Consider the following 54,943-nt stretch of genomic DNA (forward strand, 5'->3'; position numbering starts at 1 on the left):
GACACGCTCAAGCAGTGCAGCGCCGAGGCGGCGGACCATGTCGGCCGTTGCGCCTTAATCGGAGAATCAAGCTGGAGCAACCGGATGCAAGGCTGGCTCGCCGCCCCCTCGACCGTCGAAATCCGCCACTTCCCGGCCACCGGCGAAGCCGACGCCTGGGCATGGCTCGACGCGCACGAAAAGCCGGCGGACGTATAGGTGCGGATGGGACAAGAAGCGCACGAGCGCTTCAGCGCACCACCGTCAGCCGCTCCGCAGCCCGCGTGATCGCCGTATAGAGCCAGCGCTGGCGCGTGTCCTTGAAGGCGAAGCTTTCGTCGAACAGCACCACCTCGTTCCATTGCGAACCCTGTGCCTTATGCACGGTCAGCGCATAGCCGTAGTCGAAATCGTCGAAGCGCTTCTTCTGCTGCCAGGGCACTTCCTCGTCCGGATTCTCGAAGGCGGCCTTGAGCAGCTTGATCTTGGCGACGCCCCGGTCCGGATCGTCCTCTTCTGGCGAGACGAGCAGGTTGATGCCGGGCTTCACCGTCTCGCGCGACGATGTCATGACCTTCCACAGCGAACCGTTGAGCAGGCCCTTGGCCGGGTCGTTGCGCAGGCACACCAGCTTGTCGCCGGCCTGCGGATAGTCGGCCGAAAAGCCCTTCAGTTCGCGCAGGCGCTGATTGTAGCGGCGGCGCGTGCGGTTGGTGCCGACCAGCACCTGGTCGGCTCTCAGGACAAGGTCCTGGTTGACGTCCTCGCGGCCGATGACCTGCGCGGTACCATAGTCGCCGCGCATGAACTCTCGCCCCTCGCGCACGTCGAGCGCCAACCGGATGATCGGATTGTCGCGCGCCTGGCGGTGGATTTCGGTCAACAGGTAGTCCGGCTCGTGCTCTGTGAAGAAGCCGCCGCCCGAGATCGGCGGCAGTTGCGCCGGATCGCCCAGCACCAGGATCGGCGTGCCGAAGCTCAGCAGGTCTCGCCCAAGCTGCTCGTCCACCATCGAGCATTCGTCGATGACGACCAGCGCCGCGCGGCTGATGGGGCTCTGGCGGTTGAGCGAGAAGGTCGGATTGATTGAGGTCTTGCCCGTCGTCTCGTCCTCGACGGCCTCCTCGCCGCGCGGCCGGTAGATCAGCGAATGGATGGTGCGGGCGTTGAGCGCGCCCTTGGAACGCAGCACCTGCGCCGCCTTGCCGGTGAAGGCAGCGAACTGCACCTGGCCATCGACATGCTCGGCGAAATGGCGCGCCAGCGTCGTCTTGCCGGTGCCGGCATAGCCGAACAGGCGAAAGACCTGCGGCCGTCCTTCCTTCAGCCAGCGTCCGACCGCCTTGAGCGCTTCATCCTGTTGTGGGGAAAAATCCATGGAACCGTGAGATCGGATTCGGTCGGCGAAGGCAAGGTAGAAGCGAAACACCGCGTCGACTCAGGGAATAGACCCAAGCGACACAGGTAGAACATATAGAGAACAATAAGGTGCCGGCAACCAGAGTCAACGGCCGCCGGCATGGGTTGCCTATTTCTGTTTGTTCTTCTCGATGAACGCCATGAACGCCTTGCCAAAGGCAACCAGGAATTCTTCGGTGCTGTCGTTGGTGATCTGCCCGGTGCCGTCGAACAGGCTGCCGGTGTTGCCGACATAGGCTTCCGGCTGCGCCATTACCGGCATGTTGAGGAAGGCGAGCGACTGGCGCAGGTGATGGTTGGCGCCGAAGCCGCCGATCGCGCCGATGGAGGTCGAGATGACCGCCGCCGTTTTGCCCATCAGCGCGCCCTGCCCGTAGGGGCGCGAAGCGACATCGAGCGCGTTCTTCAGCACGCCCGGAACCGAACGGTTGTATTCGGCCGTCACGAACAGCACCGCGTCGGCCGCCTTGATCCGGTCGCGGAACGCTGTCCAGTCGGCGGGCGGATTGGCCTCCAGGTCCTGATTGAAATAGGAAACGCCGCCGATATCGAGAAAGTCGAATTTCAGGTCCGGCGTCAGCCTGGCGACAGCGTTCGCAACCTTCCGGCTGAAGGATTCCTTGCGCAGGCTGCCGACGAGAACGGCTACGGTGGTCATGGGGCGAACTCCTTGCTTGGGGGATGAAGGGGCTGGACGAAATTCAGAGGGAATGCCGCTTTTCCAGCAAGCCGGCGTCAGGATCGTTCTCCAGCAGGATCGGCTTGCCGTGCGGCGTCGCGTGTGCTGCGCGTTGCCAGGCGGCCGCAAGCGTATCGACATCGGCCGGTAAGGCAGCCCCCTTCGCCGCGAGCAGCTTTTCCAGCGCCGCCAGCCACCGTTCGTAATAGTCGTGACCGTCGGCGGCCGCGTCCGGACGCTTCACTTCCGCCGACAGCGCCTCAGCCCACTCGCCCCACGAGAACAGTCCGGCCTGGTGCAGCGATACCGTCATGGCGAAGGCCTGCGCCTGCCACGGCTCGGAAAAAGCCGGCTCGTCCATCCCCGGTGCCAGCGGCAGGCCGCCGTGCTCACGCGCGCTCAAGATAGCTCTCCCACGCATCGATGGAGACGGTCAGCGTCGGGTCCGCCCCCTCGCCCCACACCTCGCTTCCGTCGAAGACGACGGTGTAAAGCCGCTCAGGGTTCTCCCCCCTTCCATGCGCATTGCTGTCAGGGAGAACAAAACCGTCATGCACCGCTTCCACCGTACCGATCTTTCCGCGCGCGTAGCGCGGCAGGCGCGTGTGGCCGGTCGGATTGAAATTCTTCGTGCGGACCCGTTCTTCAGCGCGAAAACGCGCCGGCGCGTCGAGCGGCCGGTCGCACGGCCCGCCTTTCGCAAGCACGGCCGGCACGTCGGCCGCCCTCAGCACGCGCTTCGGGGTAGCAGCATCGTCGACGGCCTCCCCGGCGGCGAGATCGGCTTCGCTGAGGAAGCCATGGCGCATCAGCAGCACCTCCAGCGCCCGAATCCAGATTTCATAGTAGGTCGCCGCATAATAGACTGCCGGATGCAGCGATTCGCGCGCGTGCCGGCTCTCGTCCAGGTTCCATGCGCCGAAGACGCCGGCGGCCAGCGTCACGCCGAGCGCACGCTTTTCCCAGTCCGCGTGAAAGAGCGGCTCGTCCTTTTCGGGCGCGACAGGGCCGAACCCCATCTGGCCGCCGAGGTCCTGCGGTCCGTTCATGTCGGCACCTTGGCTGGCATGCTGGCAAGGCCGGTGCCGATCATGGAATCGCGCGTCACCAGATCGGCAAGCGCCTCCTCGTCCAGCCCCTGGCTGCCCTCGGGCCGCATCGGCACCACCAGATAGCGCAACTCGGCCGTCGAATCCCAGACGCGGACCTTCGTCGCGGCCGGCAGCGTCAACCCGAATTCCTCCAGCACGCCGCGCGGATCGATGACAGCGCGCGAGCGATAGGGGGGCGCCTTGTACCAGACCGGCGGCAAACCGAGCACCGACCACGGATAACAGGAACACAGGGTGCAGACGACGAGGTTATGCGTCTCGGGCGTGTTGAACACCGCCTGCATGTGCTCGCCCTGCCGGCCGGTGAATCCCAGCGAGGCAATCGCCGCCGTTGCGTCGCGCCTCAGCCACTCGGCATAACCGGTGTCGCTCCACGCCTTCGCCACCACTTTCGCGCCATTCCGTGGCCCGACCTTGGTCTCGTAGGTCTCGACGATGGCGTCGATCGCCGCCGGATCGATCAGGCCCTTTTGCGTCAGGATCGTTTCCAGTGCCCGCACGCGTGCGGCCATGGGATCGAGATGGTTGTCGTGATGATGGTCGTCGTGATCGTGGCTCATAAGGCCAAGCTATGGCGGTGAAGGCGCCGCTTCAAGCGCCAACACTCAGCGCAGCATCGGCCACAGCGTCGCCGCCAACAGGATGCCCATGGCGATGTTGAACCATTTCAGCCGCACCGGATCGGACAGGAAGCCGCGCAGCGCCATGCCGAAGCCGGCCCAGGTCGAGACGCTGGGCAGGTTGACGACACCGAAAATCAGCCCGATCAGCAGGATCGACAGGAATGGCGTCGCCGGATTGGAATAGACCGCCATGGCGGTCACAGCCATCACCCATGCCTTCGGATTCACCCATTGAAAGGCGGCGGCCTCGAGAAAAGTCATCGGCCGCGTCCGCGCCTCGCCGCCGTCGTCGAACGACCGCGCCATGGCGATCTTCCAAGACAGATACAGGAGATAGACGCCGCCGGCGACCTTCAGCGCCGTGTGCAGGACCGGAAACGCGGTCAGCACGGCCCCCAGTCCCAGCCCAACAGCCATGAGCAAAACCACGAAGCCAATGCCGATGCCCAGCATGTGCGGGATCGTGCGGGTGAAGCCGAAGTTCACGCCTGAGGTCAAAAGCATGAGATTGTTCGGCCCCGGCGTGATCGAGGTCACGAAGGCATAGGCCAACAGGGCGAGCAGCGTGTCGGTGGACATTCGCCTATCCGGAAGAGGTTGGATTGTTTTTCCCGGCCGGAAGCCGGCTTGGCGGCAGGCTTTCTACATGCCTTGCGAGCCGCGGTTCATCGCCGCCACGCCGGTGCGGCAGATCTCGATCAGGCCGAGCGGGCGCATGATGGCGATGAACTGGTCGATCTTGGAACTCTTGCCGGTGATCTGGAAGATGAAGTGCTCGGTGTTGGCGTCCACCACATGGGCGCGGAAGGCGTCGGCAAGCCGGAGCGCCTCGACCCGGTGGTCGCCGGTGCCGGCGACCTTCACCAGCGCAAGCTCGCGCTCCAGCGGCCGCTCCTGGCCAAGTTCGTGCGCTCTGACGGTCAGGTCGACGACCCGGTGCACCGGCACGATGCGCTCGAGTTGGTGCTTTATCTGCTCCAGCACATGCGGCGTGCCGCGCGTCACGATGGTGATGCGCGACAGCTTCTGCTCGTGCTCCGTCTCGGAGACGGTGAGGCTCTCGATGTTGTAGCCGCGACCGGAGAACAGGCCGATGACGCGTGCCAGCACGCCCGGCTCGTTGTCGACCAGCACGGAGAGCGTATGCGTTTCCGGCTTCTCCGTTTCCTTAGTGATGAAATAGGCCGAACCGGTGGGCTGCTGATGGGCGTTCATTGTTTTCTTTCAAGTTCCTTGCCGTGTTTCGGGATTGGGGGGCGTCGGACCGGTGGTACTGAGGTTGCCCGCTTCGCCTTGCGAATAAACAGATCGTCAAACGTGTAGAAAACCTCGCATCCATCAGAGGAATGCAGATGGAGCGCGTCGGCAAAGTCGAGCCCGCGCCTGCAAGATGCCACCGCGTTCTCGACGGTATTGTCATCCTGGATGGTGATAGAGGCCACCCCCAGGAGACGCTCGAAAGCGTCGCATATCTGGTCACGCTTGAAACCGAAGTTGCTGCGTAGCACCCATTCACTTTCAAGCATCACGCTCACCGGAACGAACACCTGCCCGTCGGCAAACACTCGGCGGGCGAGAGCAACATGCTTGCTTCCGTCGTCGACGAGAAACCGCACAAAGATGTTTGTATCAACTGCGCGCGGCATTCCATTTCCGCCTGGCTTCTTCCTCTATCGCGCGTTCCATATCCTTAAGCGTCACCGAAGGACCTTCATATTTGAGGAATCCGGCAGCCTCGTCGAGCGTATAGGTGTTGCGCGTTTTCTTCGGCGATGGCCTGAGAAGGATGACATCGCCGGCGCTCTCGACCTCAACTTCCGAGCCGGCATCAAGACCGTACGCATCTCGCACTGCCTTCGGCAGAACCAGTTGCCCCTTGCTTGAAATCTTTGCCCGCACATTCATGGTCGCGCTCCTGGTAAGACGAAGTAAGACATATACGCCTTACCGCGTCTTACTTCAATCACACCAGTTCCCTGCCCTTGGCGTCGATGGCATTCGCCACAGCCTCGTCGGTCGCCTCGTCGGGCAGGAGCATCTCGTTATGCGCCTTGCCGGACGGGATCATCGGGAAACAGTTGGCGAGGTTCGCGACGCGGCAGTCGAACAGCACCGGCTTCTTCACCGCAATCATCTCCTTGATCGCGTCGTCCAGCTCGTCCGGCTTCTCGCAGCGGATGCCGTGGCCGCCATAGGCCTCGGCCAGCTTGACGAAGTCCGGCATCGCCTCGGTGTAGGAATGCGACAGCCGGTTGCCGTGCAGCAATTGCTGCCACTGGCGCACCATGCCCATGTACTGGTTGTTGAGGATGAAGATTTTGATCGGCGCACCGTACTGCACCGCCGCAGACATCTCCTGCATGGTCATCTGCACCGATGCGTCGCCGGCGATGTCGATGACCAGCGCGTTCGGATGGGCGATCTGCACGCCCAGCGCCGCCGGCAGGCCGTAGCCCATCGTGCCGAGGCCGCCGGAGGTCATCCAGCGGTTCGGCTTGTCGAAATGGAAGTGCTGCGCCGCCCACATCTGATGCTGGCCGACTTCGGTGGTGATGTAGGTATCGTGGTCTTTCGTCAGCGCGAACAGCCGCTGGATAGCATATTGCGGCATGATCACGTCCGGGTTCGGCTTGTAAGCAAAGCTGTCGCGGGCGCGCCATTTGGCGATCTGCTCCCACCAGGGATAGAGTGCCTTCTTGTCGGCCTTGGCGGTCGCCCGCCACAGCCGCACCATGTCCTCCAGCACATGGCCGACATCGCCCAATATGCCGATATCGACGCGCACGTTCTTGTTGATCGACGACGGATCGATGTCGATGTGGATCTTCTTCGAATTCGGTGAGAAGGCGTCCAGCCGGCCGGTGATGCGGTCGTCGAAACGCGCGCCGATGCACACCATCACGTCGCAGTCGTGCATGGCCATGTTAGCTTCGTAGGCGCCGTGCATGCCGAGCATGCCGAGCCAGTTCTTGCCACTGGCCGGATAGGCGCCCAGCCCCATCAGCGTCGAGGTGATGGGAAAGCCGGAGAGTTCGACCAGTTCGCGCAGCAGATGGCAGGCCTCCGGGCCGGAATTGACGACGCCGCCGCCGGAATAGATGACCGGCTTCTTCGCGCCGGCCATCAGTTCGACCGCCGCCTTGATCTTGTCGAGGTCACCCTGGACTTTGGGCTGGTAGCTGGTGCGCGGCGCCGTCTGCGGCGGCTCGTAAAGGCCGGTGGCGAACTGCACGTCCTTCGGAATGTCGACCACGACCGGGCCGGGCCGGCCGGTGGTGGCGACGTGGAAGGCCTCATGAATGGTGCGGGCGAGATCGTTGACGTCCTGGACCAGCCAATTGTGCTTGGTGCAGGGCCGCGTGATGCCGACCGTGTCGCACTCCTGGAAAGCGTCGGAGCCGATCAGGGACGTCGGCACCTGGCCGGTCAGGCAGACCAGAGGGATGGAATCCATCAGCGCGTCCTGCAGCGGCGTCACCGCATTGGTGGCGCCGGGGCCGGAGGTGACCAGCATGACGCCGGCCTTGCCGGTCGAGCGCGCATAGCCTTCAGCCGCATGGCCGGCGCCCTGCTCGTGGCGCACGAGGATGTGCTGGACATCGTCCTGCTGGAAAAGCTCGTCGTAGATCGGCAGCACGGCGCCGCCCGGATAGCCGAAAATGTGCTCGACGCCGTTGTCCTTCAGCGCCTGCACCACCATCTCGGCGCCCGTCATCTCGCGCCGCTCGCTTTGTCCGTTGCTCATCGATCCGTTCCGTCTTCTGTCGCTTTTCCAAGCGTTTGGTGGTCGTTTAGTCCTGTTTCGGGCAATAAAAAAGGCCCCCGGAGGGAGCCTGTGTGTCGCGCATGGGGTGCTGTCGCCCGGCGGTTACACCGCCTTGCCCACGCGCCTTCCTACGAGAATGAGTGCCGTCTTCATGGGCGCGGACAATAAGGGCGCGGATACCCCCGCGTCAATGGCCGATTTTCGTTTCTGCGAAAACCGGGCCTGTAACGCGTGAAAGCGCCGGAAATCCGGCCCGATCCAACTAACCCATTGAAAACAGGCCTAACTTTTTGGGGGCGTGACGCCGCGATTTTTGCCCCGATACTGCTTGGCACCGATCGGTCGAGGAGCCGGTCGCCGATCAAGCCAAGACAACCGGGAGGAACTGATGCTCGACAAGGCGCCGAACAAGAAACTCTCCGATCTGCTCGACACGTTCGGCGCAGCCCTTGCCGCCGGCGACATCGACAAGGCGGTCGCCTGCTTTCAGGACGACTGCTACTGGCGCGATCTGGTGACCTTCACCTGGAACCTGAAGACGATGGAGGGCAAGGGCCAGGTTCGCGCCATGCTGGAAAGCCAGCTCGCCGGGACGAAACCTTCGCATTGGCACATCGCCGAGGGCGAGGACGCCACCGAAAGCGACGGCCTCGTCGAAGGCTGGATCAGCTTCGAGACGCAGGTGGCGCGCGGCTTCGGCCACATCCGGCTGAAGAACGGCAAGATCTGGACACTGCTCACCACCATGGCCGAGCTGAAGGGCCACGAGGAGAAATCCGGCTTCACCCGCCCGCTCGGCGCCAAGCACGGCCACGGCAAGGACCGCAAGAGCTGGAGAGAGGAGCGCGAGGACGAAATCGCCGAACTCGGTTTCTCCAGGCAGCCCTACGCGCTCATCATCGGCGGCGGCCAGGGCGGCATCGCGCTCGGCGCGCGGCTGAGGCAACTCGGCGTACCGACAATCATCATCGAGAAGAACGAGCGGCCGGGCGATTCCTGGCGCAAGCGCTACAAGTCGCTCTGCCTGCACGATCCGGTCTGGTACGACCACCTGCCCTATATTGACTTCCCGAAGAACTGGCCGGTCTTCGCGCCGAAGGACAAGATCGGCGACTGGCTGGAAATGTACACAAAGGTGATGGAGCTGAATTACTGGGCTTCCACCACCGCAAAATCGGCCAAATACGACGAGAAGGCCGGCGAATGGACCGTCGTCGTTGAGCGCGACGGCAAGGAAATCACCTTGAAGCCGAAGCAGCTGGTGCTCGCCACCGGCATGTCCGGCAAGGCGAACTGGCCCAAATACAAGGGACAGGATATCTTCAAGGGCGAGCAGCAACACTCCTCGACCCATCCCGGCCCGGAGAAATACCGCGGCAAGAAGGTCGTCGTGATCGGCTCCAACAACTCCGCCCACGACATCTGTGCGGCCCTTTGGGAAGGCGGCGCCGACGTCACCATGGTGCAGCGCTCGTCCACCCATATCGTGCGCTCCAACACGCTGATGGATATCGGCCTCGGCGCCTTCTATTCCGAGCAGGCGGTGCAGAACGGCATGACGACGCGCAAGGCGGACCTGATTTTCGCCTCCCTGCCCTACAGGATCATGCACGAGTTCCAGATCCCGCTCTATGAGCAGATGCGCGAGCGCGACAAGGATTTCTACGACGCGCTCGAAAAAGTCGGCTTCATGCACGATTGGGGCGACGACGGCTCGGGCCTGTTCATGAAGTACCTGCGCCGGGGTTCGGGCTACTACATCGACGTCGGTGCCTGCGACCTCGTCATCGACGGTTCGATCAAGCTCAAGACCGGCAAGGGCGCGGCGGTGCAGGAACTGACCGAAACCGGCGTGAAATTCGTCGACGGCACCGAACTGCCGGCCGATCTCGTCGTCTACGCCACCGGCTACGGCTCGATGAACGGCTGGGCCGCTGACCTGATCTCGCAGGAAGTCGCCGACAAGGTGGGCAAGGTGTGGGGCCTCGGTTCGGCCACCACCAAGGACCCCGGCCCGTGGGAAGGCGAGCAGCGCAATATGTGGAAGCCGACACAGCAGCCCGCGCTCTGGTTCCACGGCGGCAACCTGCACCAGTCCAGGCACTATTCGCAGTACCTGTCGCTGCAATTGAAGGCGCGGCAGGAAGGCATCGCGACGCCGGTCTACGGCCTGCAGGAAGTCCATCACAAGGCCTAGCGGCCCGCGTCTCCGAGGCGGCAGGCGCCGCCTCGGGCCGTTTGCATCGCATTTTCCCTATCTCGTTAACGACATCTGAACCACGCCGCCACACGCGGGCTTAACCCCGTGCGGTCTACAGTCGGACCGGTGGGGTAAGGGAAATGACGGTCCATGTTCGTCGAACGTGAGGTCTCCGGCGGCGAGACGACATCGCAGGAGCGGCGCGACGCCGGCCAGAGCGACAAGCGCATTCTCGGCAACGTGGTGCGTTGCGACGGCGCGCGCGCCACCATCGCGGCCTTCGCCGACGACGCCGAAGGCGCGGTGACGGCCCAGTGGAAAGTCGGCCGCATGATCTCGATCAACCTCGGCTCCACCCGCACCGTCGGACTGGTCTACGCCATCGGCAAGTCGGACTTGGCCTGGAACGCCGAAAGCCAGAACCCGATCGAGGTGTCGGTCGAACTGATCGGCGAGGTGCGCGACGCGACCGAACCGGGCGGCAAGCCGGTGTTCGACCGCGGCATCACCAACTATCCTCATATCGGCGCCATCGCCCACTATATTCGCAACCGCGATCTTCAGGCCGTCTACGATCTCGCCGGCCGGCGTTCCATCACCGTCGGCTCGCTGTCGCAGGATGAAGCGGTCGACGCCAACATCGCCATCGACGACACGCTGGCGCGCCATTTCGCCGTCGTCGGCACCACCGGTGTCGGCAAGTCCACCGCCGTCTCGCTGCTGTTGCGCAAGACGCTCGCCGCGCGGCCGGACCTGAGGGTGCTGATCCTCGATCCGCACAACGAGTTCGCCGCCTCCCTGTCCGAACACTGCGTCAAGGTGGATACCGCAAGCCTCGACCTGCCGTTCTGGCTGTTCAGGCTGGAAGAATTCACCGAGGTGCTTTTCCGCGGCCGCGAGGCGGTGCCGGAGGAAGTCGATCTCCTGCGCGACCTCATCCCGGTGGCCAAGAACCTCTATCGCAATCCCAATGCCGGCATGTTCCTCAAGCGCGGCGTCGATGCGCTGACTGCCGACACGCCGGTGCCTTACCGGATTGCCGACCTCGTCCGACAGATCGACGAGCGTATCGGCATGCTCGAAAGCAAGAACGACCGCCCCGCGCTCAAGGCGCTCAAGACGCGCATAGAGCAGGCGTCCGCCGATCCGCGCTACCGCTTCATGTTCAATTCGAGGCTGATCGAGGACACCATCCACGAAACGATCGGCAACATCTTCCGCGTGCCGCATCACGGCCGCCCCGTCACCTGCTTCGAGATGGCGGGCATGCCCTCCGAGGTGGTCAATTCGGTCTGCTCGGTGCTGGCGCGGCTCGCCTTCGACCTGGCGCTGTGGAGCAACGGGCGGCTGAAACTCCTGCTGCTTTGCGAGGAAGCGCATCGCTATATGCCCGCCGACAGCAAGCTGGGTTTTGCGCCCACCCGCCATGCGCTCTCGCGCATCGCCAAGGAAGGCCGCAAATACGGCTGCTATCTGGGCATCGTCACCCAGCGCCCCGGTGAACTCGACCCGACGATCCTGTCGCAATGCTCGACGGTCTTCGCCATGCGGCTGGCCAACGAACAGGACCAGGCGATCATCCGCTCGGCCATTGCCGACTCGTCCGCCTCGACCCTGTCCTTCCTCTCTTCGATGGGTCAGCGCGAGGCGATCGCCTTCGGCGAGGGTGTCGCCACCACCATGCGGCTGAAGTTCGAGAAGCTCGATCCCTCCCTGATCCCCGGATCGGTGAAATATGTCGGCGACGTTCCCGCCGATTCATCCGGCGACGACGTCGATCTGGCGGCGATCGTCGGCCGCCTGCGCAATGTGCCGAAGCCGCAGCAGACCGCCGCCTTCACCGAAATGGCCGACACGGACCGCCAGGCCGGCGATCCCGGCTACCGCAAGCCTGCCGCGCCGGGCATCCAGCCGAGCGATGACTTCGACCTCCGCTACGGTCTGAAGTCCGCCACCTTCGGCATGCGCCCGCAGAACGAATAACGGTAGTCCGCAACCCTCCTTCTCCCCGTTCACGGGGAGAAGGTGCCCGAAGGGCGGATGAGGGGCAGAGCCGACCTCGACAAGCAGGCGCCGCCCCTCACCTGCCTGCCGGCATCCTCTCCCCGTAAACGGGGCGAGGAAAGCAGCTTCAACGGGATTTCAGGCGCTGATGCGGTTGCGGCCCTGCCGCTTGGCCTCATAGAGGTGGCGGTCGGCGCGGCGATAGAATTCGTCGGCCGTTTCCTTGCGGTTCCATACGGCGAGCCCGACGCTGGCGGTGACCGCCAGGCGCACGTTGCCGGAGAGCACCGCCATGCCGGCGATCGCCTTGCGGATGCGCTCGGCAAACTTGGCCAGTTGCTCGGCATCCATGTTCGGCGCCACCACGGCGAACTCCTCGCCGCCCAGCCGCGCCACCACATCGTGATAGCGCGTCATGTCCATCAGGCACCGGGCCACCGCCTTCAGCACCTCGTCGCCGATATCATGGCCATGCGTGTCGTTGATCTGCTTGAAATGATCGAGGTCGAGGATCATCAGGCCCATCGGCTTGCCGATGCGGCGGAACTCCTCGAGGTATTCCTTCAGCGCATCGTCGAAATAGCGGCGGTTCTGCATGCCCGTCAGGCCGTCGGTCAGCGCGGCCTGCTCCAGCGTCTCCGAACGCGCCGAGAGCGATTCGGTCATGACGCGCAGCTTGGCCTCCTCCTTCACCTGCCGGCGGATCAGCGGATAGATGAAGAAGACGCCGAAGAAAAACGCCGTGGCGATCAGCACGCCGATCGCGAACAGCAGCTTCGAAAGATAGGCGATGTCGGTGTCATGCGACGGCCCGAAGTCGCCCGCCGCGGTCTGCATGAAGTCGAAAGCATGCAGCGTCACCAGGCCGGCGGCCAGGATCACGAAGATGAACACGAAGAAGGCCGACTCGGCCTGGTGGAAACGCATCTGCCGCCCGCGAGAAGGAATGCCGAGCCCTTATGACACCAAGGGGCTTACGAGGTCCTTAATTCCGGCAACTTGAACGCGAAATTTTCCCAAAGCGCAACATGCAGCCGGTTGTATCCACAGCGACGCGTCAGATCGTGGTTTCCATATCGTCACCGGACCTGAGGCGCCGCCACTCGCCGCCGAGCTGATGCCGGAACCAGGTCGCCTGCCGCTTGGCATATTGCCGCGTGGCGATCTTGGCGCGCTCGATCGCGACCGCAGCGCTCATCGTGCCGGCCAACGCCGCCTGGAGCTCGCGCACGCCGATCGCCTTCATTGCCGGCAGCGCCGGGTCGAGGCCGAGCGCGGACAGCTCGCGCACTTCCTCCAGCGCACCGTTGTCGATCATGGCATCGAAGCGCCGTTCGATCCGGCCGGCAAGTGCCGCGCGATCCGGCTCGATGACGAGGAAACGCGCGCTGGCGCGGTCGATCAGCGGCGCCGTACTATCCTTCTGCCACGCCAGGATGGAACGGCCCGACGCCTCCAGCACTTCCAGCGCCCGCACGATGCGCTGTCCGTCGGAGGCCCTGAGCTGCCGCGCGGCGTCGGCGTCACGATCCGCCAGGATTCCATGGAGAGCCGGCGCCCCACGCTCGTTCATCTCGTTGCGCCAATGCTGGCGGATCGCCGCCGGAATGTCCGGCATCTGCGGTATGCCTTCGGCCAGGGCGCGAAAATAAAGGCCCGTGCCGCCGACGAAGATCGCCCGCCGCCCGGCGAGCCGGTCCTCCTCGATCAGGCCCGTCACATCGCGCAGCCACGCGCCGGTGGAATAGGCGACCGAAGGGTGCACATGGCCGTAAAGAAGATGCGGCGCGCGCGACAATTCCACCCGCCCCGGCCGTGCCGTCAGCACGTCGAGGATCGCGTAACCCTGCATGGAATCGGTGTTGACGATGACGCCGCCGGTCCGTTCGGCCAGATCGAGCGCCAGCGCCGACTTGCCGCTGGCGGTCGGGCCGGCTATCAGGATCGCGTCTTTCACGCGGCCTTTGCCGGCCTGCCCCACCGGATCGTCCATGCCGCTCGTCGCCACGCTCATTGTCCATCCTTCACGCCCGGCGCTCGATGCCGGCCTTGCGAATATGGCGGCGGCCACCGTCGGCGCAAGAGCGATGCGCTGGCTGGACGAAGGCATCGCCTGCGATCTCGAGCTCCCCGCCGGCATCGATGCCGCCTCGGCCACCGCCGCGCTGCGGACGGCGCTTGCCGACTCGCCGGTGGACATCGTCGTCCAGCCGCAGGAGAACCGACGCAAGAAGATCCTCATTGCCGACATGGATTCGACCATGATCGACCAGGAATGCATCGACGAACTGGCGGACGAGGTCGGCCTGAAGGAGCACGTCGCCGCCATCACTGCCCGCTCGATGAACGGCGAGATCGCCTTCGAACCCGCCCTACGGGAACGGGTCGCGTTGCTGAAAGGCCTCGATGCGACGGTGATCGAGCGCATCATCGCAAACCGCCTGACGCTGGCTTCCGGCGGCGCGGCGCTGGTCGCCACCATGCGCGCCAACGGCGCCTATACCGCGCTCGTCTCCGGCGGCTTCGATGTCTTCACCCGTCGCATCGCCGCCATGCTGGGCTTCCATGAGAACCGCGCCAACCATCTGCTCGAGGCTGACGGGCGCCTTGCCGGCGAGGTCTCCGAGCCGATCCTCGGCCGCGACGCCAAGGCCGCGGCGCTCAGGGAGATCGCCGCACGGCTCGGCCTGACGCCGGCGGATGCCATTGCCGTCGGCGACGGCGCCAACGATCTCGACATGCTGCGCCTGGCCGGCACCGGCGTCGCGCTCCACGCCAAGCCGGCGGTGGCCGCCGAGGCGAAGGTGCGCATCGACCATGCCGACCTGACGGCACTGCTCTACCTGCAGGGCTACGCTCGCGAGGATTTCGCCACATGAAGCCGATCCGAACGGAACGCCTGATCCTGCGCAACTGGCGCGACGACGACCGGCCGCTGTTCCACCGCATCAACAGCGACGAGCAGGTCATGGAGTTCTTCCCCTTCCGCCGCAGCCGCGCCGAGGCCGACGCCAAGCTCGACGCATTCCGCGCCGAGATCGAGCACGACGGCTTCGGCTGGACCGCCGCCGAGGTTGCGCAGACAGGCGAGTGCATCGGTTTCGTCGGATTGCATGGCGCGGAGAACAAGCCGGTTCCGAACGCCGGCGCGGTCGAGATCGGCTGGCGCCTGGCGCCGGAATACTGGGGCAAGGGCTACGTCAGCGAGGCCGCCCGCGCCTGGCTCGCCTTCGGCTTCGAGACGCTGGAGCTCGACGAGATCGTCTCCTTCGCGGTCTGGAACAATACCCGCTCGACCGCCGTCATGGAGCGCATCGGCATGCGCCGCGATCCCGCGCGCGACTTCGACCATCCGGGCGTGCCGGACAGCCACCCGCATCTCAAGCGGCACTTCTTTTACGCAATATCCCGTAATGACTGGTTTCAATCGCCAAAACAGAACCCGCCGCTTTCGTGATTCAACCGGTCCGGATACCGTCATGGTCAACCCGATGCCCGTTTTCGTCATCAATCTCGACAGGTCGCCGGATCGACTGCGCGCCATTCGCGAAAATGCGGGATCATACGGCATCGAACTGACCCGGATTCCGGCGGTCGACGGCGCCAAGCTGCCTCCCGATCAGCCCCTGCCCGTCGACAGGAAGACGTTCGAACGCATACACGGCAAGCGTATCCTGCCGGCCGAGATCGGCTGTTATCTCAGTCATCTCAATGCGCTGGAGACGATTGCCAAGGGCGACGCATCCCACGCGGTGATCGTCGAGGACGATGTCGGTTTCAACGCCGGCTTCGTTCCCTTCCTGGAGAGATTGCGCACCTTCGAAGGCTGGGATGCGGTGAAGCTGGTCAACCATCGGACGCACGGCTTCGTCGCGCACGCGCGGATCGATGATTCCGTCCGGATAGGCCGCTGCGCACACGGCCCATGCGGAAGTTCGGCGGCCTATGTGGTGACGAAGGCAGGCGCGGCACGCCTGCTGGACACGCTGAGCCCGATGCGGTTGCCATATGACGTTGCCTTGGAAAGAGGGTGGTCCGGAAACGGCTATGCCATATTTTCCACGGACAGGCCGCTGGTCGCGCTCGGCCCGGTCGAAGCAAGCACGATCGCGGCCACATCCGGCGTTTACAAAAAAGCCACGTTTCCGCCGCACAGGCGGATAGGAACGCTGATCTTCCGGATTAGCGATTATCTTCGGCGTATAGTCTTCGCACTCCAGCGGAAAGATCTTCATCGTATCCAATGAACTTAACCAGGAACTTTCTTCTTCGGCGTCGTGTCGACCACTGGGTCCTGTTCGGCGGCGCCGTGGCTCAGGCTGTTCGCAACGGTTTCTCCGCCCTGGCGACCTTTGCGTTCTCCTGCATAGGTTTCTACCTGTGGGCGGGACGGCACAGATCGGTCCGCCCTCTGTGTAGCCCCTATCACTGGCTTGCGCTTTGCTACGTCACCTGGTCCTGCGGCCTGATCGTGCTGCGCAGCGAACATCCGCTCCACGATCGGCAGATGAGCTATTCGCTGCTTTGCGGTTTCTTTGCCTTTTGCGGAGCAGGGATGGTGCTGATCGGCGACCCTTTGCGAAGCTTCGTGCTCGGATCGCGGGTGGGAGTCGTCGTCGCCTTCGCCATCGGCTTGGGCTATGCGCTCTTCGAGCCGATAAGGCAGGGGATGGGCGGGAACGAAGCCGTCTTCGCCTTCACGGCGGCCATATCGACGCTCACCGCCGCCATTCCCCTCAAGGCGCCGCCACGCTGGGCGCCGAACGGCCCCTACTATCTGATAGCAGGCTCTCTCGCCGTCCTGTTTTCTGAAACCAGGGCGGTCTTCGTTCCCTTGCTGCTTGCCGCATTCGTCGAAATCGGATGGACGCTCCTGACCCGTCCGGGACGCTCCAAGTCGATAGCGTTGCTGGCGACGGCGGCTGGAATAGCCATTCTGGTCGCCTTGCCCGGGACACGGCAGAACCTGGAAACCCGCATCGATCCGTGGATCGACTATATCTTCGCTGACCAATCCGCCGAACAGGAGGGCGTTTCGGAATCGGATATGATCAGAAGTTACCTTTGGCAGGGAGCTGCAAAAGTCATTGCTTCGCATCCGATTATCGGCGTGGGAGCCGAAGCGAAAATGCAGGCGATCATTGCCGAACAGTCATCACCGGGCGAACAGGAGATCCTTAAACCCTTCATCCACACCCACAATGCCGTTCTGGACGAATTGCTGAACGACGGCGCCGTCGGGCTGATCATCATGATCGGCCTGTTCGGGTCGATCGCGAAGTATCTTTGGGCGGGTTGCGCAAACAACGCGGAAAGAAGGAACCTTCTCTACTTCCTCCTGATCTCCCTATCCTACGGGATGTTTCACAACCCGCTTCTGCATGAAATGACGATCGCGACGATCTTCCTCTACCTTGGCGTGTTGCATGCCGCTTTCGCGCGACGGCGCCGCAGACGGCGAATTGGCCTTCCGGTTTCAACGGCCGAAACCTCGCCCCTCCAGGCATAGGCCACCCGGTTCCCCGTTTCCACGCCAACGTGAAAAGCGCCGACCGGAACTATATTCCCGATCCGGTCGACGGTGAGGCTCAGTCCATCCGGATCGTCACGAAGCGCAGTTCGCCGGTCTTCGACGCCAGCATCAGCAGCGCGTTCTTGCGGCCCTGCTCCTTGAGCGCACCGATGCGGTCCATGACGTCCTTCGGCGTCTTGACCGATTCCTGCGCGATCTCGGTGATGACTTCGCCAGGCTGGATGCCGCGTTCGGCGGCCGCCGAATCCTTGGCAACGTCGGTGATGACGACGCCGGAGATATCGGGCGCGATGCCGAACTTGCTGCGCGCATCGTCGTTCAGTTCGCCGATCGTCATGCCGAGCACGGAAGCGGTGGCGACCTCGGCGCCGTTGTCGCTGCCATTGTCCTCGCCGGCCGCGCCCTCCTCGCTGCCGGCCAGCTTCTCGCCGTCCTCGAGGCGGCCGAGCGTGACCTGAACGGTCATTTCCTTGCCCTTGCGCACCAACTCCACGTCGACGGCCTTGCCGACGGGGCTTTCGGCCACCACGCGCGGCAGATCGCGCATCTCGTCGATCTCCTTGCCGTCGAATTTGGTGATGACGTCGCCCGGCTGGATCTGGCCGTTGTCGACCGGCCCGCCTTTGATGATGCCGGCCACCAGCGCGCCCTTGGCTTCCTTCATGCCGAGGCTTTCGGCGATGTCGTCGGTCACCGGCTGTATGCGCACGCCGAGCCAGCCGCGCCGCGTCTCGCCATACTGGCGAAGCTGGTCGACCACGCCGACGGCAAGCTGCGAGGGGATCGAAAAGCCGATGCCGATCGAACCGCCCGAGGGCGAGATGATGGCGGTGTTGATGCCGATGACCTCGCCGTTCATGTTGAACAGCGGCCCGCCGGAATTGCCGCGATTGATGGCGGCGTCCGTCTGGATGAAGTCGTCATACGGCCCGGAATTGATGTCGCGGTTGCGGGCCGAGATGATGCCGACGGTGACCGTGCCGCCGAGGCCGAACGGGTTGCCGATCGCCATCACCCAGTCGCCGATGCGCATGGTGTTGGAATCGCCGAACTTCACCGCCGTCAGCTTGTGGCCCTTGGGATCGACCTTGAGAACGGCGATGTCGGTCTTGGTGTCGGTGCCGACCAGCGTCGCCTTCAGCGTCACGCCGTCGGAGAAATTGACCTCGATGTCGTCGGCGTCGGCGATGACGTGGTTGTTGGTCACCACGATGCCCTGCTCGGCGTCGATGACGAAGCCGGAGCCCAGCGACTGCACCTTCTGGCTGCCGCCGTCGTTGTCGCCGCCGCGCTTGTTGAAGAAGTCGTCGAAGAAATCCTGGAAGGGCGAGCCTTCGGGAAGCTGCGGCATCGGCACCGCGCCCGGCCCTTCCGTGCCCTTCACCGTCTGCGAGGTGGAGATGTTGACGACCGCGCCGAGCAGCTTCTGGGCCAGGTCGGCCACCGAGGCCGGCCCGTTCGTCGGCGGCGTCGCCTGGGCGAAGACGGGCGCGACACTGGTCGCCAGCATCGCCGCTGTCGCGGCCGCGACGACGGTGCGCCTCGCCGCGCGCACAAGGGTTTTGTTCGTCATCGCAGGCCTCCCGGCAGTTTCGAGAAAAGATTCGCTACGCCCAAGATGGCGCGTTGCGTCATGTTGGCAAGAAATGCGGCGCGTTTGCGGCTGCAAGGCCGGTGCGCCGACAAAATGCAGCCGTATCCGGCCTCATCCGCGCACCAGCCAGACGATGCCGACGCCGACGGCGACCGCAACCAGGCCGGCGACCCGCAGCGCGCCTTCCGGCATTGCCAGAACCTCGCTGGCGAGCTTGCGGGCGAGATTGGGAAAGCCGCCATAGACGACGCCCTCGATGACGAGGACAAGGCCCATGGCGGCCCAGAAGTCCTGCACCGGACCTATTGTCCGGTGGCAGGTTGGGCAGGCGCCGGCGCGGCTGCGCTCGGCGCGGAACCGGCGGCCGCGGTGCCTTGCGAATCGCGGAAGAAACGGAGGAATTCCGAATTCGGTGACAAGAGCATCGTCGTGCCGGTGTTGTCGAGCGCCGTGCCGTAGGCGCTCATCGAGCGGTAGAACTCGAAGAAGCCCGGATCGCGGTTATAGGCGTTGGCATAGGTGGCGCTGCGCTGGGCATCGCCCTCGCCGCGCAGGATCTCGGCTTCCTTCTGCGCCTCGGCGACGATCTCGATGACCTCGCGGTCGGCGCGGGCGCGGATGCGCTGGGCCGCCTCGTTGCCGCGTGCCCTCAGCCTTTCGGCCTCGGCCAGACGCTCCGCCTTCATGCGGTCATAGGTTTGCTGCGAGACCTCGGCCGTGAGATCGGTACGGCGGATGCGCACGTCGTCGATCTCGAGGCCCAGCGAAGCAGCGTCGGGCCTCAGTTGGTCGCGCACCTCGCGCATCATGTCGGCGCGTTCTTCCGAAAGGGCCGCCTCGAAGCCGCGCAGGCCGTAGACCCGGCGCAGCGCCGCGTCGAGACGCGTCTTCAACCGCTGCTCGCCCAGTTCGATCGAGCCGGACACGGCGGAGCGGAAGACGCGCGGATCGGAAACGCGATAGGCGATGAAGGCGTCGACCTCGTAAAACTTGCCGCCCGAGACCTGGACGCGGATGTTGTCGAGGTCGAAGCGCATCACGCGCTTCTCGATCATCTGCACGTTGTCGGCCTCGAACATGGAAAACGGCAGCTTGAAATAGATGCCGGGCTCGGTCTTGACGTCGACGATCTCGCCGAAGCGCAGCACGATGGCCTGCTGGCGGGCGTTGACGACGAAGATCGACGAATAGGCGAGGAACAGCACGATCGCCACAAGGACGGCGATAAAGGGCAGACGATTAGCCATCACGGCGTCCCTCCGGCGTTCGCATTCGGTGCCTTCGGCGCCACTTCCGGCAGCGGCAGATAGGGCAGCACGCCCTGCGTGTTGCCTTCGCCGAGGATGACCTTGTTGGAATCCTTCAGGACCTTCTCCATCGTCTCGAGATAAATGCGCTTGCGGGTCACGTCCGGCGCCTTGGCATATTCGTCGTAGACCGAGATGAAGCGCTGCGCCTCACCCTCGGCTTCCTGCACGACGCGATTCTTGTAGGCGGCCGCCTCCTCGCGCACCTGCGCGGCTTGGCCGCGGGCGGCACCCAGCTTCTGGTTGGAATACTGGTTCGCCTGCTCGACGAACTTGTCCTCGTCCTGCTCGGCGCGCTGCACTTCGTCGAAGGCATCGGCCACTTCGCGCGGCGGCGCCGCGTCCTCGATGGAGACGGCGTTGATGTTCAGGCCTGCCTTGTAGCCGTCCAGCGTGGTCTGGATGATCTGGCGCACCGATTCGGCGATGCCCTCACGGTCGTCGCGGAAGATGTCCTGTGCCGGACGCCGGCCGACGGCCTCGCGCATGGCGCTCTCGGCCACCTGCCTCAGCATGCCGTCGGGATCGGAAACGTCGAACAGATACTGTTTCGGGTCGGAGACCTGGTAGGCGACGGAGAACTGCACGTTGACGATGTTCTGGTCGCCTGACAGCATCAGGCCGGACGTGCCGGACGAGCGCGCGGCGTCGCCGATGTTGACCAGCTGTTCGGAAATCTTGGCGGTTTCGACCCTGTCGATCGGCCACCAGTGGAAGTGCAGGCCAGGCTCGGAAAGCTCGGCCTTGGGCTTGCCGAAGCGCAGTTCCACCGCCACTTCGTCCGGCTGCACCGTATAGATCGCCTTGAACGCCCACAGCGCCAGAAGCACCAGCACGATCAGCCCGATCAGCGCCGGCGAGGCGCCGCCGCCACCCGGAAGCGCCTGGCGCAGCCGGTCCTGTCCGCGTCGGATGATGTCTTCAAGATCGGGCGGTGTTCCCTGCGGTCCGTTCGGTCCGCGCGGCCCCTGACCCCATGGCCCCTGATTGTTGCCGCCGCCACCCCACGGGCCGCCGCCTCCGCTCTTGTCGTTCCAGGGCATGATGTCCTTTCGCTGGGTTCCCTCTGGGCGCCGGGACGCAACGCCCCGGAACACAACTCCACTGTCCTTCTATAGGGACGCCGCCACGCGCTTTCAACGTGAAGCCTGCCGCTTCGAACCGTTTGAAATGCCGCACCCTGCCGATTGCCGTGCCCGGCGGGCCGCTCAGGCGGATTTCCGCCTGCGTTCGTAGACGACATGGCGCGTCGGATGGCTGTCCTTTTCGCCGGCCGGCACGTCCTCGGCGCTGACGATGCTCCAGATCGCCGGATCGATCGGCGGGAAGCGCGTATCGCCGTCGACCGCCGCCTTCACATGGGTGACGGAGAGCCGGTCGGCCAGGGGCAACGCCTGCGCATAGATTTCGCCGCCGCCGATGACGCAGATCTCGTCGACGCCGGCCATGCAGCGCCCCCTCGCCCGCGCCAGCGTCAGCGCATCCGGCAGCGAATGCACCACCTCCGCACCCTCAACCCGACAGGCGGGATCGCGCGTCACGATGATGTTGAGGCGGCCCGGCAACGGCCGCTTGGGGAAACTTTCCCAGGTCTTGCGGCCCATGACGATCGGCCGGCCCATCGTCTCGGCCTTGAAGCGCTTGAGATCGGTCGAAAGCCGCCACGGCAGGCCGCCGTCACGGCCGATGACGCCGTTCTCGGCGATAGCGACATGAATCACGACGTCCATCAGCCGCCCTTCCCGCTATCCAGATCCTGCGGCCGGTCGAGGAACAGGATATCGATGTCGCGTTCGGGGTCGAAGTCCTTCGCCGTCATCTGAAAGGTCGTCGGGCCGGTCTTCTTCACGCCCTTGCCGCAGAAGGAAACGAGGCTGGCCGGATAGCCCTTGTCCACCGTCAGCTTGAACTTGCCGATGGTGCCGCCGGCCCAGTTACCGCCAGTCGTGAGAATATAGGCCAGCCGGCTCTCGTAACGCGGCGAATTGCCTTCGGGACCGGGTGCGGCCATGGCCTTGCGCACCGCCTTTTCGAAATCAGCATCCATGCAATAGCGCTTCTTGTAGGCGTCGTATTCGCCGTCGAACTTGCCGTCGCCATAGAAGTTCAGCCCGACGGTGCCGCCGAGGCTCGGCTTGTAGCGGTGCGAAACGCGCACCGGCTTGCCCGCCGGGAAGGTGGCGCGCCACCAATAAGTCGACCGCAATTGCCAGTATGGCCGGCGCACCGTCTTCCAGCCCGAACCGTCGTCGAATTCGTCGAGGACGATAATGCCGCGCGCAAGCCAGTCGTCGGCGATAGACTGCGGCAGCTTCGCCAGCGCATCGCTCACGGCATCCCCGAACGGATAGAACGGCACCTTCTGCGCCTTCAGGTCGGCGCTGACGTCGAGGCCGGCGGCGAACGCCCGCTGCTCCAGTTGCGGCGTCAGCGGCTTGCCGTCCATCGTCGCCTCGAAATCGAGGAAATTGTCCCTGTCGTCGGGGATGGAGGGAACCTCGTTCGGGTTGCCCTCGATGTCCGGCATCGGGAAAGCGACGATGGTGTCGATGGCCTTGTCGGTGCCGTTGCGGAACACATAGTCGACAGTCACCTTGTCGCGCGACAGGAAAAGATCCTCGCTTTCCATGGAAATGGAATCGGAGCGCGCGAGCACAAGGCCGCCCGTTCCCAACTCAGCCACGGAATCGTTGGCGACCGCCGGTGTGCCCGCCACTACAATCGCCGCTACGGTCAGGAATCTGCGCATCATACCCCTCATGCCGTCGAACCTACCTGCTTGGCTGCCCTTCGCAAGCCTTGTCGGTCAAGTGCGGCGGCATCAAGTCCGCCACTGGACACCTTCGCCGCCTTCGGGCAGGACAACGCCATGCGAAAAATCCTCGTCGTCGGCATCGGCGCCGGCAATCCCGAGCACCTGACGATCCAGGCCATCAACGCGCTGAACCGCGCGGACGCCTTGTTCATCCCCGACAAGGGCGAGCGGAAAAGCGAACTGGCCGAACTGCGCCGCGAAATCTGCGACCGCTTCGTCACCAATCCGGCATCGCGCCGGGTCGAGTTCGCCGTTCCGGTGCGCGCCAAGCCAACCGGTTCCTATCGCCAGACGGTCGACGACTGGCACGCCGCGATCGCCGAAATCTACGAGCGCCTGCTCCTGAGCGAGATCGACGAAGACGGCTGCGGCGCCTTCCTGATCTGGGGCGATCCCTCTCTCTACGACAGCGCGCTGCGCATCCTTGAGCGCGTCACGCGGCGCGGCAACGTCGAGTTCGTGCTGGAGGTCATTCCCGGCATCACCGCCATCCAGGCGCTCGCGGCGAGTCACAAAATGGCGCTCAACCGCATCGGCGACCCGTTCCTCGTCACCACCGGGCGACGACTGGCCGAGGACGGCATGCCGGACAATGCCGGCACGGCCATCGTGCTGCTCGACGGTCAGCAGGCGTTCCTGTCCGTCGCCGACAAGAGTGCCACTATCCACTGGGGTGCCTATCTCGGCACGAAGGACGAAATTCTTCTCTCAGGCCGGCTGGGCGACGTGGAAGAAAAGATCGTGCGCGTGCGGGAAGAGGCACGGCAGCGGCACGGCTGGATCATGGATACGTATCTCTTGAGGAAAGCCGGCAACTAATTTCCACCCACCGCGCCACCCCTCACCTGGCTGCCGCCATCCTCTCCCCGTAAACGGGGAGAGGGGTCTTGGCCGCAACGTCTCGCTATTCGCGAAACGCTGGCGATTGGCGAAACCAGCAGAGCGCGCACCTCGCCCCGTTTACGGGGAGAGGATGGCGGCAGCCAGGTGAGGGGCTGCGCGGTGGGTGGAAATTAGCCAGCAGCTCCGCTGACCTTCACCCCGCCTCAATCTCCGCCTGCAACGCTTCCATATGCGCCGCCGCGGCCGAGGCGGCCGCCCGCTCGATGGCGCGGTAGCGGCTGACGACGGCGAGCCCCACAGGCGTCAGTTGCGCGCCGCCGCCCTTGCGGCCGCCGGTCTGGGCGGCCACCAGCGGCTTGCCGAACACCCGGTTCATGTCCTCGACGAGGTCCCAGGCATGCTTGTAGGACATCTCCATGCCGCGCGCGGCCGCAGAGATCGAGCCGAAGGCGGCGATCTGCTCCAACAGTTCGATCTTGCCGGGACCGATGCGGCCGTCCGGGTCGAGATTGATGCGCAGGCTCAGCGACGGCATGACGGTCTCCTCGCCTCAGCATAGCGGCCTTCACCGAAAGCCGCTATTCCAAATCCGTATAACGCACGACGGCCGCTCATGCATCGATCTCGACACGCAAGCCCGCTGCCGTGTTGGCACGGTCGAAGCTCAGCGTCTTGACCACGGCGAACACTTCCCGTCCTGGCTCCAGCCCCAGCGCCAGTCTCGACTGGCGGGTGATGCGCGAAACGATCGTCGCGCCGCCGCAGTCCATGCGCACATCCACCGAAGCGTCATCCTCCGTCTCGATCGAGACGACGTGCCCGGCCAGTACGTTAAGCGCCGACAGCCCGTGCGGCCGCTCGGTGGCGATCATCACGTCGCGGGCGCGGATGCGCACCCGGACCGGCGCGCCGACGGCGAGGTCGAGGCGCGGCACACGAACCTCGCCGGCCGCAGAGGAAAGCACCGTCATGGCGAATTCCGCGTCATGGCGCGCCACGATCGTCTCCAGCAGCGCGCCGCCCTCGCCGCGCTCCTCGTCGGGCAAAAGGTCGAGGCGTTGCAGGATCGCCGCCGCCGGCCCCGCCGCCGTGACCTTGCCGGCCGAGAGCACGACGACCTCGCTCGCCAGCCGCGCCACCTCGGCGACGGAATGGCTGACATAGACGATTGGAATCTTCGTCTCGTCGCGCAGCCGCTCGATATAGGGCATGATCTCGGCCTTGCGCGCCTCGTCCAGCGAGGCCAGCGGTTCGTCCATTAGGAGCAGCCTCGGGCTGGCGAGCAAGGCGCGTCCGATCGCCACGCGCTGCTTCTCGCCGCCGGACAGGCCGGAGGGACGGCGGTCCAGCAGGGCGCCGATGCCGAGCAGGTCCACCACCGCATCCATCCCGGCATAGCGCTCGGCCGCCGGCGTAAAGAAGCGGCCGTAGCGCAGGTTCGCCGCCACGCTCATATGCGGGAACAGCCGCGCGTCCTGGAACACCAGGCCGACGCGCCGCTTGTGCCTCGGCACGAAGAGACGCCTTTCGGTGTCGACCAGCACGCGCCCGTCCACCGCCACGCGCCCGCGCTCGGGCCTCGCCAGCCCGGCGATGATGTTGATGAGCGAGGATTTCCCCGAGCCGGACGGGCCGAACAGCGCCGTCAGCCGCCCGGCGCTTTCGAAATGCGTCTCGAGCAAGAAACTGCCCTGCCGATGGGCGATGTCGATAGCGAGCGTCATGCCAGGTCCAAGCTCCGGCCGACGCGCCGCGCCAGCACTTCCGACACCACCAGCGCCGCCATCGAGATGACGATGGAGATGAGCGTCAGCCTCAGCGCGCCCTCGTCGCCGCCCGGCACCTGCGTGAAGGTGTAGATCGCCGACGGCAGCGTCTGCGTTTCGCCCGGAATGTTGGAGACGAAGGTGATGGTGGCGCCGAACTCGCCCATCGCCTTGGCGAAGGACAGGATCATGCCGGCGATGATGCCGGGCAGGATCAGCGGCAGCGTGACGGTGGCGAACACCCAGCCGACATTGGCGCCGAGCGTGCCGGCAGCCGCTTCAAGCCTGCGGTCCACCGCCTCGATGGACAGGCGGATGGCGCGAACCATCAGCGGAAAGCCCATCACCGCGCAGGCAAGTGCGGCACCCGTCCAGCGGAAGGAAAAGACGATGCCGAAATGCTCGGCGAGAAACGCGCCGGCCGGCCCGCGCTTTCCGAAAGCCAGCAGCAGCAGATAGCCGGTGACGACCGGCGGCAGCACCAGCGGCAGGTGGACGACGCCGTTGAGCAGCGTCTTGCCCCAGAACCGGCCCCGCGCCAGAAGCAGCGCGATCAGGATGCCCGGCGGCAGGCTCGCCAGCATCGCCACCGTCGCCACCTTGATCGACAGCCTGACCGCGTTCCATTCGTCGGGAGTAAGGTCGGTCAGCCAGTTCATGCGCGGTCCGGAAATTGGTCAGGGCGACTGCATACCACATCCCCGCTCCGGCTTGCTTGGCAAACCACCTCTCCCTCTCAAAAGGGGAGAGGAAGGACGCCAAGCCTGCGGGCGATGTTTCCTCTCCTCCGTGGAACGGGGGAGAGGTGCCGAGCAGAGCGAGGCGGAGTGGAGGTCGAATTCACACGCAATCGTCCCAACAGCCCGGCCTCGCCGTCTCAGTTGCTCGGGGCGAGCACGGTAAACCCCTGCCCCTTGAAAATCTCGGCCGCCTTGGCCGATTGCAGGCATTTCAGGAATGCCGGCGTCTCGGCGTCCTTGGAATCGGTCGTCTGCGCCACCGGATAGACGATCGGCCTGTGCGAATCCTCGGGGAAGGTGCCGATCACCTTGACGCCGGGCTCGGCCACCGCATCGGTGGCGTAGACGATGCCGGCCGCCGCCTCGCCGGTCGCCACCAGCTTGAGCGCCGCGCGCACGTTCTCCGCCTGCGCGAGCTTGCCCTCGACGGCGCCCCACATGCCGAGCTTTTCCAGCGCCTCCTTGCCGTACTTGCCGGCCGGCACCGATTTCACCTCGCCCATGGCGAGCCTGCCGTCGCCGAGCAGGCCGGCGAGGTCGAAGCCCTTCTCCAGCTTGGCCTCGGCCGTCGAATCCTTCGGCGCCACCAGCACGATGGCGTTGCCGAGCAGCTTCACCTCCGTGTCCGGCTTCACCAGCTTCTTGTCGGAGAGGTACTTCATCCAGTCGAGGTCGGCCGAGACGAAGACGTCGGCTGGCGCGCCGGCCTCGATCTGCTTGGCCAGTGCCGAGCTTGCCGCGTAGGAGATCGCCGCCGCCTCGCCGACTTCCGGCTCGCACGCCGCGTTCACCGCATCCAGCGCGTTCTTCATGCTGGCGGCGGCGAACACCGTCACCTTGCCGTCGTCGGCACGCGCGGCCGACAGGCCCGCCGGCAGCGCCACGGCCACCCCGCAAACGGCCATCAGACCGGCCACCGAAACCCTGCTCACGTTCATCGAACCTCTCCCAGCCAATTGAAGGCCATGCAGCCGAAAATCTCCAAGGCGATATATTCACATGAACATAACAATGAAAAGCCTCCTTGCCGTTTTCTACGCCAAAAGCGTTTAACTGGCCAGCTGGAACGCCATACGATCGATCCCGCTGGAAAGAACGAATCCTCGGAAGATCGACCGTGAAGATCAGCGCGCGCAACACGCTCAAGGGCAGGATCGTCGAGATCAGCAAGGGTGCCACCACCTCGCATGTCAGGATCGATATCGGCGGCGCCACCGTCACCGCCTCGATCACGAGGCGGTGAACGAACTGAAGCTCGCCGTCGGCAGGCAAGCCTATGCGGTTATCAAGGCATCGGACGTGATGGTGGGCGTGGATTGAAGGTCAATCCTTCGTTCACGACAGGGGCGCCTCACCGGCGCAATCCCCCCTCTCCGTCGCGCTACGCGCCACCTCTCCCCCCGTTCCGGGTGGAGAGGATAGGCCGGCCGCAAGGCTTGGCTCTCATCCTCTCCCCTCACGAAGTGGCGGAGAGGTGGCGCGCCCGCAGGGCGCGACGGAGAGGGGGCAGTGCCACTGGGGCGAGTCCTCTAAACCGCGATCGGCGCCTTGATGCTGGCATCGGCGACGTAGTTGTCCAGCCTGAAATCCTCGAAGCGGAAGGAAAACAGGTCCTTCACGTCCGGGTTGATCCACAGCGTCGGCAGTTGCTTCGGCGTGCGCTGAAGCTGCTCGCGCGCCTGCGCAAAGTGGTTCGAATAGAGGTGCGCGTCGCCCAGCGTGTGGACGAAGTCGCCCGCCTTCAGCCCCGTCACCTGCGCGATCATCATGGTGAGCAGCGCATAGGAAGCGATGTTGAAGGGCACGCCGAGGAAGATGTCGGCCGAGCGCTGGTAGAGCTGGCAGGAAAGCCGCCCGTCGGCGACGTAGAACTGGAACAGGCAGTGGCACGGCGGCAGCGCCATCTCGTCCACCTCAGCCGGGTTCCAGGCCGAGACGATCAGCCGCCGCGATTGAGGATTCTGCCGTATCTCGTTCAGAAGATTCGCGATCTGGTCGATGGTGCCGCCATGCCCGTCGGGCCAGCTGCGCCATTGCTTGCCGTAGACCGGGCCAAGTTCGCCCTTCTCGTCCGCCCACTCGTCCCAGATGGTGACGCCGTGGTCGTTGAGATACCTGATGTTGGTGTCGCCGGCTAGGAACCAGAGCAGTTCGTGGATGATCGACTTCAGATGCAGCTTCTTGGTAGTCAGCACCGGGAAGCCGCGGCCGAGATCGAAGCGCATCTGGTGGCCGAACACCGAACGCGTGCCCGTGCCGGTGCGATCGCCACGGTCGGTGCCGTGGCCGAGCACATGGCGCAGAAGGTCGAGGTACTGTTTCTCGGAACCTCCGGCATCGGCGGGTTGCGCCTGGTTGTCGATAGCCACCATATTCGACATGCGCTGGAGCACAGTTACCTCCTGAAACGTAGAAGGTACGTCTACCGTTCCATCCATACGCGTGGCTGGCGAATGCAGCATCCTGCCCGATATCCCAAATATCCATGCACAGGGGTTGTGAAGTGCTGTGCAAAACCGAGCCGACAACAGCCTCGGGTGCTTACACCCGAGGCGTCATCAGATTCTCAAATAAAAATGGAGTGTTTATGAACGGGGCAGAGCGCTCTCAGAGAGTGCCGAGCTTGCCCAGTTCCTTGGCGACCAGATAGTAGAAGGTCACGCGGCCCTTGGAGTTGTCGCCGGCCATCGCCTTGGCGACCTTGGCAACGGCGGCTTCCGCCTTGGCGGCGTCGACGCCGAGCTTCTTCACGCCCCAGTTGTCGCGCACGCGGTCGAGTTCCTTCTGGTCGGTCGCCGAAACCAGCGAGGAGTCGCGGTTCCTCAGCGCGATGCCCAGGTGCTTGACGATCTTGTCCACCACGGCGGCGTCGGCGCCGGCATCGTATTTCTTCACGTCTGCGAGATAGTCGGCCATCGGAAACTTCCCCTCGTCGGAGCCATGTTGACTGCCGGAGACCGGCCGGCGGCTCAGAGCCGGAACGGAATCTCCACACGGGCGGAGATTCCGGCGAGAGCGCGCGCGAGTCAACCCTGCGTGGCATTTTTGCCATGCGCCGCCACCGCCGCCTTTGCGACCTTCCCTTTTGCCCGGCCGGTCCCTATATTCGGTGCGTCGGCTCGTCCGACTATGGCGATAAACAGGCGATGCAATAAACCGTTCGGACCCGGGGGCGGTACCCGGCGCCTCCACCAAAAGCCGCCGCTTCGTTCGGCGGCTTCTGCTGGGGGCGAAACAGGATCGACGAAGGTGTAAAGATCGTTCTTTTGCCCGGCATTGTACCACCGTTATCGGGCTAAACTTATAGTTGCCAACGACAACTATGCGGAAGCTCGTCTCGCTGCGTAATGCGGCGCGAACGCTTCAAATCAAGTCCTAGCGGTTCGCACTTCTAGGCGGGGTTCGGAGGCACCTGGCAACAGAAGCCTCCACTTCTCTCCCCTGCCCGACCGTTCTCGCCGCAACGCGCCGCCAACCCGCGCGGCGCGCGAATTTCATCGCAACGAAGGTCTTTGACATGGATTCCGATCGCTTCTTCGTGCTCACCGGCGGACCGGGCGCCGGCAAGACGACGCTGGTCGAAGCGTTGCGCGCCAGGGGATTCGCCACCACCGAGGAGGCCGGACGGGGCGTCATCCGCGAGGAGATGGAGGCCGGCGGCGATGCCCTGCCCTGGATCGACCGCCAGCGCTTCGCCGAACGCATGTTCGAATGGGAATTGTCCTCCTATCGGCAAGCGGAACGGGAAGCCGGCGCCGTCTTCTTCGACCGCGGCCTGCCGGATACGCTCGGTTACCTCACACTCGAAGACCTGCCCGTACCGCCCTGGATGGAGGAAGAGGCATGGCGGCTGCGCTACCATGCCCACGTCTTCGTCGCCCCGCCGTGGAAGGATATCTTCGGCCAGGACGAGGAACGCCGGCAAAGCTGGCAGGTCGCCGTGCGCACCTATGAGGTCATGGTTCGCACCTATACGGACTTCGGCTACGACCTTGTCGAACTGCCTCGCGCGCCGGTCGCCCAGCGAATCGCCTTTGTACTGAGGGAAGCCGGACTGGCCGAATGAGGACAGATAAGGGAATAGGGGAGTAAGGCAGTAGGGAAGAAAGAACCGGCTCCTTCTCTTCCCTTATTGCCTTATTGCGTTACTCCCCTATTCCTCTATTCCGCCGGCACTTCGGCCGGCTGGCGCGCGCTGCCCAGCGTCAGGTGCGCCAGCGTGAAGGAAATAACCGCGCACAGAGCGATGCCGGCCACCATCGGCAGCGGCGTGCCGTCGGCGAACACGCCCGCCACCGCCATCGCCGCCGCGCCGATGCCGAGCTGCAGGGTGCCGAGCAGCGCCGAGGCCGTGCCTGCGATCTCGCCATGCTCGTCCATCGCCAGCACAGAGGTGGAGGGAATGACGAGGCCGACGAAGCCGTAGCCGAAGAACAAAAGCGTCGCCAGCACGCCGAGGCTGTCGAAGCCCGACGCCATCAGCGCGAACAACAGCACCATGACGCTGGCATAGCCGGTCACCGCATAGCGCACGACCCGGCTGAGTCCGAAGCGGTCGGCGAGCCTGCCGATTAGCTGCGACATGGCGAAGAACGACACCGCGTTGATCGAGAAGAACAGGCTGTAGACGCGCGGCGTCAGCCCGTAGTGGTCGATCAGCAGGAACGACGAGTTCGACAGGTAGACGAAGAAGGACGAGATCGCGAACGAGCCGATCGCGGTCAGGCCAAGGAAATAGCGGTCGCGCAGCAGGAAGCGGTAGGCGCGAAGCGCCTCGCCGAACGAACTGCCGATGCGCTCCTCCGGCGGACGCGTTTCCTTGAGCGAGGTCGCAAGCAACACGACCGCGACGAGCGCCGCCACCGTCACCGCCCAGAAGACGCCGCGCCAGCCGAAGCTCTCGCTGATGAAGGAGCCCGTCAGCGGCGCCAGGATCGGCGATACCGAGAACACCAGCATCAGGAGCGACATCAGCTTGGCCGCCTCGTTGCCGGTATAGAGGTCGCGCACGATGGCGCGCGGCACCACCAGCCCGGCGGTCGCGCCGATGCCTTGCAGGAAGCGGAACGCCACCAGCCATTCAATCGTCGGCGCCAGCGCGGCGCCCACGCTGCCGACCAGGAAGAGCGCCAGTCCGACATAGAGCGGCCCCTTGCGGCCGTAGATGTCGGCGATCGGTCCGACGGCAAGCTGGCCGATGCCCATCGAGATGAAGAAGGCGAGCAGGCTCATCTGCACGCCCACCGGCCCGGCATGCAGGTCGCTGCCGATCGAGGGCATCGCCGGCAGGTACATGTCGATGGCGAACGGGCCGATAGCGGAAAGCAGGCCGAGGACGACCGCGAGGCCGAGAAATCTGGAATTCATGACGATGCTCTTTCGAATCCGGTTCGTCGCCGCATGCTGTTCCACGCGACACGATCAAGGACGCTTCAACCGGCAAGGCGCCGACTCTTCGACGCTGCCCTTGTTACTCCAAAAAATTAGACATCCTTGTCCAAATTGTCAAACAGGTTTATATAGATTTCATGACGACAGCTATCGTTCCTGACACGCTCCCGCCACCCGTTTCGCTCCCGCGCGGCCACGAGGCCAAGCGCGCTTCCATCCTCGACGCGGCCGGCTCCGTCTTCTGCCGCGAGGGTTTTGCCGGCGCCAACATCGACCTGATCGCGGCCGAGGCCGGCGTCTCGCGCCAGACCGTCTACAACCACCATGGCGACAAGCAGACGCTGTTCCAGGCGGTGGTGCGCGACCTGACGGAACGCTCCAATGCCGGCGTCTTCGCCACGCTCGCCACTTTCCCCGACCAGCCGAAGGACATCGAGGCCGATCTCATCGCCTTCTGCATGCGGCTGAACCGCAACTGCGTGTGCAACCGCGAGGGCAAGTTCCTGCGCAAGCTGATGCAGGCCGAGAGCGAGCGCTATCCGGAACTGTTTTCCGAATGGCGCGACCATGGCCCGGCCAAGACATGGTCGGCGCTGGCCGCACGGCTGGCCCGGCTGGCCTATGCCGGCTATCTCGACATCGACGATCCCGACGTCGCCGCCCGCCAGTTCCTGGCGCTGGCCAATGCCGACCTGCACATGACCTTCCTGCTCGGCGGCACGCCGAGCGAGGCGGAAGTGCTTTCCTCCGCCACCAACGGCATGCACGCCTTCCTGCGCGCCTACGGCACGGCCCGTTGCGTGGCCGAAAAGCCGCAGCCGGCCGCCGTCTGACACACTTTCTTCGTCATTCCCCTCGTCGTCGCGCGCCGGCTTTCCATATTCGGTTTACGCAGCCGCCAAGCTTGATTACAGCTAGACTGACGATTCAAGGGAAGCCCGGCGCCACATGGCAGACGACCACATCCGCTATGACATTCTCGCCCAGGAGGCCCTGCGCGGCGTCATGCGCAAGGTGCTGGCCGAGGTTGCGCGCACCGGCCTGCCCGGCAACCATCATTTCTTCATCACCTTCCTGACCGGCGCGCCCGGCGTGCGCGTCTCCAGCCGCCTGCGCGAGCGCTATCCCGAGCAGATGACCATCGTCATCCAGTTCCAGTATTGGGACCTGAAGGTCACCGACACCGGCTTCGAGGTCGGCCTGTCCTTCTCCGACGTGCCCGAGAAGCTGGAAGTCCCCTTCTCCGCCGTGCGCGGCTTCTACGATCCGTCGGTCAACTTCGAACTGGAATTCGACGTCCGCACAGAAGGCGAGGCCGAGGGCGAGCCTGCCGCCGAGCCGGTGGCGCTGGTGCCGGAAAAGAAGGCCGAGCCGAAGAAGAAGCAGGCCGAGAAGCAAAAGCCCGCCGCCGAGTCCGAGCCCGCCGCCGGCAAGGGCGCCGACGTCGTCTCCCTCGACGCCTTCCGCAAGAAGTAGCGGCCGGAGCTATGGCCGAGATCGTCAATCTTCGCCAGGCCCGCAAGCAGAAGGCGCGGGCGGATAAGGAACGCGCGGCCGCCGGGAACCGAGCCGCCTACGGCCGCACGAAGGATGAGCGCGAGCGGCAGCGCCGCCTCGACGAGCAGGCCGGGCGTTTCATCGACGGCCATCTCCGCGAGCCGGCGCCGGACGAGACGTGAGCCGCGTCGAGAAGCGCTCGGTCAGCATCCGCGGCCACCGCACCAGCTATTCGCTGGAAAAACCCTTCCACGACGAACTCTCGGCAATCGCCGCCGCGCGCGCCCTGCCGCTCGCCGCGCTCATTGCCGAAATCGACCAGAACCGCTCGCGCGAGACGAACCTGTCTTCGGCGCTGCGGCTGTATGTGCTGGAGTGGGTGAAGGGGCGGGGAAGCGCCGCCCTCCCCTAAGCTTACCTCATAGCTTTGCGCCAATTACCCCTCTCCGTCGCGCTTCGCGCGCCACCTCTCCCCCAAAAGGGGCGAGGAACCGAAACCCGCAATCGCCGCATTTTGGAAAAGGGAAGGCCATCAAAAATTCCGCGAGTGGCGACCGCGCAGAACTTGGGTTCCTCGCCCCCTCTGGGGTTGAGTAACGGTCCGCGCAGCGGACGAAAAGCCAATTGCTTGGCTTTTCGAGTGACGAATGTGGCACGCGAAGCGTGACGCAAAGGGGTGCGCCAGCGGTGCAGCCGTGTGGCGCTGTAAAGCCAGGCCCCTATTGCAGCGTGTCGAAGAAATCTTCCATCGTCGACGGCGAAAGCCTCACCGGAGGCGGCTTGGCCTGCTGCGGCGCTGGCCGCGTCTGCGGCAGCGGAGCCTGCTCGATCTGCTCGAGCTGCTGTTCGCGCGCCTTGCGTTCGGCATCCTGACGCGCCTTTTCCGCCTCGGCGGCGCGCTTCGCCGCCTCCGCCTTTGCCGCCGCATCGGCCTTCGCCTTGGCCTCGGCTTGCGCCTTCGCTTCCGCCTCGGCCCGTGCCCTGGCGGCGGCCTCCGCTTCCGCCTGTGCCTTTGCTTCCGCGGCCGCCTGCGCCTCGGCCTTGGCCGCTTCTTTCGCCCGCAGCCGTTCTTCTTCCAGCCTCTGCCGCTCTGCCTCGGCGGCGCGGGCACGCGCCTCGTCGAGGGCGGCGTAGTAGCGCACCTCGCGCCTGAGCCGCTGCTTTTCCAAAAGCGCCGCCTGCATCGCCTCGACGCGCCGCTGCTCCGTCTCCAGCGCCCGCTGGGTGAGGAACTGCGCCAGCGGTTGGCTGTCGAAGCGCCGTACGGCGGCCCCTAACGGTCCCTCGACTGTGAAGTTCACGGCCGGCTCCGAACCGACGAGGTCCTCGTCGCCGGGCTTGTAGGCGACGGTGCCTCTGGCAGAGACCGTGCCGGCGCCGAGATCGGCCGACAGGTCGGCCGTCAGCGTCGACGCCGGACTGGCGAGCGTGACCGGCGGCGCCCGCACGATCCCCGCCGCGACGGTGAAGGCGAGATCGGCCTGCCCCGCGGCGAAGCTGCCGCTGCCGGCGATGCGCGGCGCGAAGCCCGCCACCTTACCCGCGTCGATGTCGCGGCCGATCCGGTCGGCCTCGGCGAGAAAGGCCGGCAAGGCGTCCGCATTGAGGTTGGCCACGGTCAGGCCGGCCAGCGAGGCGGTGCCAGAGCCCGCCAGCGCCGAAATCATCGCGTCGACCGACTTGCCGCTGCTCGACAGCGCGGCCGAAAAGGTGCCGGAGCCGCCGAGACCCGTATCGGGCAGCGCCTTGGCGAGATCGGCGCCCGCCAGTTCCATCTGACCGTTGAACAGGCCGGTGCCGCCATTGTTCCTGAGGTCGAACAGGCCCGTCAGCGTGCCGCCGAACAGCTTGGCCTTCAGGTCCGACACGCCGAGCCCGTCCGGGGAAAGCCTGAGCGACAGCGAGGCGTCGTAGGCGGTCGCCAGCGGCCCGGCCACGACCGAGCCGGCCGAAAGATCCAGATCCGCGCTGAAGGGTGCGACAGAGCGCTCGGCGAAGGCCGTCGACGGCCAGCCGGCATCCGCGCTGGCGAAAGCGGCGTCGCCGAACAGCATGGCGGCCAGCGGGCCGAAATCCAGTTCGTCCAGCGCCAGCGCTCCGGTCAGGTGCGGCTGTCCGTCCTTCATCACGACATTGACGTCGCCCGACACCGCCGCCTCGTTGACGGCGCCGTCGAGGCCCGACAGCACCAGCAGCCCGCTTGCATAGTCGGCATCGGCCGACAGCGCGGCGGCCGTGCCCGTGCCCATGCCCGGCAGGCCGAAACCCGTCGTCATCAGCCAGGGCTCGATGTCGGCCGCGTCGATCGCCGCCTTGCCCTTGGCCGAAAGCCCTTCGGCCGTCTCCGAGACGGAGCCGTCGAAGGTCGCCTTGAAATCGGCGCCGGTCAGGTTGAGCGTCGTCTGCAACCCGCCGGCCAGCGTGCCCTTGGCCGAGAGGTCGGTGCTCCCCTCGCCCACCATGCCGAGCGGCAGCGCCGGCAGGCCGTAGAGCGCCAGAAGCGCCGTGCCGTCGCCGTTGCGGGCGCTGAAGGTCGCCGTCAGCGGCGCGTCGAGCGGCCTGTCGGCGGCCCCCTGCCCCGACAGCGAAGCCGAAAAGGCCGAGCCGCCGGCCGTGCCCTTGGCGGACAGCGCTACGCCCGTCGTGCCGTCGCCGTTTTCGGCCGCACTCGCCACGAGATCGACCTGCGCGTCCGAGAAAAGGCCCGGATAGGCCTTCGCCCGCGCCGAAAGTCCCGCCAGCAGCGCATTGTCGGGATAGCGCGCGGCGGCCACGTCGAGCAGCGGCGCCAGATCGACCGCCACCACCGAAGCATCGAGGTCGCCTGTCGGCCTGTCGGGAAAATCCTTGATGCGCCCCGTCGCGCTGATTTCGGCGCCGGCCAGCCCACCGACCGACAGCCGGTCGATCTCCAGCGTACCGGCCCGGAGCCTGAGTGCGGTGTCGACCGTATCGGCGCTGAGGCCGGCGACGCTCACCGGCCCGGCCTTGACCGCAATGTCGAGGTCGCGGTCGGAAAAGCGGTTGGCGCCCTTGTCCGAAACGAACAGCGAGGCGAAGGCGGCCAGCCCGCCGACGTCCAGTTCCCCGCCTTCCAGCTTCATGGCGACGGAGGGACGCTGCCCGTCCGGCTCGGCCGCCTCGACGCTGCCGTGGAATTTCGCCTTGCCGAGGATCAGTTCGAGGCCGGAAAACGCCTGCCGCGCGTCGGTCAGGTCGACATTCGCCTTGAAGCCGGCGGCCGGCAGGCGGCGGATCGCCTCGTCGACGTCCTTCGACAGCCAGGCAGCGAAGCCGGACGGCTGCGCGATCGCCAGCAACAGCGAGCCGGTGAAGCCGAGATGGTTCCGCGTGGCGAGCAGCCCCTGCGCTTCCAGCGTGGCGCGGCCGGGCAGCGTGGCCGACAGCGACTTCACCGACCAGCCCTCGGCGGCGGGCTCGGCCGACAGGGCGACGTCGCGGATCGTCGTGTCGCCGGCGACGACGGCCGGCAATTTCACCTCGACGGTGCCCGGAATGGCCGGCTTCGGCAGGGCGGCAAGGGCCGTCTCCAGCGCCGCGACGCGCCGGGCGAGCGTCAGCCCGCCGCCGGACTTGTCATCCCCCTGCTCGCCGGCCACCGCCTCGTCGAACTGCACCTGCGCGCCGCTCGCCTCGATGGCGAAGCGCGGCTGTTGCCCAAGATCGATCGAGGCCTTGCCGTCGGCGGTATAAGGATTGTCGGCAGGCCCCGTCTCGAAGCGGAACTCGTTGACGGCAAGCTGGCGATGGTCGAGCCGGAAGGTGCCATCCAGCCGGTACGCCGGCTCGGCCTTGCCGGCGCTCACCTTCACCGCTTCGCCGTCACTGCCGCGCAAGGTGGCGCTGTTGCGGTCCTCGCCGGCGATGCGCAGTCGCCCTTCATAACTCAGGGCGCCCTTGTCGATACCGGCGGTGCCGTCCGTCTCGATGGCGAGCGGATAGGCGTCCGGGTCGAGCTTGAGCCGCAGGCCGATCCTGCCGTCGGGGCCGGCCTTGCCGGTCGAAGCGGCGAGCCGCGTGCGCAAGCCGTCCAGCCTCAGCGCCCCGTCGAGACGCCACGGACCGGCCAGCGACTTGGCCGACAGCGTGGCGTCGATTTCGGAAAGCACATGGCTGCGGCCGCCGGCGGCATGCGCCAGCACGATCTCGCCGTCGCTCACCGTCAGTTTCTCGATCGACACCTGGGCGGGATCGAAGGGCGACGACGGCCGCATCGCCCAGTCGACCGTGCCGTCGGCGGCCACCGCGATCACCGCCTTCGGCCGTACCAGCCGCATGTCGAAGATCAAAACCTCGCCACGCATGAACGGCGCGAGCTCGGCATCCATGGAGAATGTCTCGACGGTCATCGCCGGCTGGCCGCCGGTGCCGCCGGCGACGGAAACGTCGGAGAAGGTCACCGAGGGGAAAGGCAACAGCCGGGCGCTGGCAGCGCCGTGCACGGTGACCTTGCGGCCGAGGACGACGCTCGCCTCGCGCTCGAAATCGGCCTTGTAGTTCGTCCAGTCGACGAACGGCGGCACCACCAGCGCCGCAAGCAGCACCAGCACGACGAAACCGCCGACAATGACGAACAGGCGAGAAAGCATAAGCCCCTGTCGATCCGTTTAGATCGTCTTGCACCCCGTCGGACGCATAAAGGACGATCTGACACTTTGAATGAGCATCGGAACAAGCCGGATTCCGCTTTCCGGTCCGATGCTCTGGTTGCGGCACTCTACCTGCATCGCCGTGTCGATAAAGAGGCAAATGGCCATGCCGGCGATGCGCCGCGCCGTGGCCTACCTCGTTTGGCTAAACTACCGCCGACAGGGGCGATCGTGGTACAATTTCCGGTCGGGATCATGTCCCGGCGAGAACCCAGGGAGGGTCAGATGGCGTCCGCGAACTGGAGACTGGAAGGTGAGTGGATAAAGAACTGCAATTGCGCTTTCGGTTGCCCCTGTGACTTCAATGCAAGGCCGACCCAGGGCTATTGCCAGGGCCTTGTGGCGATGCATATCACGAAAGGCCACTTCAACGAGACGAAACTGGACGGATTGTGCTTCGCCGTGACCGTCCATTTCCCCGGCGCCCTGCATGAAGGCAACGGACAGGCGCAGCCCATTCTCGACGAGCGCGCGAGTCCGCAGCAGCGCGAGGCGCTGGGTGCGATCCTGTCCGGCGAGAATTCGGACGAAGGCACGCTTTTCAACATCTTCAGCCTGATCGTCACCACGATGCACGATCCCGTCGTGGCGCCGTTCGAATTCCGCTTCGACAAGAAGGGCCGCACCGCGCACCTCGTCATTCCCGGCGTGTTGGAAACCGACGTCGAGCCGATCAGGAACCCGGTGACAGGCGCACCGCACAGCATCCAGGTGGTCATGCCCGAGGGCTTCGAGCACAGGGGTGCGGAGGTCGCGTCCGCCGACATCCGCAGCCTCGGCGCGATCAAGTTCCAGACCAGGGCGACGCACAGTTCGCTCGCCCATGTCGTCCAGACGCCGCAAGGCGTGGCGGCCTGACGGTCCAGGCCGATGCGCCTGCTGGCCGAACTGCACCGGCATGACCGGTCGATCGTTGTTGCTCTCCTGCTCGGCGTAGCGCTGGTCTGCTGGCTTTATCTTCTGGTCGGGGTCGAGATGCCGATGCCCGAAATGGCCGGCATGGCGATGCCGATGGCAACGCCCGGCTGGACCGTCGGCCATTTTTTCCTGATGCTCGTCATGTGGTCGGCGATGATGGCGGCGATGATGCTGCCGAGCGCGGTGCCGATGCTATTGTTCTACGATTCCGTCGCGCAGAAGCGTGGCGGCCCCGCCATCGGCCGGACCATGCTGTTCGCGCTCGGCTATCTCGTGGTCTGGTTCTGCTTCAGCCTCGGTGCCGTCATCCTGCAATACGCCCTCGACCAGGCCACGTTGCTGTCGCCGTCGATACGCACCACAAGCGCCGTGCTGGCAGGCATCATCCTGATCGCCGCAGGCCTCTATCAATGGACTCCATTGAAGCAGGCATGCCTGCGCCGCTGCCGCTCGCCGCTGGATTTCGTCATGACCGAGTGGCGCAGCGGCAGCCGCGGCGCCCTGTCGATGGGCCTTCGCCACGGCGTATTCTGCCTCGGCTGCTGCTGGATGCTGATGCTGCTGCTGTTCGTCGGCGGGGTGATGAATTTCGCCTGGATCGCCGGCATCGCCCTCTTCATCCTGGTCGAAAAGCTGGTCCCTACCGGCCATTGGGTCGGCAAGGCCGCCGGCCTGGTCCTGATCGGCTGGGGCGGCTGGGTGCTTGCTTCCCTCACCCCGATGACCTGAGCGCCGAACGATTAGATCGTTTCATCGTTTCATGGAAACCGTGAAACGATCTATCTCATTGTTTTAGCCGCATTTGTGCGACGCCAGACGATTCCGTCTGGCTGCAAAATGCTCAGGCCGGCAGCGTCTTTCCCGGATTGAGGATGCCGAGCGGGTCGAGCGCCTGCTTGATCTGCCGCATGACATCGACGCCGTGGCCATGCTCGGCGCGCATGAAGCCGGCCTTGCCCTGGCCGATGCCGTGCTCGCCGGTGCAGGTGCCGTCCATGCGGATAGCGCGCTCGTTGAGCCGGGCCACGAACGTCTCCACCTTGGCGATCTCGGCCGGATCGTCGGGGTCCATCAGGCACAGCGTGTGGAAATTGCCGTCGCCCGCATGGCCGACGATCGGCGCGATCAGGCCCATTTCGGCGATGTCGGCCTCCGTCTCGGCCACGCATTCGGCCAGCCGCGAGATCGGCACGCACACGTCCGTCGAAAGTCCCTTGGCGCCGGGGCGCAGCGTCAGCGAGGCCCAGTAGGCGTCGTGGCGCGCTTTCCAGAGCTTGCTGCGCTCCTCCGCCACGCTGGTCCACAGGAACGGTCCGCCGCCGTTCTCTTCGGCGATCATGCCGAAGGTCTCGGCCTGTTCGGCCACGCCCGCGTCCGAGCCGTGGAACTCGACGAACAAGCACGGGCTCTCGGGAAAATCGAGCTTGGAATAATTCTTCATCGCCCGCATCTGCAGGGCGTTGACCAGTTCGATGCGCGCTACCGGGATACCCATCTGGATGGTGGCGATCACCGCCTGCGAGGCAGCCTCCAGCGTGGGGAACGGACAGACCCCGCCCGAGATCGCCTGGGGGATGCCCTGCAGGCGCAGCGTCAGCGCGGTGATGATGCCGAGCGTTCCTTCGGACCCGACGATCAGGCGGGTGAGGTCGTAGCCGGCAGCGCTTTTCTTCGCCCGCTTGCCGGTCGTCACCGCCTCGCCGTCGGCCATTACCGCAGTCAAGGACAGCACCGCCTCGCGCATCGTGCCGTAGCGCACCGCGTTGGTGCCCGACGCCCGCGTCGCCGCCATGCCGCCGAGCGAGGCGTTGGCGCCCGGATCGATGGGGAAGAACAGGCCGGTGTCGCGCAGATACGTGTTCAGCTCCTCGCGCGTCACGCCCGGCTCCATGGTGCAGTCGAGGTCTTCGGCATTGACGGCGAGGATACGGTTCATGCGGCTGGTATCGACCGAGATGCCGCCGCCCGGCGCGTTGACATGACCTTCCAGCGAGGAACCGACGCCGAAGGCGATCACCGGCACGCGATGCGCCGCACAGGCGCGCACGATCTCCTGCACCTCCGCCGTCGATTCGGGAAAGGCGACGCCGTCCGGCGGCTGGGTGGGAAGATAGGTAGTGGTGTGGGCGTGCTGTTCGCGGATCGCCTGCCCGGTCTGGAAGCGCTCGCCAAAGCGCTGCTTGAGGATGCCGAGCACGGCGGCGATGCCTTCCTCGTTGCGTTCCACCGGCCGAAGGTCGCTCAGCGCCATTGATTCCTCCGCGAATGGGCCAGCGTGGCCCTTGTCGCCATCCTATAGCTGGGTAGTCTCACCGGCCGCACCTGTCCAGCAAGACCTGAAAGGTATCCATGTCCATACCCGCGCCCTTTCTGTCCAGCCCCATGACGATCGAGAAGGACTGGATCGACTACAACGGCCACCTCAACATGGCCTATTACAACGTGCTGTTCGACCGCTGCTCAGACGAGGCGTTCGAGGCGATGAGGCTCGGGCCGAATTATGCGAAGGAGCGGCGGCTGACCATCTACACGGCGGAAGTGCATGTCTGCTACGTGCAGGAAATCCACCTCGATCATCGCCTGTCGGTGTCCTTCCAGCTCATCGACCATGACGACAAGCGCCTGCGCTTCTACCAGGAGATCCGCCATACCGAGGAAGGCTGGCTGGCCGCCACCTCCGAGCAGCTTGCGCTGCATGTCGACATGGCCGGACCGAAGGTTGCCCCCTTCCCGCCCGATATCCTCGCCCGGGTCGAGGCGATGCGCGCCGCCCATGCCGGCCTGCCGATGCCCGAGCGCGCCGGCCGCGCCATCGGCATCCGCCGCAAGAGTGGCTGATAAGCCGCACCGTTAACCTTAATCGCCCGTAAACGGGCAAAGCCTGTGGGTTGGCCCAATTGGCAGGTTGATCGAATCGGCGCTTGCCTGAAAAACGGATGAGGGCTGCGGCGCTTAAACGATTGGCAGGGCAAGCGAGCCGGTTTGGAATGACCACGCGGATCGACATCGAGGCGACATCGGACAGGCTGGCGGCCGATGAGCGCATCAGCGACTACGAGTTCTGGCGTTCGCTGAAGAATCTCAACAACGAGATTTTCGAGATCGCCAACAGCAACGAACCCATCCCCTTCGAGATGGTCCGCTGGCGCGCCATCCTCAAGCAGGCCCGCTCCAAGCGCGGCCGCGTTTAGACGGCGGCCGGGCGGCGGCGGCGAAAACGATTCAGAAAACGTAGGACAGCGTCGACGCGACCGCCATGATCGCCGCGACGCCGACCAGCACGGCATAGGTCCGCGGCAGGTCGAACAGCATCATGTGCCCGGCGATCCAGGCCGCGAAGCCGGAGCCGAGTGCGAACAGGAAGCCGTTGCGGTCGCCGACAACCAGGTTCGCAGCCATCAGCCCGCCCACGATGAGCGCACCGAAAACGATGATGACGGCAATGGCTGCCTTGTCGAAATTGTCGTCCATTCTTCAATCCCTGCGGTCGATACGCACGCCACCTCTTCCCGAGGGCCAAGGTCGTTCGGCGCGCCGCCCGACAGACTTAATCCCTCACGCTGGACGGGCAAGGCCAAACCGGGGATGTGAACGACAAGATTCTCGCAAGTGTGGATTTCGGGAAACGCTTCCGCCCAGAATCCCGTCTTGCCATCCTACTCCTCCCGCAAGGCGGCCGCCAGCGGCGAGCGCGGCTTGACCGGCGAAGACTGGATGATGGCCGTGTTGGTCATGGCGAAGGGAATGATGCGGTCGATCACCTGTTCCAGTTCGGCCATCGAGGCCACATGCACCAGCGCGATAAAGCAATCCTCGCCGGTGACGCGATCGCATTGGGCGATCTGCGGCAGGGCGCGGATGATATCGGCGACGCGGGCCAGTTCGCCCGGAACCGGCCGGATGCGCAGCCAGGCAGACAGCGGCAGGCCGAGCGCCTTGGCATCGAGGCGCGTTTCATAGGCCTGGATGACGCCGTTCTCCTGCAGGCGGCGCAGGCGCTCGGCCACGCTCGGCGCCGAAAGCCCGACGAAGCGCGCCAGTTCGGCGATAGTGGCGCGGGCATCCCCTTCAAGCCGGCGCAGCAGCTTGACGTCCGTGGCGTCCAGGTCGCTGTTTTCATTTCGCAGGAAAGACAAGAGAAAAACCTTTCTTGGAACAGAAAATACCCGTTTCGACCGATGAAAACCCATCCAATATGGGTAACAGGCCTGCGATACTGCGCCGATGGAAAAAACTGCGCAAGCCCCGGCGCCCTCGCCCTCGCCCCAGGGCGCCCTCCCCATCGCGGCGGCGACCGCCGTCCCGCCGCATGCCTGGTTCGCCGTCAGCGCGGTGTTCCACTATCTCGGGCCGGCTTTCGCGGTGCTGTTGTTCGACCAGGTGGGCGTGCTCGGCATGGCGTGGCTGCGCATCGCCACGGCGGCGCTGGTCTTTGCGCCGCCCGCCCGCCCATGGCGCATCTTCGCGCGTGCCGACCGGCAGACCCTTCACCTGCTTCTCGCCTTCGGCGCCTGCCTGGCGGTGATGAATTGCAGCTTCTACCTAGCGCTCGAACGCCTGCCCATCTCGCTCGTCGCGGCCATCGAGTTCGTCGGCACTGTCGGCGTCGCGCTGGCGGGCCTGCGGAGCCTCCGCAACCTCGCCTCCCTCGGCATGGCCGTCGCCGGCGCGCTGCTCCTGATCGACGTCCGCTGGTCGAGCGATCCCATAGGCCTTGCCTGGGCAATCCTGAACGGGGCGCTGTTCGTCGCGTATGTCGTGATCGGCCATCGTGTGTCGCGCACAACAGCCGGCGGCATCGCCGGGCTAGGCGCGGCCATGGCCGTCGCCTTCGCGGTGGTGCTGCCCATCGGCCTGCGCGATGCGCTGCCGGCCTTCGGCTCGCCGCAACTGCTGTTGGCCGCCGCCGGCGTCGGCATCTGCTCCTCGGTCATCCCCTACATCTGCGACCAATTCGCGATGAGCCGCCTGCCCCGCGCCAGCTTCGCGCTGATGCTGTCGCTGCTGCCGCTGACGGCCACGCTGATCGGCGCGCTGGTGCTGCGGCAGATTCCGGGCGTCCGCGACCTCGCCGGCATCGCGCTGGTGATGGCGGGCGTCGCCCTCCATCGCCCGGCGAACCGTTGACCGACCCCGAAAGTCAGCACATTCAAGGCGCTCTCGGCATTTCCGGACTCGTTCTCTCAAGGCTGGCCGCCCTGTTCAGGCAAGCTTCTCCTTCAGGAAAGCGATGGTGCGGCCCCAGGCCAGGTCGGCGGCCGCCTTGTCGTAGCGGGCGGCCGAGGTGTCGTTGTTGAAGGCATGGTTGACACCGTCATAGACGTAGACCGTGTATTGTTTGTGGTTCGCATCCAGCGCCTTCCTGTAGGCCTCGATGCCGGCGTTGATGCGCTCGTCCAGCCCCGCATAATGCAGGAGCAGCGGCGCGTGGATCTTCGCAATCGCCGCCTCGTCCTTCGGCTGGGCGCCGTAATAGGCGACCCCGGCGTCGAGGTCGGGTGCATTGACGGCCAGCATGTTGACCTGCCCGCCGCCCCAGCAGAAGCCGATAGCGCCAACCTTGCCGTTGCCGCCCTCGATCGTCTTCAGATAGGCAACAGTGGCGACGCCGTCGGCGATCGGCTGGGCCGGATCGAGCCCGGAGATCATCTCGCGCGCCTTGTCCTCGTTCGCCGGCGTGCCGCCTTCGGAAGACAGGAGATCCGGCGCCAGGGCGATGAAACCTTCCAGCGCCACCCGCCGCGCCACGTCGCGGATGTGCTCGTTGAGGCCGCGATTCTCGTGGATGACGATGACCGCGCCGAGCTTGCCGGAGCTTTCTGCCGGACGCACCAGATAGCCCTTGATGTCGCCCTTGCCGCCCTTGAAGGTGACGTCCTCGCCCTTGATGCGCTTGTCGTCGGCCGCGACCTGGGCCGCACTGGCGGAATTGGCCGCCAGCAGAGGCGCGATCGCGGCGGCGGCCGCGCCCGAGCCGGCAAGCCTGGTCAGCCTGTCCATGAAGCCGCGCCGGTCGAGCGTCAGGTGGGTGTATTCGTCATAGGCGTCGATCATCGCCTGGGTGATGAGCGGCTTGTCCATGCGCATCCTCCTTCGCCAAAGGAAGAAGGATAGGCGCCGGGGGTCGCCCTTCCAATCACGACGAAGTGAATGGCGTCGCCGCCGTTGCAGACCGACGTTCAAGCCATGCTATAAGCCCGCGACCAGGGCGTTCGGGCGGCGCCAGAGAGGAACGATCATGAACGTGCAGGACATCATCTACACCATCTCCAACAAGGTCGACATCGACCCGACGACCATGGAGAAGGTGGTCGGAACCATCCTGTCCGTGCTCCAGCACGAAACGGAGGGCACCAGCGCCGAAGCGTTGTTCGACAAGCTGCCCGGCTCGCTGCAATTGGCTGAGAAATACGACGTCATGGCCGCGGGCGCCGCTTCCGGCGGTGGCGGCGGCGGCCTGCTCGGCTCGCTGACCTCGGCCCTCGGCGGCGCGCTGGGCGAGAAGACAGGCGCGCTGGTCAACGGCTTTTCACAGCTCCAGGCATCCGGCCTGTCGCTCGACGAAATCCAGAAGGCCGGCATGGAACTCATCGAGCAGGCAAGGAAAGCCGCCGGCCCCAAGGCGGTGGACCAGGCGCTGGCGCAGGTGCCGAGCCTGAAGAGCCAGTTGGGGTTGTAGCGGCGAAGAACCTGTCCGTAAGGCGAGACAAGGCTTTCGACCCGAAGCGGACCCCAGAGAAAGGGCGAAGAATTGCCCTTGACTTAGAGTGTGCTCTAAGAAGTAGTCCTCTTGCATCGTGATGAGAAGCAGGTGCGATGAAGATTGGCGAGCTGGCGAGGCGTTCGGGTTTGTCGACCCATACGATCCGCTATTACGAGCAGATCGGGCTGCTGCCCTATGCCGACCGCAATCAATCCAGGCACCGCGACTACGATGCATCGATCCTCGTCTGGATCGAGTTTCTCGACCGACTGAAGACGACCGGAATGCCGATCCGTGACATGCTGCGCTATGCGGCCTTGCGCGCAGAAGGTGCCGGTACGGAAGCGGCGCGCCGGGAATTGTTGGTAGCCCACCGCGAGCACGTACGCGCTCATGTGGCCGAACTCAACGCCTGCCTTCTCGTCCTCGATGCCAAGATCGACGGCTATGTCGATACCGAGAAAAGGACAGAGATATATGACGCAGCATTCCATCGACACCAACGAGAGCCGGCTGGAGCGCGGAAAGCGCGCGCTGGCTGAAATCGACGGCCAGGCGGGGCAGAACGTGATTGCCGCGCTGGCCGATATCGCCCCCGACTTCGCGACCTATGTGTTCGAATTTCCGTTTGGCGACATCTACACCCGGGCGGGCCTCGGCCTGCGCGAGCGGGAGATCGCGACGATCGCGGCGCTGGCGGCATTGGGCAACGCGGCACCGCAACTCAAGGTCCATATCGAGGCCGGCCTGAATGTCGGGCTCGACGAGAAGGAAGTCGTCGAAATCCTCATCCAGATGGCAGTCTATGCCGGCTTTCCTGCCGCGCTCAACGGCCTGTTTGCAGCGAAGGAAGTGTTCCAGGCCCGCAAATCCGCTGCCTAGCTTCGGGCCTCTATGGGAAGCCGCGCCGGGACCTGTTTCCACCCCGGCGTGGCTGGGGCCAAGCGTCCCCTATTTCCCCAACGTCCACGCCATCACGTAATCGCCGGCCTTGGTGCCGACCGAGCCGTGGCCGCCGGCGACGATGAGCACGAACTGGCGCCCGTCCTGCGTCGTATAGGTCATCGGCGTCGCCTGCCCGCCCGCCGGCAGCCGCGCCCGCCACAGCTGCCGGCCTGTGGTCAGGTCGTAGGCGCGCAGGTAGTCGTCCACGGCCGCGCCCAGGAAGACGACGCCGCCGGCCGTGATCATCGGCCCGCCGATGCCCGGCACGCCGACCTTGAACGGCAGCGGCAGCGGCGTCATGTCCATCACCGTGCCGTTGCGGTGCTTGTAGACGACCTTGCCGGTCCTGAGATCGGCGCCGGCGACGTAGCCCCACGGCGGCGCCTGGCAGGGAATGCCGAGCGGCGACAGGAACGGCCCCATGATGACCGCGTAAGGGGCGCCCTCGTTGCGGTTCAGCCCCTGCTCCGAGCCGCGCCCCTCATCGTCCGGCGGCGGCACCTGATCGCGTGGGACCAACTGCGACTTGAAGGCGAGGTAGGTCGGCATGCCGAACATGACCTGGCGCACCGGGTCGACCGCCACGCCGCCCCAGTTGAAGGTGCCGAAATTGCCGGGATAGACCAGCGTGCCCTGCAAGGAAGGCGGCGTGTAACGGCCCTCGTAGCGCAGGCCGCGGAACTCGATGCGGCAAGCGAGCTGGTCGAACATGGTGATGCCCCACATGCTCGCGCCCATCAGCGGCTTCGGGTTGAAGGAGAGCCCGGATTCGGGCTGCGTCGGCGCGGCATGATCCTCCGGGATCGTCCCGCCGGGTGCGGGCACTTCCTTCACCGGCACGATCGGCTCGCCGGTCTCGCGATTCAGCACGTAGATGTCGCCCTGCTTGGTCGGCCCGACCAGCGCCGGCACCACGCCGTTCTCGGTGGTGATGTCGACTAGAGAGGGCTGCGCCGGTACGTCCATGTCCCATAGGTCGTGATGCACGGTTTGGCGCACCCAGCGCAGCTTGCCGGTGTTCAAGTCCAGCGCGACGATGGAGGAGGAGAATTTCTCGACATTCTTGCTTCGGCCCATGCCGAGTTGGTCCGGCGTCTGGTTGCCGAGTGGGATGTAGACCAGCCCGAGCTTCTCGTCGGCGCTCGCCGTCGACCACATGTTGGGCGAGTTGTGGGTGTATTCCTGCCCCGCCGGCAGCGGCGCCGTCTCGTCCGGATTGCCGGAATCCCAGTTCCAGACAAGCTGGCCCGTCTCGACGTCGAAGGCGCGAATGACACCGGACGGCTCCTGCGTCGAATAGTTGTCGTTGACCGCGCCGCCGACGATGATCTTGCCGCCGGCGATCAGCGGCGCCGAGGTCGAATAGTAATAGCCCGCCTTCGGATAGGGCATGTTGGCCATCAGGTTCAGCGTGCCGTTCTCCGCGAAGATTTCGCACACCTGCCCGTTCGCGGCATCCAGCGCGATCAGCCGCGCATCCGAGGTCGGCAGATAGACGCGCTCGGCGCAGGGCTGGCCGGCGGCGACCTTGGCGTCATGGTAATAGGCGACGCCGCGACAGGTCTGGTGCTGGCGCGCCGCCTCCATGCCGACCTTGGCGTCGAAGCGCCACTTCTCCTTGCCCGTGGCGGCGTCGAGCGCGATGGCCAGGTTGTGCGGCGTGCAGAGGTAAAGCGTGTCGCCCACCTTCAGCGGCGTCACCTGATAGGTCGTCTCCGTCACGTCGTCGGGCCGACGCAGGTCGCCGGTGCGGTAGGTCCATGCCGGCTCCAGCTTGGCGACATTGTCCACGGTGATCTGGTTCAGCGGCGAATAGCGCTGGCCGAACTGGGTGCGGCCGTAGAAATGCCATTCGCCGGGCGATGCGTCCCCGCCGAGGTTCGGCGCTTCAGCCACCTTCTCGGTCGGCAGCGAACCGGCAAGGTCGTAGGGATCGTCCGACATCGAATAGCCGGCCACGGCGATGGAGGCGAGCACGGCGAAGATCAGCGGCGCGCGGCCGTCGCGGCCGGTGAGCTTCCCGCGTACCCATGGCGTCAAAAGCCACAGGCCGACCAGCACGATGACGCCGCCGCGCGGCCCGAGCGACCACCAGTCGAAACCCGCTTCCCAGATCGCCCAGACGATGGTGGCGATGATGATGCCGGCATAGAGCCAGAGCGCCGTCGTGCTGCGCCGCCACACCAGAAACGCGGTGACGAGGAAGGCGAGGCCGGCGATCAGGTAGTACCAGCTTCCGCCCAGTGCGATCAGCCAGCCGCCGCCGATGCCGAGATAAAGTCCGATGAGAGCGAGGATGAGGGTGGTCAAGAGGATGGCCAAGACAAGCCTCCTTTGCTGCGGATGCGGCGGTGCGGATGGGCTATCAATGCCCGCCCGCTGTTTCCGTTCCTGTCCGGCGCAGCTTTTTCCCCTCGGCCGGTGCTGTCAAGCGTGGTGCCGCCCTTCGCTCACCGTGCCGTCAGAAGCAGGCTGTTGGGCACCTTCCACAGGCCGGTCACCTCCAGGCCGATGCCGCCGGCCAGAACCGAGATCTGGCTGGATGGCCCCCCGTCGAGGTTGATCGCCCGCTCGCAACCGAGGCCGCCGCCGGCGTCGGGCGAAGACAGCATCTCGCCCACCTCGTAGAGGCTCAAGCCCCCGGACACCTGTACGATCACCGGTCGTCCGTCGCCCTGGATGCAGACGACGCTGCGGTTCTGGCGGTCGAAATTGTTGCGGTAGATGCCGTTCCTGCCGCCCGGATCGACCACCAGCGGCCCGGTCTGCACCGCCGCCTCGAAACGCTCGTCCGGCCGGTACTGGGAGGCCGGCATGATGCCGAGCCTGCCGTCGCGGCGGTAGAGGATGCCGGTCAGCGGGTTCTTCGCCTTGGCGGCGTCGAAGGCGTTGATCTCGCGCCCGCCGACGACCAGCATGCCGACCGGCGAAAGCCGCGACTCCATGTCGAGGTCGAAGAAACTGGCATTGATGGCGAGCAGCGCGCCGGTGCGCTCGCGCAGTTCTTCCACCGTCTCGCCATGCACCGTGGAGGCCCTCGCCACGTCGAAGGCGACGGACGACTCGTCGAAGCGCCAGGCAAGCACGGTGACGCCGTAATCCTCGGCCTCGATGCGGCGGAACTCGAGGCCGGGCGAAAGCACACTCCACGGCGCATTCGCGCCGGCCGCGCGCAGCGCCGGCACCGGGTCGCCCATCTGCTGCTCGTCGAACAGGTTGAGCGAGGGATAGTCGGCGTCGATGGCCGCCGCCTCCTTCAGGTAGTCGTCCACCTCGTCGGCGCCGGCACCCAGCCGCGCCGCGATCTGGCCGCGCGCGGCATAGGCGGAGGCGAAATCCGGGTCGGCCTCGATCGCCCTGTCGAGCAGTGCGGCCGCATCGTCGAACTGCCGGCGCGACGCCTTCTGCCGCGCCGCGAGGAAGAAGGCGTAGGCCTCGCCCACCTCGGTCGGCCGGTTGGCCGAATGCAGCGGTTCCAGCGTCCTCAGCGACACGTCGAGCATGTATTGCACGATCTGCGGCAGGAATTTGTAGTTGTGCACGTAGAAGGCGCGCTCGCCGCCGAAGCTGGCGGTCGAAACCGTCTTGCCGTCGCGCCCGGTCAGGTCGATATCCACCTGCACGCTGTCGCCGAGAGCCGTCACCTTCGTGTGCAGGCGGTGCGTGGGCGGCCGTGCCGGCTCGCGGCCAGTCAGTTCGCTGGACACGTAGAGCCTGTTGTTGACGTAGTATTCGACGAGGTTGCGTGCCAGCTTGTCGGCGATCAGGCCCGCTTCGGGATTGTCGCGCGCCACCTGCACCGGCTCGATGCGCAGTTCCGGCACGTCCTCCGCCACCGCAGGTTCGAGCGGCGAAAGACCAACAGGCGCGGCGACCTCGGCCGGCCCCTCCTGCGAAGCGAAGCTGACGGGAAAGACGAAGTCGCCGCGATCCAGCCCGACGACGTTGGAGGTCGAATAGATCGGGTTCTGCCGTCCGCCGGTCTTGCGGCTGATCTCCTCGGCGAGATAGGCGCCGAGCCGCGAGCCGGTCAGGTAGCCGTCGGAACTCAGTGCCCGGCGATCCTTGCCCGTCAGCGCCGCGATGAAGGCCTGTCGGAAGCTGCCGTCGTCCAGCGCCACTTCGCCGGCACTTCCCGAGGCGATGAACTGGCGCGCAAGCTGCGTCGTCGCCTTGGAAACGGCCGCCGGCACGCTAGCGCGGCTGGCGTTGAAGACGGAACCGGAAAAGCAGGAATCGAAGACGGCGATGACGTGCCTCGCCTTCACCTCGTTCATATAGCGCCCGAAGGCGGCGAGCGGCATGGCGGATGCCTGGAAGGCCGCCTCGCTGGCCGGCGTCTCGCCCGGCAGCGGCGCATCCTTCGGCACCAGATAGCCCTCGCCGCCGATCGTGTGGCCGTGGCCGGCGAACCAGATCAGGAGCCGCGCGTCGGGGTCGGCGCCCTTGCCGTAGATGAAGGCCTTGATGGTGCGCTCCAGCTCCGCTTCGCCGAGGTCGAGCTTCAGATCGACGTCGTCGAAGCCGCTCTCCTTCAGCGATGCCGCCACCTGCCGCGCGTCCTCGGCCGCCATGCCGAGCGGCTTCCAGCCGTGGTCGTAGCCGTCGATACCGATGACCAGCGCATGCGACGCCGAGAACGGCTTGCCGAGCGCCGGCGCCGGCACCAGCGTGCGCACGCCACGCGTCTCGGCATGGGCCACCGCCGACGCGGCGAAAAGAAGGATCGTCACGAACCAGCGGAGCATTCTTGGCGCCAGTGTTGCCCTGGAGTGGGTATTGCCCGGAGTCGGACCGGCAACCTATCGCGAGACGGCGAGCCAAGGCAATCGGCCCGGTCGCGGATCAAAATCCCGTCAGGGGGTATGATCCCCCATAGTGGCCGGCTAGAATGAAGCCGATGCGGCTTTGCGTGACTTTGACGGCGTTGGGATTCCTGCTGGTGGCGATCGCCGCCGGCATGTGGCCGTCATGGGCTCTGGCCTCGTCCCTGCCCGCGCCGCACCCGGATGTCACGGTCGAGGCATCGGACGCCGCCATCGGCAAGCCCGCTTTCAAGCCTTGCTATAGCGCCGTGAGGACAGCCAGCGTGTCCTGCTTTCCGCAGCTTGGACTGCCACAGGCCGCCGCGACCCGCACGCCTGCCGGCCGGCACTGCGTCGAGGCGACGGAGGCCCGTGGCATGAAGGTCGCCACGCACGAGGCCGAATTCAGGCCTCCCCGGCCCGCCGGTTTCACCTGAATTCCCGGTTTCGCCCGAATTGAATGTCGCGAAGCGAACAGCCGCTGCGCGCACCCTTTCCCATCAGGGCGGCCATGCCGCTCCAGAGGTCATCATCATGCACAACGAAATCCCGATCGGCCGCCGGCGCTTCCTGCTCGGCGCCTCCACACTGGCGGCAGGCGCGCTGCTGCTGCAAGCCGGCCCTGCCCTGTCGCAGGAAGACCTGACGCCGGAGCAGGTCCTCAACGATCCCGACATGCCCTCCATCGGCCCCAAGGACGCCGACATCACAATCGCGGAGTTCATGGACTACAACTGCCCCTATTGCCGCAAGAGCCATCCGGAACTGAAGAAGCTCCTGAAAAGCGACGGCAAGGTCCGCATCGTCTACAAGGACTGGCCTGTCTTCGGCCCGGTCTCCGAATACGCCGCGCGCATGGCGCTCGCGGCCAAGTGGCAGGACGGCTATGAAGCCGCGCACGATGCGCTGATGACGTCCCCCCGGCGCTTCCAGCGCGACAAGGAGGTGCGCGCCGCGCTGCAAAAGGCAGGCCTCGACATGGCGCGGCTCGACAAGGACGCCAAGGCGCACAAGGCCGACATCGACAGGCTCCTGGCACGCACCGGCCTGCAGGCCGAGACCATCGGCCTGCAAGGCACGCCGTCATGGCTGGTGGAATCCTTCATCGTCTTCGGCGGCCTCGACCACGAACAGCTGACCGAAGCGGTGGCGGAAGCACGCCGCAGGAAGAAGGAAGGCGCCGCCGGCAAATAGGCCGCCCGGTTCGCACCGGGGCTGCCGCGCCGGCCAGCGCGGCAGCCTCGGCATTGGGCCGGCAACGACCGCAACCGGATTTACGCATTGCTGCTTGCTGCGGAACAAAACGGCGACAACACTGGCCTTTCGGGGGCGAATCACTACATTCGGGGTCAAATGCCAGGCTTTCCCGACGATATGCCCTTCTTCGACGAGGACGACGCGCCACGCGGCCTGCCGTCGCGCCCGGCCGCCCCTGCCTCCGCCGCCTCCGGTGGCGGTTCGGGCATCGCCGCGCGCGCCATAGCCGCCCGCCAAGGGCAGAATGGTCCGCCCGACTATCTCAGCGGCCTGAACCCCGAGCAGCGGCTGGCGGTCGAGACGACCGAAGGCCCGGTGCTGGTGCTGGCAGGCGCCGGCACCGGCAAGACGCGCGTGCTCACCACCCGCATCGCCCACATCCTTGCCACCGGCAGAGCGTGGCCGAGCCAGATCCTCGCCGTCACCTTCACGAACAAGGCCGCGCGCGAGATGAAGAGCCGCATCGGCCATCTCGTCGGCGAGGCGATCGAGGGCATGCCGTGGCTCGGCACCTTCCACTCGATCGGCGTCAAGCTCCTGCGCCGGCACGCCGAACTCGCCGGCCTGCGCTCCGACTTCACCATTCTCGACACCGACGACGTCACCCGCCTGATCCGCCAGCTGATTCAGGCCGACGGCATCGACGACAAGCGCTGGCCGCCCAAGCAGTTCGCCCAGATGATCGACGGCTGGAAGAACAAGGGCCTCGGCCCGGCCGAAATCCCCGAAGGCGACGCCCGCGCCTTCGCCAACGGCAAGGGCCGCGAACTCTACGCAGCCTACCAGGAGCGGCTGAAGACGCTGAACGCCTGCGACTTCGGCGACCTGCTCCTGCACCCCATCCGCATCTTCCGCCAGCATCACGACGTGCTGGCCGAATATCACAGGAAATTCAAGTACATACTGGTGGATGAATACCAGGACACCAACACCGCCCAATATATGTGGCTGCGCCTGTTGGCACAGCGGCCAAAGGCATCGAGCGCCGTGCAAACGGCCGAAGGTCGAGTGGCCGACGGGCCATCCGAGCCGTTGCGAGGCCCCCGCGGAGCGCCCGCGCCGGCAGGCGCGGAACAGCGCGTGAGCGAAAACAAATCCACACAACAAATCAACATTTGTTGTGTGGGCGACGACGACCAGTCCATCTACGGCTGGCGCGGGGCGGAGGTGGACAACATCCTGCGCTTCGAGAAGGATTTTCCCGGCGCCACCGTCATCCGCCTTGAACGCAACTACCGCTCCACCGCCCATATCCTCGGTGCTGCCTCCCACCTCATCGCCCACAACGAGGGGCGGCTGGGCAAGACGCTATTCACCGACCGTCCCGACGCCGACGACGCCAAGGTCAACGTCCACGCCGCCTGGGATTCCGACGAGGAAGCGCGCGCCGTCGGCGAGGAGATCGAATCCCTTCAGCGCAAGGGCCATGCGCTCAACGACATGGCGATCCTCGTGCGCGCGTCCTTCCAGATGCGCTCCTTCGAGGACCGCTTCATCGAGATCGGCCTGAACTACCGCGTCATCGGCGGCCCGCGCTTCTACGAGCGGCAGGAAATTCGCGACGCGCTGGCCTACCTGCGCGTCGTCGCGCAAGGCGCCGACGACCTCGCCTTCGAGCGCATCGTCAACGTGCCGAAGCGCGGCCTCGGCGAAGCCACCATCAGCCAGATCCACGCCACCGCCCGCGCGCTGGGTTCGCCGATGCTGGAGGCGGCGGCCAACCTTGCCGAGAGCGACGAGCTGAAGCCGAAGCCGCGCGCGGCACTGCGCGAAATCGCCGCCAACTTCGCCCGCTGGCAAGGCCTGATCGACACCACCCCGCATGCCGAGCTCGCCGAGACGATTTTGGAGGAGAGCGGCTACACCGACATGTGGAAGAACGACCGCAGCGCCGAGGCGCCCGGCCGGCTGGAGAACCTCAAGGAACTCATCCGCTCCATGGAGGAGTACGAATCGCTGCGCTCCTTCCTCGAGCACGTCGCGCTGGTGATGGACGCCGAGCAGAACGAGGGCATGGACGCCGTCTCCATCATGACGCTGCATTCGGCCAAGGGGCTGGAGTTCGAGACCGTGTTCCTGCCCGGCTGGGAGGAAGGCCTGTTCCCGCACCAGCGCGCGCTGGACGAAGGCGGCCGCTCCGGGCTGGAGGAGGAACGGCGGCTCGCCTATGTCGGGCTGACCCGCGCCAAGAAGAACCTGCACCTGTGGTTCGTCTCCAACCGCCGCATCCACGGCCTGTGGCAGTCGACCATCCCGTCGCGCTTCCTCGACGAGTTGCCGGAGGCGCATGTCGAGGTGGCCGAAGGCGGCAACAGCTACGGCGGCTACGGCAACCCCTATGGCGGTTCCAGCTTCGCCTCGGGACGCGGCGGATTCT

At 65.6% G+C, this 54,943-nt stretch carries 56 protein-coding genes, 1 other RNA gene and 1 pseudogene (2 of these 58 cut by a window edge); 26 read left to right on the top strand and 32 right to left on the bottom strand.

The features are described from left to right. Window positions 1–198 carry the end of an STAS/SEC14 domain-containing protein gene (locus FGU64_RS05840; RefSeq protein WP_139951260.1) on the top strand. The gene continues 210 nt to the left of window position 1, outside the view, so the window shows 198 of its 408 coding nt (coding positions 211–408); its start codon lies off the left edge, out of view; the stop codon is at window positions 196–198. Window positions 199–229: 31 nt separating this feature from the next. On the opposite strand, the gene FGU64_RS05845 is transcribed toward FGU64_RS05840, so the two are convergent. From FGU64_RS05845 to FGU64_RS05890, 10 genes are all read right to left on the bottom strand, one after another. Next, window positions 230–1,357, bottom strand: coding sequence for an ATP-dependent RecD-like DNA helicase (locus FGU64_RS05845; RefSeq protein ID WP_136353040.1), 1,128 nt, complete (start codon window positions 1,355–1,357; stop codon window positions 230–232). Between the two features lie 150 nt (window positions 1,358–1,507). Then, window positions 1,508–2,056: an NAD(P)H-dependent oxidoreductase gene (locus FGU64_RS05850; RefSeq protein ID WP_139951261.1), complete on the bottom strand. Its 549-nt coding sequence runs from the start codon at window positions 2,054–2,056 to the stop codon at window positions 1,508–1,510. Between the two features lie 43 nt (window positions 2,057–2,099). Further along, a complete protein-coding gene (locus FGU64_RS05855; protein ID WP_281405289.1) occupies window positions 2,100–2,480 on the bottom strand; it encodes a nitrile hydratase accessory protein in 381 nt (126 codons plus the stop codon). Beyond that, window positions 2,467–3,126 (bottom strand): nitrile hydratase subunit beta, encoded by a 660-nt coding sequence (gene nthB, locus FGU64_RS05860; RefSeq protein WP_139951263.1) that lies wholly within the window; start codon window positions 3,124–3,126, stop codon window positions 2,467–2,469. The genes FGU64_RS05855 and nthB overlap by 14 nt, the downstream gene beginning before the upstream one ends. Next, the gene (nthA, locus tag FGU64_RS05865) at window positions 3,123–3,749 is read right to left on the bottom strand and encodes a nitrile hydratase subunit alpha (RefSeq protein WP_139951264.1); all 627 of its coding nucleotides are present in this window, start codon (window positions 3,747–3,749) and stop codon (window positions 3,123–3,125) included. The genes nthB and nthA overlap by 4 nt, the downstream gene beginning before the upstream one ends. Window positions 3,750–3,794: 45 nt before the next feature. Continuing rightward, window positions 3,795–4,391, bottom strand: coding sequence for a LysE family translocator (locus tag FGU64_RS05870; RefSeq protein ID WP_136353030.1), 597 nt, complete (start codon window positions 4,389–4,391; stop codon window positions 3,795–3,797). A 63-nt stretch (window positions 4,392–4,454) separates the two neighbouring features. Then, entirely contained in the window at window positions 4,455–5,027 is a 573-nt protein-coding gene (gene ilvN / locus FGU64_RS05875) for an acetolactate synthase small subunit (RefSeq protein WP_139951265.1), read from the bottom strand. After that, the gene (locus tag FGU64_RS05880) at window positions 5,024–5,458 is read right to left on the bottom strand and encodes a type II toxin-antitoxin system VapC family toxin (RefSeq protein ID WP_139951266.1); all 435 of its coding nucleotides are present in this window, start codon (window positions 5,456–5,458) and stop codon (window positions 5,024–5,026) included. Before FGU64_RS05880 ends, ilvN begins: the two co-directional genes overlap by 4 nt. Next, window positions 5,442–5,717: an AbrB/MazE/SpoVT family DNA-binding domain-containing protein gene (locus tag FGU64_RS05885; protein WP_139951267.1), complete on the bottom strand. Its 276-nt coding sequence runs from the start codon at window positions 5,715–5,717 to the stop codon at window positions 5,442–5,444. The genes FGU64_RS05880 and FGU64_RS05885 overlap by 17 nt, the downstream gene beginning before the upstream one ends. A 58-nt stretch (window positions 5,718–5,775) precedes the next feature. After that, window positions 5,776–7,527, bottom strand: coding sequence for an acetolactate synthase 3 large subunit (locus FGU64_RS05890; RefSeq protein WP_246671326.1), 1,752 nt, complete (start codon window positions 7,525–7,527; stop codon window positions 5,776–5,778). A gap of 439 nt (window positions 7,528–7,966) precedes the next feature. Between FGU64_RS05890 and FGU64_RS05895 the strand changes: the two genes are divergently transcribed. After that, on the top strand, window positions 7,967–9,775 hold the full coding sequence (locus FGU64_RS05895; RefSeq protein WP_139951269.1) for an NAD(P)/FAD-dependent oxidoreductase: 1,809 nt from the start codon (window positions 7,967–7,969) through the stop codon (window positions 9,773–9,775). 153 nt (window positions 9,776–9,928) lie between these two features. Beyond that, the gene (locus FGU64_RS05900; RefSeq protein WP_139951270.1) at window positions 9,929–11,761 is read left to right on the top strand and encodes an ATP-binding protein; all 1,833 of its coding nucleotides are present in this window, start codon (window positions 9,929–9,931) and stop codon (window positions 11,759–11,761) included. Between the two features lie 159 nt (window positions 11,762–11,920). Here FGU64_RS05900 and FGU64_RS05905 read toward each other — a convergent pair whose 3' ends face one another. Together FGU64_RS05905 and miaA are read right to left on the bottom strand one after the other, a co-directional pair. After that, window positions 11,921–12,709, bottom strand: coding sequence for a GGDEF domain-containing protein (locus FGU64_RS05905; protein ID WP_139951271.1), 789 nt, complete (start codon window positions 12,707–12,709; stop codon window positions 11,921–11,923). A 130-nt stretch (window positions 12,710–12,839) separates the two neighbouring features. Then, window positions 12,840–13,796, bottom strand: a complete 957-nt coding sequence (miaA, locus tag FGU64_RS05910; protein WP_139951272.1) for a tRNA (adenosine(37)-N6)-dimethylallyltransferase MiaA — start codon at window positions 13,794–13,796, stop codon at window positions 12,840–12,842. Here miaA and serB point away from each other — a divergent pair. From serB to FGU64_RS05930, 4 genes are read left to right on the top strand one after another with little or no spacing between them, the layout of a single operon-like run. Then, on the top strand, window positions 13,774–14,661 hold the full coding sequence (gene serB / locus FGU64_RS05915; protein WP_139951273.1) for a phosphoserine phosphatase SerB: 888 nt from the start codon (window positions 13,774–13,776) through the stop codon (window positions 14,659–14,661). The two genes, miaA and serB, sit on opposite strands and share 23 nt — an antisense overlap. Continuing rightward, entirely contained in the window at window positions 14,658–15,239 is a 582-nt protein-coding gene (locus FGU64_RS05920; protein WP_139951274.1) for a GNAT family N-acetyltransferase, read from the top strand. Before serB ends, FGU64_RS05920 begins: the two co-directional genes overlap by 4 nt. Before the next feature lie 22 nt (window positions 15,240–15,261). Next, window positions 15,262–16,029, top strand: a complete 768-nt coding sequence (locus tag FGU64_RS05925) for a glycosyltransferase family 25 protein (RefSeq protein WP_139951275.1) — start codon at window positions 15,262–15,264, stop codon at window positions 16,027–16,029. Further along, window positions 16,026–17,291 (top strand): O-antigen ligase family protein, encoded by a 1,266-nt coding sequence (locus FGU64_RS05930; protein ID WP_139951276.1) that lies wholly within the window; start codon window positions 16,026–16,028, stop codon window positions 17,289–17,291. Before FGU64_RS05925 ends, FGU64_RS05930 begins: the two co-directional genes overlap by 4 nt. A gap of 79 nt (window positions 17,292–17,370) precedes the next feature. Here FGU64_RS05930 and FGU64_RS05935 read toward each other — a convergent pair whose 3' ends face one another. The 6 genes from FGU64_RS05935 to FGU64_RS05960 all read right to left on the bottom strand — a co-directional run bounded on the left by FGU64_RS05935 (window position 17,371) and on the right by FGU64_RS05960 (window position 22,965). Then, complete coding sequence (locus FGU64_RS05935) at window positions 17,371–18,888, bottom strand: DegQ family serine endoprotease (protein WP_139951277.1); 1,518 nt, start codon at window positions 18,886–18,888, stop codon at window positions 17,371–17,373. 132 nt (window positions 18,889–19,020) lie between these two features. Then, window positions 19,021–19,206, bottom strand: a complete 186-nt coding sequence (locus tag FGU64_RS05940) for a DUF2065 family protein (RefSeq protein WP_136353002.1) — start codon at window positions 19,204–19,206, stop codon at window positions 19,021–19,023. Window positions 19,207–19,211: 5 nt separating this feature from the next. Then, window positions 19,212–20,156, bottom strand: coding sequence for a protease modulator HflC (locus FGU64_RS05945; RefSeq protein WP_139951278.1), 945 nt, complete (start codon window positions 20,154–20,156; stop codon window positions 19,212–19,214). Continuing rightward, the gene (gene hflK / locus FGU64_RS05950; RefSeq protein WP_136353000.1) at window positions 20,156–21,259 is read right to left on the bottom strand and encodes an FtsH protease activity modulator HflK; all 1,104 of its coding nucleotides are present in this window, start codon (window positions 21,257–21,259) and stop codon (window positions 20,156–20,158) included. Before hflK ends, FGU64_RS05945 begins: the two co-directional genes overlap by 1 nt. A 165-nt stretch (window positions 21,260–21,424) precedes the next feature. Further along, the gene (locus FGU64_RS05955; RefSeq protein ID WP_139951279.1) at window positions 21,425–21,946 is read right to left on the bottom strand and encodes a dihydrofolate reductase; all 522 of its coding nucleotides are present in this window, start codon (window positions 21,944–21,946) and stop codon (window positions 21,425–21,427) included. Next, window positions 21,946–22,965: a DUF4424 domain-containing protein gene (locus FGU64_RS05960; RefSeq protein WP_139951280.1), complete on the bottom strand. Its 1,020-nt coding sequence runs from the start codon at window positions 22,963–22,965 to the stop codon at window positions 21,946–21,948. Before FGU64_RS05960 ends, FGU64_RS05955 begins: the two co-directional genes overlap by 1 nt. A gap of 120 nt (window positions 22,966–23,085) precedes the next feature. Here FGU64_RS05960 and cobF point away from each other — a divergent pair, with 120 nt between their 5' ends. Beyond that, window positions 23,086–23,850, top strand: a complete 765-nt coding sequence (cobF, locus tag FGU64_RS05965) for a precorrin-6A synthase (deacetylating) (protein ID WP_139951281.1) — start codon at window positions 23,086–23,088, stop codon at window positions 23,848–23,850. Window positions 23,851–24,067: 217 nt separating this feature from the next. Here the strand turns inward: cobF and FGU64_RS05970 are convergent, their stop codons facing one another. The 4 genes from FGU64_RS05970 to modA form a co-directional block, all read right to left on the bottom strand. Beyond that, on the bottom strand, window positions 24,068–24,409 hold the full coding sequence (locus FGU64_RS05970; RefSeq protein WP_136352992.1) for a winged helix-turn-helix domain-containing protein: 342 nt from the start codon (window positions 24,407–24,409) through the stop codon (window positions 24,068–24,070). A 76-nt stretch (window positions 24,410–24,485) separates the two neighbouring features. Continuing rightward, window positions 24,486–25,598, bottom strand: a complete 1,113-nt coding sequence (gene modC / locus FGU64_RS05975; protein ID WP_139951282.1) for a molybdenum ABC transporter ATP-binding protein — start codon at window positions 25,596–25,598, stop codon at window positions 24,486–24,488. Then, entirely contained in the window at window positions 25,595–26,299 is a 705-nt protein-coding gene (gene modB / locus FGU64_RS05980; protein WP_139951283.1) for a molybdate ABC transporter permease subunit, read from the bottom strand. The genes modC and modB overlap by 4 nt, the downstream gene beginning before the upstream one ends. Window positions 26,300–26,517: 218 nt before the next feature. Then, window positions 26,518–27,318 carry a molybdate ABC transporter substrate-binding protein gene (gene modA / locus FGU64_RS05985; RefSeq protein WP_139951284.1) on the bottom strand — a complete coding sequence of 267 codons (801 nt, stop codon included), beginning with the start codon at window positions 27,316–27,318 and terminating at the stop codon, window positions 26,518–26,520. A gap of 179 nt (window positions 27,319–27,497) precedes the next feature. Here modA and FGU64_RS05990 point away from each other — a divergent pair. Further along, window positions 27,498–27,700: pseudogene (locus tag FGU64_RS05990) on the top strand (TOBE domain-containing protein). A 209-nt stretch (window positions 27,701–27,909) separates the two neighbouring features. Here the strand turns inward: FGU64_RS05990 and FGU64_RS05995 are convergent. Both FGU64_RS05995 and FGU64_RS06000 read right to left on the bottom strand, forming a co-directional pair. After that, window positions 27,910–28,752, bottom strand: a complete 843-nt coding sequence (locus FGU64_RS05995; protein WP_139955276.1) for a thymidylate synthase — start codon at window positions 28,750–28,752, stop codon at window positions 27,910–27,912. Between the two features lie 235 nt (window positions 28,753–28,987). After that, window positions 28,988–29,296 carry a DUF2853 family protein gene (locus FGU64_RS06000; protein WP_136352981.1) on the bottom strand — a complete coding sequence of 103 codons (309 nt, stop codon included), beginning with the start codon at window positions 29,294–29,296 and terminating at the stop codon, window positions 28,988–28,990. Window positions 29,297–29,454: 158 nt separating this feature from the next. Here FGU64_RS06000 and ssrA point away from each other — a divergent pair. Both ssrA and FGU64_RS06010 read left to right on the top strand, forming a co-directional pair. Then, window positions 29,455–29,813: a transfer-messenger RNA gene (gene ssrA / locus FGU64_RS06005) on the top strand. An 84-nt stretch (window positions 29,814–29,897) separates the two neighbouring features. After that, window positions 29,898–30,446: an AAA family ATPase gene (locus FGU64_RS06010; protein ID WP_139951285.1), complete on the top strand. Its 549-nt coding sequence runs from the start codon at window positions 29,898–29,900 to the stop codon at window positions 30,444–30,446. A 95-nt stretch (window positions 30,447–30,541) separates the two neighbouring features. Here FGU64_RS06010 and FGU64_RS06015 read toward each other — a convergent pair whose 3' ends face one another. After that, the gene (locus tag FGU64_RS06015; protein WP_139951286.1) at window positions 30,542–31,747 is read right to left on the bottom strand and encodes a multidrug effflux MFS transporter; all 1,206 of its coding nucleotides are present in this window, start codon (window positions 31,745–31,747) and stop codon (window positions 30,542–30,544) included. A gap of 161 nt (window positions 31,748–31,908) precedes the next feature. Between FGU64_RS06015 and FGU64_RS06020 the strand changes: the two genes are divergently transcribed. The 4 genes from FGU64_RS06020 to FGU64_RS06035 all read left to right on the top strand — a co-directional run bounded on the left by FGU64_RS06020 (window position 31,909) and on the right by FGU64_RS06035 (window position 33,680). Beyond that, on the top strand, window positions 31,909–32,604 hold the full coding sequence (locus FGU64_RS06020; protein WP_139951287.1) for a TetR/AcrR family transcriptional regulator: 696 nt from the start codon (window positions 31,909–31,911) through the stop codon (window positions 32,602–32,604). 115 nt (window positions 32,605–32,719) lie between these two features. Next, window positions 32,720–33,247: an SspB family protein gene (locus tag FGU64_RS06025; protein WP_136352973.1), complete on the top strand. Its 528-nt coding sequence runs from the start codon at window positions 32,720–32,722 to the stop codon at window positions 33,245–33,247. Between the two features lie 11 nt (window positions 33,248–33,258). Beyond that, a complete protein-coding gene (locus tag FGU64_RS06030; protein ID WP_139951288.1) occupies window positions 33,259–33,450 on the top strand; it encodes a DUF4169 family protein in 192 nt (63 codons plus the stop codon). After that, window positions 33,447–33,680 carry a ribbon-helix-helix domain-containing protein gene (locus tag FGU64_RS06035; RefSeq protein ID WP_139951290.1) on the top strand — a complete coding sequence of 78 codons (234 nt, stop codon included), beginning with the start codon at window positions 33,447–33,449 and terminating at the stop codon, window positions 33,678–33,680. The genes FGU64_RS06030 and FGU64_RS06035 overlap by 4 nt, the downstream gene beginning before the upstream one ends. A gap of 307 nt (window positions 33,681–33,987) precedes the next feature. Here the strand turns inward: FGU64_RS06035 and FGU64_RS06040 are convergent, their stop codons facing one another. Continuing rightward, on the bottom strand, window positions 33,988–37,878 hold the full coding sequence (locus tag FGU64_RS06040) for an AsmA-like C-terminal region-containing protein (protein ID WP_139951292.1): 3,891 nt from the start codon (window positions 37,876–37,878) through the stop codon (window positions 33,988–33,990). A 285-nt stretch (window positions 37,879–38,163) separates the two neighbouring features. On the opposite strand from FGU64_RS06040, the gene FGU64_RS06045 reads away from it, so the two are divergent. Both FGU64_RS06045 and FGU64_RS06050 read left to right on the top strand, forming a co-directional pair. Further along, window positions 38,164–38,796: a DUF1326 domain-containing protein gene (locus FGU64_RS06045; protein WP_139951293.1), complete on the top strand. Its 633-nt coding sequence runs from the start codon at window positions 38,164–38,166 to the stop codon at window positions 38,794–38,796. Window positions 38,797–38,808: 12 nt separating this feature from the next. Then, a complete protein-coding gene (locus FGU64_RS06050; RefSeq protein ID WP_139951295.1) occupies window positions 38,809–39,585 on the top strand; it encodes a DUF2182 domain-containing protein in 777 nt (258 codons plus the stop codon). A 112-nt stretch (window positions 39,586–39,697) separates the two neighbouring features. Here FGU64_RS06050 and FGU64_RS06055 read toward each other — a convergent pair whose 3' ends face one another. Then, window positions 39,698–41,107 (bottom strand): FAD-linked oxidase C-terminal domain-containing protein, encoded by a 1,410-nt coding sequence (locus FGU64_RS06055; RefSeq protein ID WP_139951297.1) that lies wholly within the window; start codon window positions 41,105–41,107, stop codon window positions 39,698–39,700. A gap of 98 nt (window positions 41,108–41,205) precedes the next feature. Between FGU64_RS06055 and FGU64_RS06060 the strand changes: the two genes are divergently transcribed. Next, a complete protein-coding gene (locus tag FGU64_RS06060; protein ID WP_139951299.1) occupies window positions 41,206–41,694 on the top strand; it encodes a thioesterase family protein in 489 nt (162 codons plus the stop codon). A gap of 149 nt (window positions 41,695–41,843) precedes the next feature. Continuing rightward, a complete protein-coding gene (locus tag FGU64_RS06065) occupies window positions 41,844–42,047 on the top strand; it encodes a hypothetical protein (protein ID WP_136352957.1) in 204 nt (67 codons plus the stop codon). 31 nt (window positions 42,048–42,078) lie between these two features. On the opposite strand, the gene FGU64_RS06070 is transcribed toward FGU64_RS06065, so the two are convergent. Both FGU64_RS06070 and FGU64_RS06075 read right to left on the bottom strand, forming a co-directional pair. Next, on the bottom strand, window positions 42,079–42,327 hold the full coding sequence (locus tag FGU64_RS06070) for a hypothetical protein (protein WP_136352955.1): 249 nt from the start codon (window positions 42,325–42,327) through the stop codon (window positions 42,079–42,081). 185 nt (window positions 42,328–42,512) lie between these two features. After that, on the bottom strand, window positions 42,513–42,992 hold the full coding sequence (locus tag FGU64_RS06075) for an Lrp/AsnC family transcriptional regulator (protein ID WP_139951301.1): 480 nt from the start codon (window positions 42,990–42,992) through the stop codon (window positions 42,513–42,515). Window positions 42,993–43,080: 88 nt separating this feature from the next. Between FGU64_RS06075 and FGU64_RS06080 the strand changes: the two genes are divergently transcribed. Beyond that, window positions 43,081–43,983 (top strand): EamA family transporter, encoded by a 903-nt coding sequence (locus FGU64_RS06080; protein WP_139951303.1) that lies wholly within the window; start codon window positions 43,081–43,083, stop codon window positions 43,981–43,983. Window positions 43,984–44,058: 75 nt separating this feature from the next. On the opposite strand, the gene FGU64_RS06085 is transcribed toward FGU64_RS06080, so the two are convergent. After that, entirely contained in the window at window positions 44,059–44,937 is an 879-nt protein-coding gene (locus FGU64_RS06085; protein WP_139951305.1) for a dienelactone hydrolase family protein, read from the bottom strand. A 157-nt stretch (window positions 44,938–45,094) separates the two neighbouring features. Here FGU64_RS06085 and FGU64_RS06090 point away from each other — a divergent pair, with 157 nt between their 5' ends. From FGU64_RS06090 to FGU64_RS06100, 3 genes are all read left to right on the top strand, one after another. Beyond that, entirely contained in the window at window positions 45,095–45,535 is a 441-nt protein-coding gene (locus tag FGU64_RS06090; RefSeq protein WP_139951306.1) for a hypothetical protein, read from the top strand. A 137-nt stretch (window positions 45,536–45,672) separates the two neighbouring features. Beyond that, the gene (locus FGU64_RS06095) at window positions 45,673–46,101 is read left to right on the top strand and encodes a MerR family transcriptional regulator (RefSeq protein WP_136352945.1); all 429 of its coding nucleotides are present in this window, start codon (window positions 45,673–45,675) and stop codon (window positions 46,099–46,101) included. Beyond that, window positions 46,037–46,441 (top strand): carboxymuconolactone decarboxylase family protein, encoded by a 405-nt coding sequence (locus tag FGU64_RS06100; RefSeq protein WP_139951308.1) that lies wholly within the window; start codon window positions 46,037–46,039, stop codon window positions 46,439–46,441. The genes FGU64_RS06095 and FGU64_RS06100 overlap by 65 nt, the downstream gene beginning before the upstream one ends. A gap of 69 nt (window positions 46,442–46,510) precedes the next feature. On the opposite strand, the gene FGU64_RS06105 is transcribed toward FGU64_RS06100, so the two are convergent. After that, complete coding sequence (locus FGU64_RS06105; protein WP_139951310.1) at window positions 46,511–48,826, bottom strand: glucose/quinate/shikimate family membrane-bound PQQ-dependent dehydrogenase; 2,316 nt, start codon at window positions 48,824–48,826, stop codon at window positions 46,511–46,513. A 128-nt stretch (window positions 48,827–48,954) separates the two neighbouring features. Then, window positions 48,955–51,252, bottom strand: a complete 2,298-nt coding sequence (locus FGU64_RS06110) for a phosphodiester glycosidase family protein (protein WP_139951312.1) — start codon at window positions 51,250–51,252, stop codon at window positions 48,955–48,957. Window positions 51,253–51,404: 152 nt separating this feature from the next. Here FGU64_RS06110 and FGU64_RS06115 point away from each other — a divergent pair, with 152 nt between their 5' ends. The 3 genes from FGU64_RS06115 to FGU64_RS06125 form a co-directional block, all read left to right on the top strand. Continuing rightward, a complete protein-coding gene (locus FGU64_RS06115) occupies window positions 51,405–51,746 on the top strand; it encodes a hypothetical protein (protein ID WP_139951314.1) in 342 nt (113 codons plus the stop codon). Window positions 51,747–51,843: 97 nt separating this feature from the next. After that, a complete protein-coding gene (locus FGU64_RS06120) occupies window positions 51,844–52,503 on the top strand; it encodes a DsbA family protein (RefSeq protein WP_139951315.1) in 660 nt (219 codons plus the stop codon). A gap of 159 nt (window positions 52,504–52,662) precedes the next feature. Then, window positions 52,663–54,943 carry the 5' portion of a UvrD-helicase domain-containing protein gene (locus tag FGU64_RS06125; RefSeq protein ID WP_139951317.1) on the top strand. Its footprint extends 461 nt past the window's final position, so only the first 2,281 of its 2,742 coding nucleotides appear in the window; it begins with the start codon at window positions 52,663–52,665; the stop codon falls past the right edge of the window.

The sequence above is a fragment of the Mesorhizobium sp. 8 genome (assembly GCF_006351905.1).
GTDB classification, from domain to species: Bacteria; Pseudomonadota; Alphaproteobacteria; order Rhizobiales; family Rhizobiaceae; genus Mesorhizobium; species Mesorhizobium composti.

Coding starts and splice junctions, on each gene's coding strand:
- FGU64_RS06000 (WP_136352981.1), bottom strand. CDS start 29,296: ATGGCCGACTATCTCGCAGACGTGAAGAAATACGATGCCGGCGCCGAC.
- FGU64_RS05900 (WP_139951270.1), top strand. CDS start 9,929: ATGTTCGTCGAACGTGAGGTCTCCGGCGGCGAGACGACATCGCAGGAG.
- modB (WP_139951283.1), bottom strand. CDS start 26,299: ATGAACTGGCTGACCGACCTTACTCCCGACGAATGGAACGCGGTCAGG.
- ilvN (WP_139951265.1), bottom strand. CDS start 5,027: ATGAACGCCCATCAGCAGCCCACCGGTTCGGCCTATTTCATCACTAAG.
- FGU64_RS06120 (WP_139951315.1), top strand. CDS start 51,844: ATGCACAACGAAATCCCGATCGGCCGCCGGCGCTTCCTGCTCGGCGCC.
- FGU64_RS05880 (WP_139951266.1), bottom strand. CDS start 5,458: ATGCCGCGCGCAGTTGATACAAACATCTTTGTGCGGTTTCTCGTCGAC.
- FGU64_RS05935 (WP_139951277.1), bottom strand. CDS start 18,888: ATGACGAACAAAACCCTTGTGCGCGCGGCGAGGCGCACCGTCGTCGCG.
- FGU64_RS05885 (WP_139951267.1), bottom strand. CDS start 5,717: ATGAATGTGCGGGCAAAGATTTCAAGCAAGGGGCAACTGGTTCTGCCG.
- FGU64_RS06025 (WP_136352973.1), top strand. CDS start 32,720: ATGGCAGACGACCACATCCGCTATGACATTCTCGCCCAGGAGGCCCTG.
- serB (WP_139951273.1), top strand. CDS start 13,774: ATGCCGCTCGTCGCCACGCTCATTGTCCATCCTTCACGCCCGGCGCTC.
- FGU64_RS06115 (WP_139951314.1), top strand. CDS start 51,405: ATGCGGCTTTGCGTGACTTTGACGGCGTTGGGATTCCTGCTGGTGGCG.
- FGU64_RS06050 (WP_139951295.1), top strand. CDS start 38,809: ATGCGCCTGCTGGCCGAACTGCACCGGCATGACCGGTCGATCGTTGTT.
- FGU64_RS05895 (WP_139951269.1), top strand. CDS start 7,967: ATGCTCGACAAGGCGCCGAACAAGAAACTCTCCGATCTGCTCGACACG.
- FGU64_RS05850 (WP_139951261.1), bottom strand. CDS start 2,056: ATGACCACCGTAGCCGTTCTCGTCGGCAGCCTGCGCAAGGAATCCTTC.
- FGU64_RS06010 (WP_139951285.1), top strand. CDS start 29,898: ATGGATTCCGATCGCTTCTTCGTGCTCACCGGCGGACCGGGCGCCGGC.
- FGU64_RS06110 (WP_139951312.1), bottom strand. CDS start 51,252: ATGCTCCGCTGGTTCGTGACGATCCTTCTTTTCGCCGCGTCGGCGGTG.
- FGU64_RS05870 (WP_136353030.1), bottom strand. CDS start 4,391: ATGTCCACCGACACGCTGCTCGCCCTGTTGGCCTATGCCTTCGTGACC.
- FGU64_RS05905 (WP_139951271.1), bottom strand. CDS start 12,709: ATGCGTTTCCACCAGGCCGAGTCGGCCTTCTTCGTGTTCATCTTCGTG.
- FGU64_RS06015 (WP_139951286.1), bottom strand. CDS start 31,747: ATGAATTCCAGATTTCTCGGCCTCGCGGTCGTCCTCGGCCTGCTTTCC.
- FGU64_RS05995 (WP_139955276.1), bottom strand. CDS start 28,752: ATGGTGGCTATCGACAACCAGGCGCAACCCGCCGATGCCGGAGGTTCC.
- FGU64_RS05845 (WP_136353040.1), bottom strand. CDS start 1,357: ATGGATTTTTCCCCACAACAGGATGAAGCGCTCAAGGCGGTCGGACGC.
- modA (WP_139951284.1), bottom strand. CDS start 27,318: ATGAACGTGAGCAGGGTTTCGGTGGCCGGTCTGATGGCCGTTTGCGGG.
- FGU64_RS06030 (WP_139951288.1), top strand. CDS start 33,259: ATGGCCGAGATCGTCAATCTTCGCCAGGCCCGCAAGCAGAAGGCGCGG.
- FGU64_RS05925 (WP_139951275.1), top strand. CDS start 15,262: ATGGTCAACCCGATGCCCGTTTTCGTCATCAATCTCGACAGGTCGCCG.
- nthB (WP_139951263.1), bottom strand. CDS start 3,126: ATGAACGGACCGCAGGACCTCGGCGGCCAGATGGGGTTCGGCCCTGTC.
- FGU64_RS06060 (WP_139951299.1), top strand. CDS start 41,206: ATGTCCATACCCGCGCCCTTTCTGTCCAGCCCCATGACGATCGAGAAG.
- FGU64_RS06100 (WP_139951308.1), top strand. CDS start 46,037: ATGACGCAGCATTCCATCGACACCAACGAGAGCCGGCTGGAGCGCGGA.
- FGU64_RS05970 (WP_136352992.1), bottom strand. CDS start 24,409: ATGCCGTCGCTGAGCCTGCGCATCAATCTCGACCCGGACGGCCGCATC.
- miaA (WP_139951272.1), bottom strand. CDS start 13,796: ATGAGCGTGGCGACGAGCGGCATGGACGATCCGGTGGGGCAGGCCGGC.
- FGU64_RS06045 (WP_139951293.1), top strand. CDS start 38,164: ATGGCGTCCGCGAACTGGAGACTGGAAGGTGAGTGGATAAAGAACTGC.
- cobF (WP_139951281.1), top strand. CDS start 23,086: ATGCGAAAAATCCTCGTCGTCGGCATCGGCGCCGGCAATCCCGAGCAC.
- modC (WP_139951282.1), bottom strand. CDS start 25,598: ATGACGCTCGCTATCGACATCGCCCATCGGCAGGGCAGTTTCTTGCTC.
- FGU64_RS06055 (WP_139951297.1), bottom strand. CDS start 41,107: ATGGCGCTGAGCGACCTTCGGCCGGTGGAACGCAACGAGGAAGGCATC.
- FGU64_RS05945 (WP_139951278.1), bottom strand. CDS start 20,156: ATGGCTAATCGTCTGCCCTTTATCGCCGTCCTTGTGGCGATCGTGCTG.
- hflK (WP_136353000.1), bottom strand. CDS start 21,259: ATGCCCTGGAACGACAAGAGCGGAGGCGGCGGCCCGTGGGGTGGCGGC.
- FGU64_RS06095 (WP_136352945.1), top strand. CDS start 45,673: ATGAAGATTGGCGAGCTGGCGAGGCGTTCGGGTTTGTCGACCCATACG.
- FGU64_RS05890 (WP_246671326.1), bottom strand. CDS start 7,527: ATGACGGGCGCCGAGATGGTGGTGCAGGCGCTGAAGGACAACGGCGTC.
- FGU64_RS06070 (WP_136352955.1), bottom strand. CDS start 42,327: ATGGACGACAATTTCGACAAGGCAGCCATTGCCGTCATCATCGTTTTC.
- FGU64_RS05920 (WP_139951274.1), top strand. CDS start 14,658: ATGAAGCCGATCCGAACGGAACGCCTGATCCTGCGCAACTGGCGCGAC.
- FGU64_RS05960 (WP_139951280.1), bottom strand. CDS start 22,965: ATGCGCAGATTCCTGACCGTAGCGGCGATTGTAGTGGCGGGCACACCG.
- FGU64_RS05955 (WP_139951279.1), bottom strand. CDS start 21,946: ATGGACGTCGTGATTCATGTCGCTATCGCCGAGAACGGCGTCATCGGC.
- FGU64_RS06085 (WP_139951305.1), bottom strand. CDS start 44,937: ATGGACAAGCCGCTCATCACCCAGGCGATGATCGACGCCTATGACGAA.
- nthA (WP_139951264.1), bottom strand. CDS start 3,749: ATGAGCCACGATCACGACGACCATCATCACGACAACCATCTCGATCCC.
- FGU64_RS06080 (WP_139951303.1), top strand. CDS start 43,081: ATGGAAAAAACTGCGCAAGCCCCGGCGCCCTCGCCCTCGCCCCAGGGC.
- FGU64_RS05930 (WP_139951276.1), top strand. CDS start 16,026: ATGAACTTAACCAGGAACTTTCTTCTTCGGCGTCGTGTCGACCACTGG.
- FGU64_RS06090 (WP_139951306.1), top strand. CDS start 45,095: ATGAACGTGCAGGACATCATCTACACCATCTCCAACAAGGTCGACATC.
- FGU64_RS06040 (WP_139951292.1), bottom strand. CDS start 37,878: ATGCTTTCTCGCCTGTTCGTCATTGTCGGCGGTTTCGTCGTGCTGGTG.
- FGU64_RS06020 (WP_139951287.1), top strand. CDS start 31,909: ATGACGACAGCTATCGTTCCTGACACGCTCCCGCCACCCGTTTCGCTC.
- FGU64_RS06065 (WP_136352957.1), top strand. CDS start 41,844: ATGACCACGCGGATCGACATCGAGGCGACATCGGACAGGCTGGCGGCC.